Origin of the sequence: Corynebacterium sp. HMSC074C01 (genome assembly GCF_001814605.1) — a bacterium.
Lineage (GTDB): Bacteria > Actinomycetota > Actinomycetes > Mycobacteriales > Mycobacteriaceae > Corynebacterium.
In genome coordinates this window covers 1-56,441 of record NZ_KV817254.1, presented here as the reverse complement: position 1 = coordinate 56,441, position 56,441 = coordinate 1, and the positions used below count along the sequence as shown (strand labels likewise).

The window sequence follows — 56,441 nt, the reverse complement described above, 5'->3', positions numbered from 1 at the left end:
CCTTGCGAGCGCCTGCCGCCGGGTCTCCGCCAGCACGCGTGATGAGCTCCGTAATCCAGGTTGAGCCCACGGCCATGACTAATCCCAAGGCCATGCCGCACAGGACACGCCCCAACGCAATGATGAGTGGCTCGTTAGGAGCGATGGATAGCAAGAAAGAGCCCGCCAATGACAGCGGTGCTGCGGGAAGCAGCAGGGGGCGGCGGCCAAGCAGATCAGACAGTGGGCCGCCAATCAACAGGGCGGGGATAATACCTACGACATATGCGGCCAAGAGCCCATTGACCGTAACCTGGGAAAAATTCGAGGTCTCGCGGTACATCACTAGCAGCGGGGTGAACTCGTTTCCGCCCCACGCCACGGCGATCATGGAACCGGCGACGGGGAACCACGCGCGCGTTGACAGTGAAGTTTCGGGGGAGTGGATGGGTGAGCCTGCGGAGACTGAGCTTTCAGTGCCTTCAGAGCTTTCAGCAATGGTGTTGGCTTCTGTACGGGCGTCGGATTGGGTAGCGGGCGCCTCGACAAGCGGGTTTGAATGCGCGGAGACAGTCACAGTTGCTTCCTTGAGGAGTTGAGGTGGGAGTGGAGTTCGGTGAGGTAGGAGTCGATGTCGCCGGTGCGAAGGGCGTCGGCAAGCACGGCGTGTTGAGCTACGAAGGCGCGTGCCTTTTCAACGCTGCGGCCAATGGCCGTGGCGGTAAATCGCTGTTGGCGCTCGCGCAGCGTGTGGCCGAGGTGCGCCAGCAGGCGGTTGCCGCCGTTGTCCATGATGGTCTGGTGAAACTTTGCGTCTAGTTGGGTGTAGGTGCCCAAATCAGAATTGTTGAGGGCTGCCCTTTGCTCATCGATGGTGGCATCGAGGACATCGGCAATGAGTTCACGTTCCTCGGTGGATAGCTCACAGATGTGTCGGGCAGAGTTTTCATCCACGAGGAGGCGGGCCTCGTAGACCTCTCGGATTTCGCGGGGGCTGATGGGCACGACCAACGCGCCGCGTTTGGGGTAGAGCTTTAAAAAGCCTTCCACCTCCAAGCGGAGGAAAGCCTCGCGCACCGGGGTTCGGCTCATCCCTAGCTCGGCGGCAAGGGCGGCTTCGGAGAGCATGTCCGAGTCATCGACCTCGTCATCGATGATGCGGCGCTTGAGGTGCTCATAGGCCCTTTCTGCGGCAGGTACCTTGTCTTTTTGCATGCATACATGATGCATGCATGCGGGGCTTGGTGTCTAGCGTCACGCGCCAATCGTGGGGCATAGATCACTCCTGCCGTGCATGAGAGCTAGTTCTCTTTGCCTGCCTAGGGCTTCCTTGTTGATGCGAATATATGTTTTAGACTTGTAGCTATGCAGCGCTGGGTTCTTCACATCGACATGGATGCATTTTTTGCGTCGGTGGAGCAGCTCACCCGCCCCACCCTCCGCGGCCGGCCGGTGCTGGTAGGAGGGACATCCGGCCGCGGAGTCGTTGCAGGTGCGTCCTATGAGGCGCGCGCTTATGGCGCGCATTCCGCCATGCCCATGTTTCGTGCGCAGCAGCTCGTGGGGTATCAAGCCGTGGTGGTGCAACCGCGCCGAGCAGTCTATTCGGCGGCCTCGCGCCGGGTATTTGGGATCATTGCGGAGCACGCTGGGGTCATCGAGCAGCTTTCCATCGATGAGGCCTTCATGGAACCGGCAGCACTCTTCGGAGCCACGCCCGCGGAGGTACGCGACTGGTCGGAGAACTTGCGCCGAGTGATTAGAGCGGAGACGGGCCTACCCAGCTCTATCGGTGCAGGTGCGGGAAAGCAGAGCGCGAAGATTGCGTCCGGAGAGGCGAAACCGGACGGCACTTTCGTTGTCCCGCACGAGCGTTTCGACGAGCTGATTCACCCGCTGCCGGTGGGCAAGCTCTGGGGTGCGGGGCCGGTCACCCAGCAGAAGCTCGCCGCGATTGGTGTGGAGACCATCGGCCAACTAGCGGCGATGAGCCGCAAGGAAGTCGAAATCTCACTCGGCAACGTGGTGGGTGTGCAGTTGTGGGAACTTGCCCAAGGAATTGATGAGCGCCCCGTTGCCCCGCGTGCGATTGCCAAACAAATCTCCACCGAGTTCACCTATCCCACCGACTTGCGCACGGCAGCGGAGGTGGATGCGGCGCTAATCCGCGCGGCGCATGGCGCTCATTCCCGTTTGCTCAAGGATGGGCGCGGCGCGCGCACAGTGACGGTGAAGCTGCGGATGGCGGACTTTCACATTGAGTCACGCTCAGCCACCTTGCCCTATGCCACCGATGATCTGAAGGTGCTCGAAGCCAAAGCACTGAGCTTGGCTCGCTACCCAGAAGAACTCGGTCCCATCAGGCTGGTGGGCGTGAGCTATTCAGGGTTGGAGGAGGCCCGCCAAGACGTGCTCTTCCCGGAACTAGACCGTGAGATCGTACGCAAAGCCCCGGACACGGACTATGAAACCGGGGTTAGTGATTATCTGCCGGGCAGCACGTCCGCCCCGGTCAAAGTCTCCTCCACGGCGGATGCCGAGGAATCGTCGAGCCGCAGGTGGCGCGCTACTCAGGACGTTTATCACCCCGATTTCGGCCACGGCTGGATTCAGGGCGCGGGCCACGGGGTGGTCAGCGTCCGCTTTGAAACCCGCGCTACGGGCCCGGGGTTTGTGCGCTCTTTTGCGGCTGAGGATGAAAACCTCCGTCCGGCCGATCCGCTGAACTCCTTGGCCTGGGAAGACATTCCGCCGGACGAAGACGCCGACCCTGAGGAGGCGGTGGAGGTCCCGCCACGCGAGGACAACTAGCCCGCAGTATAAGCCGTGGCGGAGGGGGCAGTGCTAAACATCTCTGCCACCGGCGTGCCGGTAGCGAGTGCCGCGGCGAGCATAATGCGGGCTTGCCCGGCGCGGAATCCGCCGGCGGCCACCGCGCCCATCTCTCCCAAGGTGGCGCCACCGCCAGCGCCGCCATAGGCCAGCTTGGTATTCCCGTAGGGGGTTCGGGTGCTGATCACCACGGGAATGCCCGCCTGCAGCGCGCGGGCCACCCCGGCACCCATTTCCGCGCCCATGTTTCCGGAGCCCATGGCCTCGATGATGAGGCCGCGGGTGTGGGGGAGGGAGGCGTCGACAAGCGTGGCACCGGCACCCGGGTAGGCTGCGATGATCTCAACCGGATGTCCGGCCATCGGCGCTAAGGGGAGGAGAGGTACGGCGGAGTCTCCCACCGGCAGTTCCTCGAAGCCGTTGAGCTGCGAAGTGTGCCACTTGCGCACGCCGCGACCAGGAATGGTCTTGCCGCCGAACTGCACCCACACGCCCGGCTTGCCGGAGCGCAGAAGCTCGTAGGCCTCGCGCAGGTTGCGTGGGCCTTCGCCGGACGGGTGGTCGAAGGCGCGCTGTGCGCCGGTGAGCACGATAGGGCCATCGCCCACGTCAAAAAGGGACAAGGCCAGCGCGGTCTCCTCCAAGGAATCCGTGCCATGCGTGATGAGCACACCGTCAATGTCCGGGCGGGCGAGCTGTTCGCGAACGCACAACAGGAGCTCATCGAGGTCGGCCAGCGTAATTGAGCTGGAATCTAGTGCGCGGAACTCCACTACTTCGATGTCGTGCGCGCCGGCGTCAGTGCCCAGAGAGGCGGCCAGCTGCTGACCGCTGACGGTGGGAACTAGGGAACCGTCACGGACCGTCGTACAAGCGATGGTGCCGCCGGTGGCGATGAGGGCAAACGTCATGCCAGCAGGCTACTACAGCCACGCACCTGCGCGGGAAACCCAGGGTGGCGTTCGTGGACGCTAAAGTAAAAGGGATAAACCACGATCCCCTACGTGAGGAGTATTTGTGAAATCCTTCAAGCTGAGCGCCGCCGTCCTGGCACTGGGCGCCGCGACTGCCCTGTCTGCGTGCTCATCCTCCGAGGATGCAGCGAGCGAGAACAGCTCCGCTGCTAAGCCTTCGGGCGAAACTTCCGCTTCGCAGGTGGTCTCCACCGAGATGCCCACTGTGGAGCAGCTCAACGAGATTCTGGCCAAGGCCGCGGACCCGAACCTTCCCCAGGAAGAGAAGGTGCAGCTGGTCCAGGGCAGTGAGACGGCGCCGGAGCTTTTCGACGTCATGTCGCAGTCCCAGGCCGAATCCGGTGCCACCTTCGAGGTTGTGGCCCCGGTCATCCCGGGCCTCGTGCCGGATTCCGCGCTGGCGACCGTCCACATCAATACCCCGGATGGCCAGCAGCAGACCGCCGACCAGGTGGAGTTCATCAACGAGGGTGGTACATGGAAGCTGTCTAAGACCTGGGCTTGTGTTTTGGTCACCAACATTGTCCCGCCGGAAGAGGTTCCGGAGATGTGCGCCGATTCCGTGCCGGAAGACGCAGCGGCGCCTGCCGACGCCCCCGATGAAGGCCAGGAAGCGCCTGCTGAGGAGGCCCCTGCCGACGCGCCTGCAGAGGGCGCTGAGGCTCCCGCTGAGGCCCCGGCTCAGTAAGTTCGGCCGAGAAACCTAAGCGCCCACCGCCCACTGGCTTTTCTGCCAGTCAGGTGGTGGGCGCTGTGTTGTCGGGAAACCGTGACGCGGCTTCCGCGTGCGGTGGCATAGGCGCCGAGCGCGGTGGCTAGTCGGTTGTGAACTCCATTTCGGTGGCGCTGGTCTGCACCACGCGGAGATCGGAGCCTTCCGCACCATAAGAAATGGCGGTGGTTACGGAGACATCGCCGGCGGTGGGAAGCGGCTTGGTCAGATCAACCGTGACCGAGCCCTCCGAGGTGGATGTGTGGTCCAAGACCTTGAGTTCTTTGCCCTGCAGTTCTTCAGGGGCATCGGCGCCGTCAAAGGACAGCGCGCCCAGGGAAGGCCGCTGCTCCACCTTGACGCTGAGGGTGGCGATATCCCCGTCCAGCTTGTCCAAGGTATAGGTCGTGGTTTGCAGCAGCGTGGATTCACCGGTGACGCGCGATTCCACCATCCACCGGGCACCAGGGCCGATTTCCTCATCAGGGAAGACGATGGGCAGGGAGGTCAGGCTGGTGATAGCGCGCTCGACTGTGCTGCGGGCCTGGTCGGTCGCTGCCTGCGGGGCCGCCAAACGCAGAGAATTCATCTGTCCGGTATCTGTACCACGCCACCCAAATTGGAAGCCTTCAGCGGATGTGACGTCCGTGCCATCAGCCTCAGGTTTGCCCACGGTGATGAAGGCGTTGCGGCTGGCTGGAAGTTGGCCTTCGACGTTCTCGGTGGCAGCTTCCACCGAAGCTTGCAGCGGAAGAGTGACCTTATCCTCGGCCGCCGGCGATGGGGCAGCGCTGCCATCCTTGCGCAGCTGCTGGTCGAAGCCCGTGGCGACCTTGTAGGTCAGCTCCTGGGAAGCATCGAGATCCTGATAAGCCAGAACGCGGCTGGCGCCCTCACCGGGCTCCAAGAGGGTGACGCGCGGGGCATCGAGGGCCAAGCCGACCGGTTCTTCGACTGGCTTGGCCGGCTGGGAATAGGAACAGCCGGCGAGCGCGCCGCTTACTCCCAGGACGGTGGCGGACAGGACTGCTAGAGCTCTCACACGAAACACGCATTCCAAATTACCGGATGAGCCTGTTTAGAATGGAACGGGTGAAAGCAAGGAGTTATATCGGAGTGATGGTTGCGGTGGTGCTCGGTGTGGCCGCCGTCGACCAAGCCGTGAAGGCGCTGATGCTGTCCATTCTCACCGAAGGTGAAGCCCTACCTGTGTTCGGTGACTGGTTCCGCTTCTACCTTTTGTTTAACCCTGGTGCGGCCTTCTCCATGGGAGGGGAGGGCGCGACGTGGTTGTTCACTACCATCCAGCTGGTTTTCGTTGTTGGAGTTGCCATCGCCGCTCCGCGTATCCACGACAAGTGGCAGGCCGTCGGGCTGGCAATGATCGCCGGCGGCGCCCTAGGCAACTTCATCGACCGCCTCGTGCGCGAACCGGGGTTTTGGTTCGGCCACGTCGTGGACTATATCTCCGTCGGCAGCTTCGCCGTGTTCAATATCGCGGACGCGGCAATCACCTGTGGTGTCGTGGTTTTCATCATCGCGATGTTCTGGTCAGAGATGAACGAGAAGTCGGAAGAACAGGAAGCAGGGGAGTGTAATGCGCGAAAGCCGTAGATTGCCGGTACCCGAGGGCCTCGATGGCATGCGCGTGGACGCTGCCTTGGCCAAGCTCCTGGGTATTTCCCGCGCCCGAGTGGCCCAGTTGTGCGCTGCGGGGGATGTGGAGATCGACGGCGTGGCAGTGGGTAAATCCGAACGCTTAAATGCCGGTGGCTGGATCGACGTCATGATGCCGGCGCCTGAGGAACCACTAATCCCCAAGGAGGAGCTGGTGGAGGGCATGGATGTCCTCTACGCGGACGAAGACGTCATCTGTGTGTGCAAGCCAGTGGGCGTGGCCGCGCACCCGACGTTGGGTTGGGATGGCCCTACCGTCATTGGCGGGCTGAGGGCGGCGGGCTATGCGCTTGCCGACGCCGGACCTACCGAACGCAAGGGCATTGTCCACCGCCTCGACGTAGGAACCTCCGGCGTCATGGTGGTGGCCGCCAGCGAGCGTGCCTACTCCCAACTCAAGAACGCCTTCCGTGAGCGCACCGTGCAGAAGACCTATCACGCCGTGGTCCAGGGCCTGCCGGATCCCATCGTGGGAACCATCGATGCACCCATTGGCCGCCATCCTTCGGCGGGCTGGAAATTTGGGGTCGTCGATGACGGCAAACCAGCAGTGACACATTACAAGCTGCTGGAGGCCTTCCGCGAGGCCAGCCTCCTCGAGGTTCATTTGGAGACCGGCCGCACCCACCAGATCCGCGTCCATATGTCCGCCACCGGGCATCCCTGTGTGGGTGATCCGATGTATGGATGTGACCCGAACCTGGCCAAACGCGTGGGGCTTAACCGTCAGTGGCTGCACGCGGTCGAGCTCGGATTTACCCACCCGGGTACTGGCAAGTGGTTTGAATGCCCTGCACCTTATCCCGAGGACCTGAAGCACGCCGTGGAGGTTTTGCGCGGATGAGCCCGCAGCGGAGCACCCGCCAGCGCATCTACCGGCGCCGCCGGGCCGCGGCACTGGTGCTGTTGGCCGCGCTGGCGCTAATGGTAGTTCTCGCTTTCGGTCTCCTTGGCACCCAACCCCGCACGGCGATGCAAGGAGACCAATTGGGGCCGGATGGCACCGAGACCGCCGCTGAATACCGCGAGCGCGCGGAGGCCTCACTAGCGCAGGCAGATAAGCCGGCCTATGCCTTGGTGGGCTTTCGGGAGCCGCTGAGTCCCCAGGACGTGAGCGACGCCCTGCAGCCCGCCGAGCGCATGGACGCCATCGTGATCGGATTGGCCGCCCCCATCGCAGTTCCCGAACCTGTCGCTGGCGCCACGCGCGCCGACGTCATCGATACCGTCCTGTCCCGCGTGGCCGACCATGCCCGTGACATAGGGGAGGAGGCACCAGCAGAGGTCGACGCAGTCGTGGTGTATTCCGGGGGGAGTCAGTTGCGCGCTCTCGCCACCGACCCGCGGGTCGATACCGTGGAGGTCGCTCCCGAGGATGCCGCATGGGGCTCCTTCGGTGTGCGCCCGTCCGCCAATGTTGGACAGAATGAGAACCGTTAGAACAGCTACCGCTAAAACAGCCAAGGAGAAGACATGCGCCTGTTTCCCAACACCTCCGAGTGGCCGCCGAACTACCGCTTTGCGTATCTGTTGATGTGGGCGGGCGCGTTCATCGCCTCCGGGGCCGCCATCGCGCAAGGGATCTGGGGAGCGGACAAGCTCACCTTCGGCATTCTCATCGTGGTGGCCATCTATTGCATCGCCATGGCCATCCTCATGCCGCGGTGGGCGCTCAACGCGCGCGAGGAATCTGCCCGGCGCGCTCAGGCTCGGGAGGCGCGCGAAGAGCTGAAGCGCCGCTAGTCCTTAAGCAGTGGGTGATGCGTCGGCGGGGTGGAGGCGGGCGCGGCGTCGAGAAGCGCGGCCCATGCGCACCAAGTCCGCCAGGTAGATGATGACCGCTACCCAGATGATGGCAAAGCCGATCCACCGCTCGGTGGACATGTGCTCTTGGGTGACGAACAATGCCCACAGCATCTGCATGATGGGGGTCATGTACTGCAGCATGCCGAGGGTAGACAGGCGCAGGTGCTTAGCGCCCTGGGCGAAACACAGCAGCGGGAGGGCGGTGACGAGGCCGGAGGTAATCAGCAGTGCGATGTGCCCGGGCCCTTCGGTAGTGAAGGTGGATTCGCCCTGTGCCTGCAGGTAGCCCAGGTAGATCAGCGCGAAGGGGAGCATGACCAAGGTTTCCGCGGCCACGGAGCCCATCGACGAGACCGTGATGCGTTTCTTGAGCAAGCCATAGATTCCGAAGCTGAATGCCAAGGCCAGCGAATAATAGGGGGCCTGGCCGGTCATGAAGGTCAGCCACAACACCGCGATGAAGGCGATGCTGACCGACGCCACCTGCGCCTTCGTCAGCTTTTCCTTGAGGAAGATGATTCCTAGGGCCACGGAGACAAGCGGGTTGATGAAATAACCAAGTGCGGCATCGGCCACGTGGTCGCTGTTGATGGCGATGACGTAGGTACCCCAGTTGATGGTGATGGCCACGCCGCAGGCGAGCATCCACCCCCAGGTGCGCAAGCTGAACGCTCGTAACTCGCGCCAGCCGCCGGTCACCAGGAGCATTGCGGTGACAAGAACCGCGGTCCACACGATGCGGTGGGCCAAGATCTCGAAAGGGCTGGCGGGGCGCAGCAGCGGGAAAAACGCCGGGAAGAAGCCCCACATGAGATAGGCAGCAATGGTGTAGAACATTTAAGAAAATGTACCTCAGCGAGGAGCTACGGGCGAAGTTTGACGTCCCCGCTAAGATGAGCCGCATGGCCAAAAACTCCTCCTTCGTCCACCTGCACAACCACACCGAATTCTCCATGCTGGACGGCATGGCCAAGGTGGATATGTTGGCTGATGAGGTGCTCCGCCAAGGCATGCCGGCGGTGGGCATGACCGACCACGGCAACATGTACGGTTCCAATGCCTTCTACCAAAGGATGACAAGCGCCGGGGTGAAACCCATCATCGGCATCGAGGCCTACCTGGCGCCTGAGTCGCGCTTCAACAAGAAGCGCGTGCTGTGGGGCACCCCGGACCAGAAGCGCGATGATGTCTCCGCCTCCGGTGCCTATCTGCACCAGACCATGCTGGCGGAAAATGAGACCGGCCTGCGCAACCTGTTCAAGCTTTCCTCCTTGGCGTCCTATGAGGGCCAGTTGGGTAAGTGGCCGCGCATGGACGCCGAGCTGATTGCCGAGCACGCCGAGGGCATCATCGCGACCACCGGTTGCCCTTCCGGCGACGTGCAGACCCGCCTGCGCTTGGGCCAGTTCAATGAGGCGCTGGAGGCTGCCGCGATGTGGCAGGACATCTACGGCAAGGACAACTTCTTCTTGGAGCTCATGGACCATGGGCTGGACATCGAGAAGCGCACGCGCGATGGCCTGCTGGAGATCGGCCGCAAGCTGGACCTGCCGCCGTTGGTGACCAATGATTGCCACTACGTGCTGGAATCCCAGGCCCCCTCCCACGAGGCCATGCTCTGCGTGCAGACCGGTAAGACCTTCATGGATCCGGACCGCTTCAAGTTCGACGGCACCGGCTACTACATCAAGTCCGCCGCGCAGATGCGTGAGCTGTGGGATCATATGGTGCCGGAGGCTTGCGATAACACCCTGTGGATTGCGGAGCGCGTGCAGGACTACGGCGCGATTTGGGAGGAGCACACCCACGACCGCATGCCGATTGCCGACGTCCCCGAGGGCTACACCCCAACCTCCTGGCTGACCCACGAGGTTATGGAGGGACTGAAGGATCGCTTCAACGGTGGGGATGTGCCGCAGGAATACATCGACCGTGCTGAATACGAGATCAGCGTCATCGATATGAAGGGCTACCCTTCCTACTTCCTCATCGTGGCCGAGCTCATCAAGCACGCGCGCTCCATTGGCATTCGTGTTGGTCCGGGCCGTGGTTCGGCGGCCGGTGCACTCGTGGCCTACGCGCTGACGATTACCAACATTGACCCCATCGAGCACGGTCTGCTCTTCGAGCGATTCCTGAACCCAGAGCGCCCCTCTGCACCGGATATCGATATCGACTTCGATGACCGCCGCCGTGGTGAAATGATTACCTATGCCGCCGAACGCTGGGGCGAGGACAAGGTTGCCCAGGTGATCACCTTCGGCACCGTGAAGACCAAGCAGGCCATTAAGGACTCCGCCAAGGTGCACTTTGGCCAGCCGGGCTTCCAGATGGCGGACCGCATCAACGGCGCCCTCCCGCCCGCCATCATGGCCAAGGACATCCCGCTCGCCGGCATCATGGACCCGGAGCACGAGCGCTACTCGGAGGCGACCGAGGTCCGGCAGATGATTGAGACTGACCCGGACGTCAAGAAGATCTACGAGACCGCCCGCGGCCTCGAGGGCGTGGTCCGTCAGGCCGGCGTGCATGCCTGCGCGGTGATTATGGCCTCGGTCCGGCTCATGGACCACATCCCGATGTGGAAGCGCCCAGCCGACGGCGCCTACATCACCGGCTGGGACTACCCGGCCTGTGAGGCCATCGGCCTGCTGAAGATGGACTTTTTGGGCCTGCGCAACCTCACCGTGATTGGTGACTGCCTGGAAAACATCAAGAAGAACCGCGGCGAGGAAGTCCACTTAGAAGACCTCCATGCCGACGACCCGAATGCCTCGAAGGTTTATGACCTGCTCTCGCGCGGCGATACGCTGGGCGTGTTCCAGCTCGACTCGGGCGGCATGCAGGAGCTGCTCAAGCGCATGAAGCCAACGGGCTTTAAGGACATCGTGGCGTCGCTGGCGCTCTACCGCCCGGGCCCGATGGGTGTGAACGCGCACTGGGATTATGCCGACCGCAAGAACGGCCGCAAGGAAATTACCCCAATTCACCCCGAGCTGGAGGAGCCGCTCAAGGAAATCCTGGATGAGACCTATGGCCTCATTGTGTACCAGGAGCAGATCATGCGTATCTCGCAGAAGGTGGCGAACTACACCGCCGGCGAGGCAGACGGCTTCCGCAAGGCCATGGGTAAGAAGAAGCCGGAAGTGCTGGCCCAGCAATATGACAAGTTCTGGGGCGGCATGAAGGATAACGGCTACTCCAAGGAAGCGATGGACGCTCTGTGGGGCACCATTGAGCCCTTCGCCTCCTACGCGTTCAACAAGTCCCACGCCGCCGGTTATGGTTTGGTGTCCTTCTGGACGGCCTACCTCAAGGCCTACTATGCGCCGGAATACATGGCCGCGCTGCTGACCTCGGTGGGTGACAAGAAGGACAAGTCCGCCATCTACCTGGCTGACTGCCGCCATCTGGGCATCCGCGTGCTCTCCCCAGATGTCAACGAGTCGGTGGAGACCTTCCAGGCCGTGGGCGAGGATATTCGTTTCGGCATGGGCGCTATCCGCAACGTTGGTGGGGAAGTGGTGGATTCCATCGTGAAGACCCGCCGCGAGAAAGGTGCTTTCACATCCTTCTCCGACTACCTGGACAAGATTGAGCTGGCGGCCTGTTCGAAGCGCGTCACCGAATCCCTCATCAAGGCCGGTGCCTTCGATTCCATGGAGCATCCGCGCAAGGGCCTCATGCTCATCCATGAAGACGCCGTCGATTCGGTCCAGACGACTAAGAAGGCGGCCGACAAGGGCCAATTCGATCTCTTCGCTGGCTTCGGCGGTGGCGATGAACAAGGTGACTCTGTCTCCGCCTTCGCCATCGATATCCCAGACGAGAACTGGGACCGCAAGCACGAGCTGGCTTTGGAAAGGGAGATGCTGGGCCTGTATGTGTCCGGCCACCCGCTCGATGGTTTTGAGGAAGCCCTGAACGCGCAGACCGATACACCGATTACGAAGATCCTCAACGGTGAGGTGGGCAACGGCCAAGAGTTGGTGATTGGCGGCATCATTTCGGGTGTTGACAGGCGCTTTTCCAAGCGCGATGGTTCGCCCTGGGCCATTGTGAGCATCGAGGACCACAACGGCGCGCAGGTAGATATCCTCGTGTTCAATCAGGTCTACTCCCTGGTGGCCCCGCAGATTGCAGAAGACAACATCATCCTGGCCAAGGTCCAGGTGAAGATCCGCGATGAGCGCATGTCCCTGTTCTGCTCCGATATTCGCGTTCCTGACTTGGGCCCTGGCAACGGTGCTGGCCTGCCACTGCGGCTGACTATGCGCACGGATCAGTGCACGATGGACAACATCGCACGGCTGAAGCAGGTCCTGGTCAACAACAAGGGCGAGTCGGACGTGTACCTAACGCTTGTCGACGGCGAAGAGTCCACCATGATGGTCCTTGGCGAGCACTTGCGTGTGGAGCGCTCCAGCAACCTCATGGGTGATCTCAAGGCGACGATGGGCGCCGGCATCCTGGGCTGAGACAGCATGCTTCGTTCGGGTGCTGAATAAAAGTACAGAATGAAGCGGGCTGCGCCTCGCCCGTGGGTTACGCTAGACAGCACAGTCTAGTTGAAAGGGAGACCGTTTCCTCATGGTCAATAAGATCCGCACCACCCACGTTGGCTCGCTGCCGCGCACGAAGGAGCTGCTGGAAGCTAACCTCGAGCGCTCCGCAGGCACCATCTCCGATGAGAAGTTCCACGAGATTCTGGAACGCTCGGTCGCAGACGTCGTCAAGCGCCAAGTCGATCTCGGCATCGACATCATCAACGAGGGCGAATACGGCCACATCACCTCCGGCGCCGTGGACTACGGCGCGTGGTGGAACTACTCCTTTACCCGCCTGGGTGGTCTGACCATGACGGACAAGGACCGCTGGGAAATCGGTGACAAGATTCGTTCCGAGCCAGGCAAGATTCGCCTTTCCTCGATGAAGGACCGCCGCGACCGCGCCCTGTTCGCCGAGGCCTATAACGATCCGGATTCGGGTATCTTTACCGGCCGCAAGAAGGTAGCCAACCCGGAGTTCACCGGCCCGGTTACCTACATCGGCCAGGAGCAGATCGAGGCGGACGTGAAACTGCTTGCCGACGCCCTTCCCGAAGGTACCGAAGGCTTCGTCGCCGCCCTGTCCCCGGGTGCTGCGGCACGTCTGCCTAATAAGTACTACGAGGATGAAACCGACCTTGTTCGTGCTTGCGGTGAGGCGCTCAAGGTGGAGTACAAGGCCATCACCGATGCCGGTCTGACCGTCCAGTTCGATGCTCCGGATCTGGCCGAAGCTTGGGACTCGGTGGTCCCGGAGCCGACGGTCGAGGATTTCCAGGCCTTCCTGCGCGAGCGTATTGAGATTCTCAACGAGTCCATCAAGGACATCCCGCGTGAGCAGACCCGCCTGCACATCTGCTGGGGCTCCTGGCATGGCCCGCACGTGACGGATATTCCTTTCGAGGACATCATTGAAGAGATCCTGCAGGCCAAGGTTGGTGGCTTCTCCTTCGAGGGGGCCTCGCCGCGTCATGCGCACGAGTGGCGCGTGTGGAAGGACCACAAGCTGCCGGAGGGCACTGTGATCTACCCGGGTGTGGTTTCGCACTCCACGAATGCTGTGGAGCATCCGCGCTTGGTGGCGGACCGCATCATCCAGTTTGCTGAATTGGTGGGCCCGGAAAACGTGATTGCATCGACGGACTGCGGCCTCGGCGGCCGTTTGCACCGCCAGATCGCGTGGGCCAAGCTGGAGTCCCTCGTGGAAGGTGCCCAGATTGCCACCGAGGAGCTGTTTTAAGTCTATCCAGCTTGGCTGCGATTGATTCCATCCAATAAAAAGGCGGCTGTGACGCAATGTCGCAGCCGCCTTTTTCGTGCAGTGAAAAGTGCTAGTTCACGGTGATACCGTGGCTTTTGAGGAAATCTCGTGGGCCGTCAAGGATAGAAGGGTTAGCCTTAGCGACAAGGACCAACGCGTTGACCCCAGCGGCTACCAAACCAAAAATTGTGGTCAGCCAGGCGACGACTTCCTTGGTTGTGTCACTCGGGCGGGCGGACTGCAACCACTCTGGCATCTTTTCCCAAGCAGCATTTTCCGCAGCTTTCTTTGCTTTTTCGGGGTCCGTCTCTGGAGATGTGCCTTTTTCTGGCGTGGTGTCCTCTTTTGCTTGGGAGGAGTGCGAGACATCGAGGTTACCTACGGACAGCGAGCTACCGTTGGAGTCTGCAGTTGAGTCGTTAGCTGCCGCAAGCGGAGTAGCTAAGGCCATGGTCGTGGCGCATACAGCGACGAGGGAGGCGGAAAGACGCATGATGAGATGTTCTCCTTAGTAAGGCGGTTATGAGAGCTGCATAAAAGGTCCGGCTCGTTACAAGCCCATCTAAATGTAGCAGCCCTCCCCTTAACGACAAAGGTTTTATAGGAACTTCTCTAGTTGCTCGCGCAGCGGTGCCGGGGCAAGGCTGAGAACTGTTTCGCGGACACCCGGGGCATTCAGCAGGCCTACCGCGGCAGCCACAGCGGCGATGACTCCGATGATAGAACCGAGGGCGATGATCGCGGTGGAGGAGTGGGAGCTCTGACTGCTCTTGTCTTCGTCGTCGTAGTCGCCAGCAGTATCCTCGTCGTCCTCGTCGGCATTGAGCAGGTCCTCAACATTGTAGACGGTGGTGGTTCCGGAGACCTCGTTGCCCACGATGAGCAGGTGCTCGCCGTTGGGGGAGTCTGCCTTGTCGACGAAGGCAAAGCCCTCCGGACCCAAGTCGCCGGCAGCAGCGAACTCATCAGTGGAGAAGTCGCGGTTGTTGACATAGGTGACGAAGGAAGCGTTGGAGGGGTCGGTGACGTCGTAGACGAAGATGCCGCCAACGCGCTCGGCGCCGATGAAGGCATATGTACGCTTCCCAACGGTGCCGATGGTCAGGGCCTCTGGCTCTGGGCCCTTGTTATCAGAGCGATCATCGAACGTTGCTTCTTCGTTGTCGGCGTTGTGGTGGAAGATACCCGGCTCGTTGAGCTCGGCGGTGATCTTTTCGAACTCGGCGCCGGAGTCGAAGACAACGTTGCCCTCCGCGTCGTAGATGCTGAAGGAGCGGGAGCCGTAGGCATAGAGCTCGTCGAAGCAGCCCTTCTCTTCGTTCCAGCCTGAGGCGTTGCTCAACTTCAGGTTGCCGGCTTCCTTCTTGTCGGCGAGCTTGTCCAGGTCGACGTCGCCCAGCGCGCCCTCGCACACCTGGCCATCCTCGACCACGTCCTTGAGCTCCACCTCATCGGTGTAGGCGCCGGAGCCGCCGTCCTTTTCCTTGATACCCCACTCGCGGGCATCACCCTCGTTCGCGGTGGCAAAGTAGGTCTGACCACCAGCGGTGAAGGCACCGATGGAATCTGGCATGGACAGGCCCTTGACCGGGATCGTGCGGAGCTCGGCCGCATCATCCTTGTTCGAGGGGTCCAGCGGGACCTGCGAGTGATCCGCAATGTGGGCAGGCAGGGTCTTCTCCACCGTGGCAGATTCAATATCGATGACACCGATGGCGTTGGCCTCCTGCAGTGTCACGAAGGCCTTGCCATCCTGGGAGGTGATGTACTCCGGCTCAAAGTCAATAGAAGGCTTGGAGTCATGGCCAGCGGGGCCGAAAACTCGTACGCCCTCCGGCAGAGGCTGGCCGTCGAAAGCCGTGAATCCAGCGATGCGGGCATCCGCCTGGGTTGGAGCCTCAACAGCCTTCGGCAGCTTGATAACGGAGACGGAGCCTTCCGGGTCCGTGACGTAGTCGGTGCCCTCGGCGTTGAGCTCATTGGAGGGCTCGCCTTCGTTAGCCACCAGCGCGTAGCCACCATCTGCGGTGAGGTGGACGTTATCCGGCAATGCGCCCACCATCACGCGGCCCAATTCGGCGGTATCCAGGTCCGTGGCCGCGGCGTTGAAGAACAGTGCTTCGCCGTCCTCGGTCTTGTCCGCCTGCTGGACGGCGGCCACGGCTAGGCCATCGGGGCGCACGACTACGGAGTTGATTTCCTTGCCCTCACCAGCAGAGATAGAGCCGATTAAGGTGGGCTTGGCCGGATCGGAAGCGTCGAGGACATCGATTTGACCAGCGTGCGCATTGACCGTAAGGATGCGCTTGGAGTTCGGGTGGAAGGCCACGATCTCCGCGGCCGACTCCGCGTATACACCGGACTCATAGGTGCCAACCGGGGTGAGCTTGAGGCTGGCGTCTGCCGCCGAGTGCTCGATGACGTTGTTCACAATCGCGGCCGAGGAGGCCGGTACGGCCACGCTGAGGCTGGTTGCGGTCGCCACGCAGAGCGCGAGAGAGCGGCGGGAGATAGAGCGAGACATTGAGAAAGACTCCTTGAAGCGAGACGAAAAAGATTCCGCATCACCGTACGTGCCGCCCATGACACCTTTGGGGAACAGAGCGTTGCGGCCAAGCGAGATCTAGGTAAACGTTCAGTGAATCGGTCGAATGCTAGGTAATGCGCGACGAAAGAATGGTGGGGCGCTAAAATGAGCCACCATGACAAGCACCCCGCAAGACTTCGAGCCAATCCACGCCTCTGATATCCAACTGGCCCAATCGCGAATTAGCTCGGAGATTGCCCCGACCCCGCTGCAATACTGCCCGCGACTGTCCCAGGAAACCGGCTATGAGGTGTACTTAAAGCGCGAGGATCTACAAGATGTGCGCTCCTACAAGATCCGCGGAGCCATCTATGGCATGTCAAACCTCAGCGAAGAGCAGCGGACGCAAGGTATCGTTACGGCGTCGGCGGGCAACCACGCCCAGGGCGTGGCTTATGCCTGCCGCACCATGGGAATCCACGGCAAGATCTACGTGCCGGAACCGACCCCGAAACAAAAACGCGACCGCATCCTGGTCCACGGCGGCGACCTCGTGGAACTCGTTGTCACCGGCGCCAATTTCGACGAGGCAGCAGCTGCTGCGCACGCGGATGCAGCGGAGCGCGGCGCCTTCTTCATCGAGCCTTTCGATTCGCGCGATACCGTTACCGGCCAAGGAACTGTGGCCGCCGAAATCGTCTCCCAGCTGTCTTCGATCGGTAAATCCCTCGATACCGTGGTGGTCCCCGTGGGCGGTGGCGGCCTCATCTCCGGCATCACCTCCTACCTCGCCGACATGGCCCCGCGTACGGCGGTGGTGGGCATTGAGCCGGCGGGGGCGGCGTCGCTAAGCGCAGCGTTCGCTGCTGGTGAGCCCGTGACCCTGGAGACCGTTGATCCCTTCGTCGATGGTGCTGCCGTCAAGCGCATCGGCGAGCTGCCCTTCCAGATTCTGGAAGCCAACCAGGGCCGCCTGCACCATGACACCGTCTCCGAAGGCGCCGTCTGCACGGAGCAGTTGGCGTTGTACCAAAACGAGGGCATTATCGCCGAGCCCGCCGGCGCGCTGAGCGTGACCGGCCTGCGCACGCTCAACCTGCAGCCGGGTTCAACGGTGGTCTGCGTGATTTCCGGCGGCAACAATGACGTGCTGCGCTACGCCGAAATCATGGAGCGCTCCCTGGTGCACCGTGGACTCAAGCACTACTTCCTGGTGAATTTCCCGCAGGAGCCCGGCCAGCTGCGCCACTTCCTGCAGGATGTTCTTGGCCCGGAAGATGACATTACGCTGTTCGAGTACCTCAAGCGCAATAACCGTGAGACCGGCGCTGCGCTGGTGGGCATCGAATTGGGTAGCGCCGCAGGTATAGACGGACTGCTGGAGCGCATGGAGAAGTCGAAGCTCAATTGCCAGCAACTTAAGCCAGGTACCCCCGAGTATGACTTCCTCGTCGCATAATGCTGGAGAGCTATCAGCGCCCCGTCGCCGGTGACATCGTTGAACACGAGATTGAGATCAAACGTTCGCGGTTTATCACCCTCATTGGCCGCGCCACGAATGAAGAGGAAGCACGCGCGCTTATCGACGCCGCCCGCGACCGCTTCCCCGACGCCCGCCACCACTGCTCGGCGTACATTTACCACGTCGATGGCTCGAATCCAGTGGAGCGATCGTCTGATGACGGCGAGCCTTCCGGCACGGCGGGCAAGCCAATGCTCGATGTTTTGAAGGGCTCCGGACTGCTCGATATTTGCGCGGTCGTGGTGCGCTACTTCGGCGGCATCAAGCTGGGCGCGGGCGGGCTCGTTCACGCCTACGGCGGTGCCGTCAGTGAGACCATGGAGCAAGTTGAGCACGTCACGCGCGCCTTGCGCGAGCTCTATACTGTCGAGGTTTCCCACGCGGAGGCCGGCCGGTTGGAGGCGGAGCTGCGCAACCGCGGTGTGGACATGGTGGATACCGACTACTGCCAGGCAGTGACCTTCACCGTGTCCGTTGAGCCCGGCGGCGAGGAGGAGCTCGCGGCGACGCTCGCCGCGCTGACCCAGGGTGGGGTAGAGCCAAAGGAAGCTGGAACTGCCTGGGTGGAGCTTTAAGGCCGCGGGATTCGGGCCATGTAGAATGAGCCCCATGACTATGCAGCGACGCCCCAACAACCCCATTGAGCAACGCAAGCAAGCCGTGCGTACCCATGCACGCAACGGAGCCATCTGCGTCGTGGGCGGCGTCGCCGGCGGTGTGCTCCTGGGCTGGGCACTTACCAGCTTCTGGACCTGGATGGCCATTGGCCTCATCGTCGCCGTGGTGGGTGGCGTGTACAACTGGGTCAAAATCCAGAAGATCGTGAACGAGAACCACAACCTGTAAAAGCTCATGGTGAATCAGCCCGACGGGCGGCCCGTACGTATTGATGCTTGGGTCTGGTCCGTGCGCATGTTCAAGACTCGCTCGGAGGCCGCCACCGCCGTGCGCGCCGGGCACGTCAAACTCAATGGCAACGCCACCAAGCCCGCGCAGCAGGTTGTGCCCGGCGACCGCGTGCGCGTGTGGCGCAACCACCACGAGCATGACCTTGAGGTGCTAGCCACCGTGTCCAAGCGCGTGGGCGCCCCGATTGCGCGCACCTGTTATATCGACCATGCCCCGCCGCCACCGCCGAAAGAGTTTATGCCCTCCGTTCCGGTCCGACCGCGCGGTGCTGGCCGCCCGACGAAGAAAGAACGCCGGCAGATGGAGAAATTCCGCGGTGGATTCCGCTAATTATTCCGGAAGTTCTTTAAGGCCTTCAAGCGCGCGTTCAAGCGGCGCTTGCGGTCTTTGCGGTCACCGGCCTCGGCCGTGGCCTCGATGTGCTGGGGGCCGAATTTGTTGAGCAGCAGGTCGTCGATAAGCCTGACCTGGCCTGGGCGGAAGCGGTAGTGCATGGCGTCGTGCACGTGGGCGATGGCGTCATCGTCGAGCAGCTGCTTGAGCTGGCTCAAGCGTGTGATGCCGTTGTTTTCGAGCAACTCGGCAAGGAAGCGATAATGCTCCGAGCGTGAACGCGGGAAGCGGTTGCCCAGAATAATGGCGAGGACGCCAGGGAGGGTCTCAGCTGTAATTTCTACGTCATCGCCTGCCTCAGAACTGGGGGCTTTGAGTGCGGCGATCTCATCGAATTGCTGGTCCGCCAGCTCAATGAGGCCCGCAGCCAGTGTGAAGAGGCGATCCACCTGTGGGGAAGGCGGGTTCGGGCCCTGCTTGTACCGGATATCGTGCTCAAATTCTGCCCAGGCGTGTTGTAGCACCGTGCGAATTTGAATCTCGAAGGTCCAGCCAACATAGGCTTCAAGTTCCTCCAGCGTGGCGGCGCTGTCCTCGGACACCGTCAGCACCAAATGGTGCGAGCCATACCCAAAACCACCAGAAATCCGTGTTTCCGCCGCCTTATCCACCGAGCGCAGCACGGCAAAGGTTTCTCCCAAAACCTCCAGGGCTTCCGGGATAACTGTGGAGTGGAAGACGGTGATTCGCACGCCCAAAACATCGTGGATATCTTCCCATGGCTTCGGGTACATCAGCTCGCCGTTGTCGCGGCGCTTCTTCGCTTTGGCCTTGAGAGAAGGCCACTGCTTGACGCGGGTTGCTACGCGGTCGAAGATAATGCCGGCGTCGTTAAGCAAGTCCTCGATGGCATCGCGGAAATCCTGCGCCGCGGTGGGGTGCGCGTGTACCCAGGAATGGTACTGGTTGCTCAGGCGGGACATGGATGATTCAGCCATCGTGAAACGTGACTCCTTTCGGCCACGGCGGGGGAAGTTTGGAGGTGTTTTCTATACCTCCAGTGGGAAGCCGTTAGCCAATACTAGTGGTTGCAAGCTCAGCGGTGGTCGATGGCGCGGGCGCAATTCGGCCGCGCGGTAGGCCAGTTCCGTGGCGCGCGGCGGGGAAACGTTGAGCAGCGCGTAGAGAGTGTGTGCATCAGGCACGAGGTAGGTAATGCTCCGAGCCTGGCTAAGCCGCTGCAGATGATTGTTTAGGATAACGAAGGCCTGCGGGTGAGCCAACCACGACGAGACAGCGCAGCGATGCACCCGCACCTCGAGGCCGCTTTCCGCTCTACTGAGTCCGAGCTCAGCAGGCCGGGTAAAGAAACGCAGCCCCTGCTGCGTCAGTGCGCGGCGTTGCAGATTCAGCGCGGCAGTATCCCACGCTTGGCGCACGGTCAACCCCATATCGTCCACAGCGCGCTGGCTCACGCGCTTGGCTTCAGCGCCCGTGCCGTGCACCAAGGACATCGATAGCGTGCGCGATAGCTGGAGGCTAGCAGGTGAATCACCGAAGCCATCATCACAGAGCTTGACTCCGTTGAGCTCTTCGCTCGGGCAGAGCGAGGGGAGCAGGTGGTCGATGCGGAGGGAGGTGGGCAGCGCGATGGTCATGGTGGATTTACTCCAAAAGGTAGGCAAGTGCAGGTTCCTTGCCCTTATTGGACTGCACTTTATGCCCACAGGTTCCCACTAGTTCGGAGAAAACCCACCACGCGCTAGAGCCTTGATGCTTTGCGCCTCCGTGCTCAACAGATACGCAGGTTAGAACGGCGGAGCTTCATCAAGCTGCAGCTCCTCCAACAGCTTGTCCGTCTGCCAGATTGCGATGTCCTGGCCTTTGCCCTGCAGCTCCTCAGCGCGCTTTTCTTTAGAGGTTTTGGTAGCCCACTGGCCCACGACCAGGATGGTGGTCTTCTTCGTGACGTTCTTGCCCACCTGGCCGCCGCGTTCAGCAATCTTGGACCACAAAAGGCCCTTGTCGAAAGGCTCGAAGTCACCGGTGAGGGTGACATTCTGACCAAATAGCGCGCCTTCCGGATCCGCATCAGGATTAGGATCCGGGATGGTGTCCGGAGTAGATACGGATTGCCACGGGGCCGGACCGCGGCGCTCCTTAGCGGCGGAGCTCTTTTTGTTTTTCTTCGAGCCCGAGGCTGTGCCTGCCATGCGCGTCTTGTCGCGGAAATCCGTACCGGCGCCCAAGTCGGCCGCGGAGAGCGGAGCGGTGTTGGCGCGCAGGACCGGGATGATGGACTCCTCGCTCAACGTGCCCAGTGCAAAATCACGGGAGGTGAATAAGTCCTCGATGCTTCCCGAGTAGCCAAAGCGCTGCGCCAGGGCACTGACAATCTCGCCCGCCGCGCGGGCATCGGCTGTGGCCTCGTGATGGCGGAAATCCTCGGCACCGAGGCAGGAGGCGACGGTGGGAAGCTTATGGTTCGCCACGTCGATGACGCCCGCACGGGAGGCATCGCGGGCCAGTGCCAGGGAACACGCTAAGCGAACTTCTGGCACCGGCGCGTCGGCCTTCTTGAGGCCACTGCGCAGGGCCGTGGAATCGAATTGCGCGTTGTGGGCCACCAGCGTGTCCGTGCCGAGGAACTCGAAGAGCTCGGCAGCAGCATCAGCGAAGGGTGAAGCATCAGCAACGTCCTCCGCCGTGATGCCGTGGATGCTGATGTTGACCTCGTCGAAGTGCTCGAGTCCCGGAGGGGGAGTACACAGCCACGTGCGGGACTCGGTTTCTTCGCCGTCGCGGAAGCGGACCGCACCGATCTGGCAGACCGAGCCCCAGTTATCGTTGGCGGTTTCCACATCGACGGCGGTGAAGTCCAGCCCCTGCACGCCGGTGCTGGCAGCCGGTGCTTCCCCGCGCAGCGCTGCCTCAACCGCGCGGGCGAATGCCGCCGCATCTTGACCCGGCGCAAAGCGGATAACCGTGTCCTCACCAGTCCCCGCAGAATCGCTCGTGCCGCGCACTATGACCTGCCCAAACCCGGTTGCCGTCGGTTCCGTGCACTCCACGCCCGTGGCATCAGCCAAGGAGAGAGTCTCGCGAGCTGGGGCGCCAAGGGAAGCGGAAAGCTGGGAGCGGTGGACGGTGAGGGCATCGGTGGTGACATCAATGACGGCACCGTGGGCGGTATAGGACACGGTTTCCTTTCAAGGACGGGGTTGATGGTGGACTGCAGACGGTGGAGTGCAGTCTAGCTATCAGTTGCTGCTGCCGTGGCAGCGGATTGTGCAGAGTCATCGCTGTCGTCGAAAACCGGGGGCTCAGTCTGGCGCAGAATCAGCGTCGTGCGCGGTTGCACCACGATGGACCCTTCGGCCGCGATGAGCTTCTCCTCGTCCGGATAGCCACCGGAATCAGAGGTGTCGACGATGAGCCGCCAACTAGCACCCAGGTCCTTCTTGGGCAGTGTGAATTCGATGTCTTCGTGGTGAGCGTTGAAAATCATGATGAAGGAATCATCCGTAATGCGTTCACCGCGGGCGGTGGTTTCCGTAATCGCGTTACCGTTGAGGTAGACCATGAGGGCCTTGCCGAACTCAAAATCCCAGTCCTGCGGGGTCATGAGTTTGCCGGAGGGCACGAGCCAGGCAATATCGCGGTCCTTCACCTCAGAGCCGAAGGGGCCACCAGCCAAGAAACGCTGGCGGCGGAACACCGGGTGGTTCTTGCGGATGTTGATGAGGCGCTTGGTAAAGCCGTGCATGGCGCTGTTCTTTTCCTGCTTCAGCATCGACCAATCGATCCAGGAAATCTCGTTGTCCTGGCAATACACGTTGTTATTGCCGTTCTGGGTGCGGCCCAGCTCATCACCGTGGCACAACATCGGGGTGCCCTGGGATAGCAGGAGGGTAGTGAGGAAATTGCGGACTTGGCGGCGCCGGAGCTTCTTAATCTCTTCGTCGTCAGTCGGCCCCTCCACGCCATGGTTCCACGAGCGGTTGTGGGACTCACCGTCGCGATTGTCTTCACTGTTCTCGGAATTGTGTTTTTCGTTATAGGACACCAAATCGCGCAGCGTAAAGCCGTCATGGGCGGTGATGAAGTTGATAGACGCGGTGGGGCGGCGGCCGTTATTGGCATAGAGATCGGAGGAGCCGGTCAGGCGTGAGGCAAATTCACCCATGGTCGCCGGCTCCCCGCGCCAGAAATCACGGACGGTATCGCGGTACTTGCCGTTCCACTCGCTCCAGATGGGAGGGAAGTTACCAACTTGGTATCCGTTATGGCCCACGTCCCAAGGTTCGGCGATGAGCTTGACCTTGGAGACCACCGGGTCCTGCTGAACCAAATCGAAGAAGGTAGCCAGCTTGTCGACGTCATCCAGCTCGCGCGCCAGAGTGGAAGCGAGGTCGAAGCGGAAGCCATCCACGCGCATCTCCGTCACCCAGTAACGAAGCGAATCCATAATGAGCTGGAGGGAGTGCGGGTGACGGACATTTAGGGAGTTACCGGTGCCGGTGTAGTCCATGTAGTGCTCGGGATTGTCATCAACCAAGCGGTAGTAGGCGTGGTTATCAATGCCACGGAAGGCGATGGTGGGGCCCATGTGGTTGCCTTCGGCGGTGTGGTTGTAGACCACATCGAGGATGATCTCGATTCCAGCCTCATGGAAGGCACGAACCATGGCCTTGAATTCAGCAACTACCTCGCCGGGCTTCTTAGCGTAGGCATAGTCAGCATGCGGGGCGAAGAACCCGAAGGTGTTATAACCCCAGTAGTTGCGCAGGTCCAGCTGGCGCAGGCGATCATCCTGCAAGAACTGGTGAACCGGCAGCAGCTCGACGGCTGTCACTCCCAAGTCCTTGAAGTAGTTGATGATCGCCGGGTGCGCCATGCCGGCATAGGTGCCGCGAAGCTTCTCCGGCACATCCGGGTGCGTCATCGTCATGCCCTTGACGTGGGCTTCGTAGATAATTGTTTCATTATCCGGGGTATGCGGACGGTTGTCGCCGTGCCACTCGAAGAACGGGTTGATGACCACGGAGAGCATGGTGTGGCCCAAGGAGTCATCCTGGTTGCGGCCGGTGCCGGGTTCCTCTGCGAAGATATCGTAGGAGTACAGCGAGGGATCCCCATCAAAGTCGCCGTCGAAGGCGCGAGCATAAGGATCGACAAGAAGTTTTGAGGGATCGCAGCGCAGACCATGTTCTGGCTCATACGGGCCGTGGATGCGGTATCCGTAGCGCTGCCCGGGGCTGACGTTCGGGAGGTAGGCGTGCCAGACGTGGGCGGTGATCTCGGTTAATTCGATGCGTTCTTCGTTGCCGTCCTGGTCAATGAGGCAGAGCTCAACCTTCTCGGCGATTTCGGAAAAGATAGCAAAATTAGTACCGGCTCCATCAAAGGTGGAGCCGAGAGGGGAGGGGGAACCAGGCCACACCTGGCGAGATAGCGTTAGGTCAGCACGGGTCTCAGTCATGAGGCTTAGCTTAGTCAATTCTGATGTATGTGATCGCTTCGCAGTGACCTTAAGCCGGCGACCATCAGCTCTGCTGCGCGCACCGAGGTGGCGTCTACCGGGGCGGTCTCGGGAGCTGTAGACGCTGTGCTTGGCGACGTCCCTCCTAGCGCCGCCCCACTGAGCTGCTCTCGGGATTGTTCCATGAAAGTGGCGCCCAGCGTGTAGTGGATCAGAGTGCGGGCGGCGACGGCTCTATCCTCCGGCGAGGCATCGGGTGCTTCCTTCTGCAGTGCCTTGGTGAATAGCTTTTCTAAGTCGGCGCTCGCTGAGGATTCGGGGAAGGATGCTCCGGCGATGGCCACTTCAGCTCCATCGCGCCAGCGTTGCAGCTCACTGTGCAGAGAGCTGACCAGCTCCGCCGTGCTTTCCCCGGTGACAGGAGCGAGTATTTCAGCAGTCATGGCCGCGATCAGCGATTGTTTGTTGGCCACGTGCCAGTACAGCGCGCCGGGGGCGACCCCGAGGTTCGTGGCGACTCGGCGCATAGTGACATCAGCAAGGCCGTATTGGGTCAAGAGCTCAAGGGCGGTGGAAACGATAGCGTCGCGAGAAAGGTGCACACGACCAACTCTACGCGGCAAGAGAAACCCCACGTGAGGCTCACAGGAAGCTTCAAGGTGTAGGATATGAATTCTTCAAACAGCCCTTGTTAAGGTTATGTAAGTTGCCCAAGAGCAAACGCCGCGCCCAGCGTGGTTTAACCTATCGCTCTCTATATATTTAGGAGTTTTCCCTTGTCTTTTCTGACACCTGCCAAGAAGTCCCTCATTGCTGTTGCGCTCGTTGCACCGCTTTCCTTGGCTGCTTGTGGTTCCGATGATGAGAATGCAGGCGACACGGCGTCCTCTGCAGCAAAGACCACCACGACTACGAAGTCTAAGGAAAAGACTTCTGAGGAGAAGACTTCTGAGGAGAAGAAGGAGGGTGAGGACAAGAAGGACGGCGAAGAGAATAAGGACGATGCTTCCAAGCCGGAGGGGGAGAAACCCGAGGCTGCTAACCAGACTCTGGCCAACCCCTTCGAAGAAGGCGCGGATCCTTTCCAGAACATGCCCAAGGTCGAACCGGTGCAGGGTGAGGCCGCCAGCCAGGAGGATGTCGACGGTATTAACGCCCTAGTGCGCGGTATGTATGAGCAGCAGACCATGCGTTCCTTCGTGAAGTACCTCCCGGAGCACACCTGCGCGGCTATCCGCAACGATCCGAACTCCGGTCTCGACCAGGTTGACTACAACCAGGTTCCGGATGTTCCGATGAACCAGCTCAAGGACATGATGGCGGCAGCGGGCCAGGATACCTCCCAGATGGATGGCTTTGACTGGTCCAAGACTGGCGTTGAGTCCATCAACGATGTCGTGGTTAACGGTGACGATGCCTCCGCGACCGTGAACGTCAACACCAGCCAGGGCACGGATAGCTCCACCATGCGCTTCAAGCGTGAGAACGGTAACTGGACCTTCTGCGGCTAGAGAGTATCGTGCCTGCACTGCGTGCACCTAGCCTTCGCATACCCCGCGCCGTCGGATTCGGCGCGGGGTTGCTCGCGTTAGCCCTCTTTGGATTTTCCGCTGTTGGCGCTGTATGGGGGCTGTGGCGGCCTATTCTGGAGGGTCATCGAATGGAGGATGGCGGCTATGTTTTGGGCAACGTCGCCGACGTGCAATTCGACTCCTATATCACCTTCGTGCTGATCACAGGATTCCTCGGTATGGCCTTGGGGCTTATCGCCCACCGTTGGGGAGAGCGCTACCGCAGCGTCGGCCTGCTGTTATGGGTGGCTCTGGCAGCTTTGGCTGGTGCGGCGTCCTTCTATGTCTTCGGTGGGGCGACAGCCACTGATATTCCAGAAAGTCCCGGGGAGTTTGTGGAGTTTGTCCCGAATTTCTCACCTGGCATTGCCTGGCTCGTAGGGCCATTTATGGCCATGTTTGCCTATTGGTCTGCGCTGTTTTTTGATCCGCCCAGCGTTTGGCACGAAAGCGAAACGGTAGACGATGAGGCGGCGGTCGATGATGCGCTAGGGCCAAGCGACGGGGGAGGAGCCCACCGCATCGCGTGAGATGTCGTCGATCCCGTGGAGGACGTGTTTGATGCCGCGGCCGAGGGCGGTGATCAGTTGGGCGTCGGAAAGCCCGGCGCCCGTCATGATCGCGTAATCAATGCGCACCTGCAGCCCATCAATGTTGGAGTGACAGAAGGCTGAGGCTGAGTGATTGGTCCGGTTCCAGTCATTGCAAATGAGGAAGATTTTGGAGAACTCGCTGCCCGGCAGGTTGGGATCCCAATGGCCTTTGATAATGAGGCTGGGGCCGGAATCGATGGCGAAAGCAAAAAGGACATCATTGATCCAGGCATAGACGGCCTCGTCGGCATCCGATTGGAAGCGCGTTATCCCCAGGGTAGGAAGGATCTCCCCAAGGCGGGCAGTATCCACAGCGGAGACGGGGCCGTCTAGTTCTGTTTGTTCTTCCGGAGTCGTCGGACGGGGCAGAGTGAGGACCGGGAAGTGATCGGCCAGTTCTTCGAGGCAGGCCGCGGCGTTGTGGAGTGCTGGCAGAACCGAAGCGGCAAGCTGGGACGTCGTGGGTTTCTGGTGAACCACGAGGAAGGAATGCCCCCACACTTCTACCTCGGTAGGTGCCGAATAGTTGAGGATGAGGTGCGGCGAGAGGCAGTCATGGTTCCAGTCGTTGACGAATTCACTGAGAGCGGGGATGTCGCCGAAACCTAGAATGCCGTGGTGCGTGGTGTAAAAACGCAGGATTGGTTCGCCCTCGGTGTCCATGAAAGCGCGGGTTTCCCCAAGCGGTGGGTGGGGGAAGAGGAGCTCGTGTGCGGTGACCCGAATGCAATCGAGGCTTTCGCGGTGCGCGAGGTTTTCGACGCGGGCAAGCAGGTTGGAAGGAGACTGGCTGTCCAGGCCATCGGCGCCGTTGCTCATCTCGTCGCCTCCCTTCACCGATTCGGGGTCCCGGAATGTGTTACTAGTGGCACATTCTATAACCCCTACCTGCCAGCTCGCTGGCTTTTCGGTCCAGGTATAGTAATGGGAAGGTATAGAAACCGCTGCATATTATAAAAGGGGTCTGAGCATGCTACGAACCATCGACCTGCGTGGAGAGGAACTAACCACCTCCCGGTTGCGCCGAGTCTTGCCGCGAGGGGGAACGGATGTGTCCTCGGTGATGGGCACCGTCATCCCCATGGTGGAGAAGGTACGCAAGGGTGGTGCGGCGGCGGCCCTCGACTTCGGCGAACAATTCGACGGAATCCGCCCCGCCGCGGTGCGAGTGCCTAAGGAGGAGCTGAAGAAGGCTGCCGAGGAACTGGATTCGAGTGTGCGAGCAGCCATCGAAGAATCTATCGCGCGCGTGCGCGCCGTTCACGCTGATCAGAAGCCGGCTTCACACACGACGACGCTGGCGCCAGGTGCGACGGTCACCGAGGTTTTCCAGCCCATTGAGCGCGTAGGGCTCTATGTTCCGGGCGGCAAGGCGGTGTATCCGTCTTCCGTCATTATGAATGCCGTCCCCGCTCAAGAAGCGGGCGCTGCGGCGATGGTCGTGGCTTCTCCGCCGCAGAAGGAATTCGGCGGCCTGCCGCACCCGACGGTGCTGGCCACGTGCCACATGCTGGGCGTGGATGATGTCTGGGCCGTCGGCGGCGGGCAAGCCATCGCACTTTTGGCTTACGGCGATGATGAACCCATTACGGGTGAAGAAGCGCTGGAGCCTGTCGATATCATCACCGGTCCCGGCAACGTCTTTGTTGCTGCCGCTAAGCGCTCGGTGCAGGGAGTGGTGGGCATTGATGCGGAAGCTGGTCCTACCGAGATCGCCATCCTGGCCGACGAGACCGCTAACCCCGTCTACGTGGCCTATGACCTCATTTCCCAGGCGGAGCACGATCCCATGGCTGCCTCCGTGCTCATCACCGATTCTGAGGACTTTGCCGCTGCGGTGAATGCGGAGGTAGCTCAGCGCTATACCGCCACAGCCAACGCCGAGCGCGCGGCTGAGGCATTGCGTGGAGAACAGTCCGGCATTGTCGTGGTCGACAATCTCGAGGCAGGTATCGCTGTCGCGGACGCCTATGCCGCTGAGCACTTGGAGGTTCACACGAAGAATGCCCGGGCAGTTGCGGAGCGCATCCGCCACGCCGGTGCAATCTTCGTTGGCGATTATTCGCCCGTTCCGCTCGGTGATTACACCGCCGGTTCCAACCACGTTTTGCCTACCTCGGGAACCGCGCGGTTCAGCGCTGGGCTGTCGACGCACACCTTCCTACGCCCAGTCAACCTCATTGAGTATGACCGCGCAGCACTCGGCGAGGTAGCGCAGAATGTCATTGCCTTCGCCACCGCGGAGGCGCTGCCCGCCCATAGTGAAGCAATTGCGGCACGATTCGCTGATGACACCGATACCCAGAAAGAAGAGGCTTAAGCAATGGCTGAGTTGAAGGATCTTCCCCTTCGCGAAGAATTGCGCGGCTCCAGCGCCTATGGAGCCCCGCAGCTGACGGTGACCAACCAGCTCAACACCAACGAGAACCCCTATCCGCCCTCGGAGGCGCTGGTGAAGGACATGGTGGCGGCCGTCGAGAAGCACGCGCGGGAGCTCAACCGCTACCCAGAGCGCGATGCCGTGGAGCTGCGCACGGCACTGGCCGAGTACGTCAGCGAGCAAACCGGGGTGGCTGTCAGCGTGGAGAACGTCTGGGCAGCTAACGGTTCCAATGAGGTTTTGCAGCAGCTGCTTCAGGCCTTTGGCGGGCCGGGGCGTAGCGCGCTGGGATTTACCCCGAGCTATTCCATGCACCCCATCCTGTGCGCGGGCACCCAAACCGAATTCATCTCCTGCTCGCGCGATGCGGATTTCCGGATTGATGAAAAGGAGGCGTTGGAGGCCGTCGCCAAGCACAGCCCCGACGTCGTCTTCATCACCACCCCGAACAACCCCACCGGTGACGTCACCCCGATCGATGTGGTGGAGAAGATCGTGCAGGCCGCGCCGGGCATCGTTATCGTGGACGAGGCTTACATGGAATTCTCGCCCTCGCCGTCAGCAACAACACTGCTGGCGAAGTACCCGACCAAGCTCGTGGTATCGCGCACGATGTCCAAGGCCTTCGACTTCGCCGGCGGGCGCTTGGGTTACTTCGTGGCAGATCCGGCTTTCGTGGAAGCCGTCATGCTCGTTCGTTTGCCCTATCACCTGTCGGTTCTCTCTCAGATCGCGGCCACCGTGGCCCTTGCTCATAAGGAAGAGACCTTGGGAACCGTGGCCAAACTATCGGCGGAGCGGGACCGGGTTGTCGCAGGGCTTAAGGAGCTCGGGTACTACGTGGTGCCGAGCGAATCCAACTTCGTGTCCTTCGGACGCTTTGCCGATCAGCACGCGGTGTGGCAGGGGTTCCTGGACCGTGATGTCCTGATTCGAGATAACGGTGTACCGGGACTTCTGCGCGCCACGATTGGTCTGCCCGAAGAGAATGACGCCTTCCTTTCGGCCGCGGCAGATTTGGCAGATAAAGTAGAGATGACTAACTGAAACGATGATGAATTGAGCCCACATTGTGGGCCCATGACTTGAAGAAGGAGCGTGGAGCAATGAGTGCTGGCGACGCTGTACGTCACAACCATGGCGACCGCATTGGCCGCGCAGAGCGCGTCACTGGGGAGACAAAGATCTCCGTAGAAATAAACCTCGATGGCACCGGCCAGGCGGATATTTCGACGGGGCTGCCGTTCTTTGACCACATGCTTAACGCTGTGTGCACCCACGGCTCCTTCGATCTTCGCGTCCACGCTGAGGGCGATATTGACATCGATGCTCACCACACGGTCGAAGACACTGCTATCGTGCTGGGCCGCGCTTTTCTGGAGGCGTTGGGGGATAAGTCCGGAATCCGCCGTTTCGGGTCCCAGCTGCTGCCCATGGATGAGGCGCTGGTGGAAGCCGTCGTCGATATCTCAGGGCGCCCCTACTTCGTGATGAATGGCGAGCCGGAGAACATGGAGTGGCAGATTATCGGTGGGCACTACGCCACGGTTATCAACCGACACTTCTTCGAAACCTTTGCCACGCACTCGGCGACGACCTTGCACGTCAACGTGCGCTACGGCCGCGATCCGCACCACATCACGGAGGCCGAGTACAAGGCGGTGGCCCGTGCTCTGCGCCAGGCTACTGAGCAGGATCCGCGCGTGAACGGAGTTCCTTCGACGAAGGGAGCGCTCTAAGACTTATGAATGCAATGGTTCTCGTTCTCTTTCTGGTCGCCGGTTTGCTCGTCGGTGGTGCGTGGGCGGCTTACCAGAACGGGTCGGTGCTGATGACCGTGGTCGCGGGTGCACTCGCGGCGGTCTCCGTGGCCGCTGCCTTGGTGTGGTTCCTTGACATCTTCTCAGCAGGATTGGCGGCGAAGTGACGGAAAAGACCCCTCAGAGCGTATGGAAGGTTGCTGGCTTTAGGGAAACCATGATCGCGGTGGTTTCCGCTTTTGGCGCGTGGTCGGTTTTGCTGCCCGTGGTGCCGCTGGCCGTGCTGGATTCCGGCGGTTCCGCGACATTGGCTGGTGCCACGACTGGCGTGTTCATGCTGGCTACAGTACTTACCCAGATGGCAACTCCGATGTTGCTGCGTATCTTTGGCTATCGCCCGATTATGGCAGCCTCGGCGCTGTTGCTGGGGCTGCCGGCGTTGGGGCACATGCTGGGCGACGTCGCCCCGATCGCCCTGGGCTTCTCCGCCCTGCGCGGAATCGGCTTCGGTGCGCTCACGGTGGCGGAGAACGCACTCATCGCGGAAATCACGCCACGGCGCCTTCTGGGCAAGGCCACCGGTATCTTCGGGTTGTTCATCGGAGCGGCGCAAATGGCCTTCTTACCTTTGGGTCTTGCGGTGGCTTCAGCCTTCAACTACAAAACGGTGTATCTTCTGGCCGCTGGCCTTGGCCTACTGGGATTCTTCACGTGCATTCTGGTACCCCAAATCAAGGCAGCTCCAGTGGGCTTGCCGGATCCCACGGACACCACTCCGCGGGCACCAATGTGGAAGCTCGTGCTCGTCCCCGCGCTGGCCCTGACCAGTTTCTCCGTGAGCTACGGCGTGGCCTCCAACTTCATTTCCCCGGCGGTGCGCGAGCTGGACCCTGAGCGCGGCGCTGTCTTGGGCGGTCTCATGCTGTCGGTGATCGGTGGCTCGGCCATGATCGCACGCTATGTGGCCGGTGTGGTGGCGGACCGAGTGGGCCAGCCAGGCACGCTGATGATTCCCGCTCAGGCTTTCTCAGTCTTTGGTGTGGGTCTCATCGCCGCCGTGCTGTGGCAAGAATGGTCGGTATGGCTGCTTGTCTTCGGCACTGTCATCTATGGTGCGGGTTTCGGCATCGTGCAAAACGAGGCCTTGTTGTCGATGTTTGACCGTCTCCCGCGCGAGCGTCTCTCGGAGGGCTCTGCGGTGTGGAATATCTTCTATGACGGTGGAACCGGCCTTGGTTCGACGGTTCTCGGCGCTGTCGTGGCTATGTCCGGATATGATGGCGCCTTCGCCGCCGGCGCTGCCATCATCGCGGTGGGCCTGCTCATGTCCACGGCTGACCGCGCCTTGGGCAAAACCCGTGTGAGCGAGCTGAATGATATTCAGACTCGCCTGCGCATGATTAGAAGGCCGAAGAGGCCCGGAAAGGAAGCACGATGAGCTCACACGACGTAGTAGTCCTAGATTATGGCGCTGGCAATGTTCGGTCGGTAGTGCGCGCGCTGGAGCGGGTTGGTGCCACCGTTACGGTGACCGCAGACCCGAAACTAGCTGTAGAGGCCGATGGCCTGTTGGTACCCGGTGTAGGCGCTTTCGCTGCCTGCATGGAGGGGCTGCGCGCTGCACAGGGGCCGCGAATCATTGGTCAGCGATTGGCTGGTGGTCGCCCGGTTCTGGGGATTTGCGTAGGCATGCAGATTCTCTTTGAGTCCGGCACCGAACACGGCGTGCACACCGAAGGTTGCGGGGAGTGGCCGGGGGAGGTCACTCGCTTGCAGGCGCCCGTCCTCCCGCACATGGGATGGAATACCGTGGAGCTTCCTAGCGGAAGCCGCATGTTTGAAGGCGTGAGCGTAGAGGATCGCTTTTATTTCGTGCATTCCTATGCCGCGCGGAACTGGGAGCTCGAGACCGAAATTACGGAGCCGCCGAAGGTGGCGTGGTCTGAGTACGGCGGTGACCGTTTTGTCGCTGCGGTAGACAATGGCGCATTGTGGGCCACCCAATTTCACCCGGAGAAATCTGGTGACGTTGGTTCGCAGCTGCTGAAGAACTGGATAGGAACGCTTTAAAGAGCCTGCGTGAAAGGTAGACTACCCACCATGAGTTTTACACTGTTGCCCGCGGTTGATGTCGTTGATGGTCAGGCAGTTCGCCTCGATCAAGGAGAGGCCGGAACCGAGAAATCCTATGGCTCGCCGCGTGAGGCTGCCCTGAAGTGGCAGGCTCAGGGGGCGCAGTGGCTGCATGCAGTCGATTTGGACGCTGCTTTCGGCCGCGGATCCAACCATGAACTGCTTGCCGAAATCACCACGAGCGTGGACCTGAACGTGGAGCTGACCGGCGGGATTCGAGATGATGAGACCCTGGCCCGGGCTCTCGCTACCGGTGCGCGCCGCGTCAATATTGGTACCGCGGCCTTGGAGAACCCCGACTGGATTGCCAAGGCCCTGGCAGAACACGGTGACCGTATCGCAGTGGATTTGGCGGTCCGCCTGATAGATGGCGAGTGGCGTACGCGAGGTAACGGCTGGGTATCCGATGGCGGCGACCTTTGGGAGGTCCTCGAACGCCTCGACGCGGCTGGTTGTACTCGCTTTGTAGTAACGGATGTGTCCAAGGACGGTACGTTGCAGGGCCCCAACATTGAGTTGCTGCGTGAGGTCGCGGCCGCCACGGAAGCCAAGGTCACTGCCTCCGGCGGGATTTCTACCCTGGATGATCTACGTGAGTTGGCCCTCTACGAAAATGAAGGAATTGATTCCGCCATCATTGGTAAGGCTCTCTATGAGGAGCGCTTCACGCTGGAGGAGGCCCTCGCTGCCGTCGCAGAGGTGACCCCGCTGCCGGAAGAGGAATACATCGACCCGATCGAGGAGAGGTAGGCCTATGGCCCCGATGACAGGACCTTCAGCGTCGGACCCACGCGAGCTTGTTGCCTTTGCGGAAGCAGCGGTGGACCACGTTGATGATCTCTTTCGCAGGGGCCTCGGTGCAGCGCCCGCGCGTTTCAAGGGCGAAGGGGACTTTGCCACCGAGGTAGATCTGGTCATTGAGCAGCAGCTGCGCCAAACGCTAAGTCAGCTCACTGGCATCCCGGTGCTCGGCGAGGAATACGGGGGAGACCTCCAAGAAACGATCTGGGTCGTGGACCCAGTGGACGGGACCGCGAACTATTCTGCGGGAAATCCGTGCTGTGGAATTCTTGTAGCACTCTTGCACGAAGCAAAGCCCGTCGTCGCAGTTGCAGATTTTCCGTTGCTGAACCGTCGTGTCGTTGCGGCGCAAGGCATGCCGCTGCGCACCAGCGGCGGCCCCTCGACCGGTTTCGGGGGCGGCGAAGAGGCTCAGGGCTTCGACGAGGCTCGCGGCCACGTGGGCTGTTCCTCACACCTGCCGACCGGCCTGTTCAATGACCTCCGAGAAACCGGGTTGCGTCCCCGCATGACTGGGTCGGTGGGGCTGGACAATGCCTTCGTGGCCCAGGGCGTGTTTGATGGTGCGGTGAATTTCTCGCCGCACCCATGGGATAACGCGGCGGGTGCGCTCATGATCAAGGCCGCCGGTGGCCGCGTGAGCGATCCAGAAGGAAATGAGTGGACCGCCAATTCGAAGGGCTTTGTGGGAGGGACCCCGCAGGTCCATGCCACAATTCTGGATGCCATCGCCCGAAATCCTCGTGGGGAGCGCTAGGCTTCGGCACTAGACCCCAGCGTTGGAATTGGGCGCTGAAACCGGACGTAGTTTTTAGTATTCGGCAGTTTCCATACGGACTGCCTCTCATCTGACCTTTAGTTTTAGGAGGATGGTCACCATGGCACTTGCCGTGCGCGTGATCCCGTGTCTTGACGTTGATAATGGCCGCGTGGTCAAAGGCGTGAACTTCGAAAACCTGCGTGATGCCGGTGACCCAGTGGAGTTGGCTGCCCGCTATGGACAGGTGGGTGCTGATGAGCTGACCTTCCTCGACGTCTCCGCATCAAAGGATGGTCGCGGCACCATGCTCGATGTGGTGCGCCGTACGGCCGATCAAGTTTTCATCCCGCTGACCGTTGGTGGTGGCGTCAGGTCGGTGGATGATGTCCGTGAGCTGCTCCGCGCCGGCGCGGACAAGGTCTCGGTAAATTCCTCTGCTATCGCGCGCCCGGAGTTGCTGCGCGAACTGGCAGATGTCTTTGGTTCCCAGTGCATTGTGCTTTCGGTGGATGCTCGCCGCGCAGCAGATTTTCCCAGTGGCTTTGAGGTCACCACGCATGGCGGAACGCGCTCGGCGGGACTCGACGCCGTGGAGTGGGCCAAGCGCGGTGAGGAATTGGGGGTTGGTGAGATTCTGCTGAACTCCATGGATGGGGACGGCACCAAGGCGGGCTTCGACATCGAACTGATTGAGGCGGTGCGTGCGGCGGTGTCCGTGCCGATCATCGCTTCTGGCGGAGCGGGTAAGGCCGAGCATTTCCCACCGGCCGTTGATGCCGGAGCAGATGCCGTGCTTGCGGCCAGCATCTTCCACTTCGGTGAGGTAGAGATCTCTGAGGTTAAGGAAGCGCTCGCGGCAGCAGGGAAGGAGGTTCGCCAGTGAAGGAACACAATGAAAGCAGCGGACACGGAAGCACTGATTCAGAGGCCGTAGGGGACTATGAGCTGAGTGAAGAGATTGCTCAGCAGCTTAAGCGCAACGAGGCGGGCTTGGTTCCGGCCATTGTGCAATCGGAGCGCGGAGAAGTGCTCATGCTGGCCTGGATGGATGATCATGCCTTGGCCTATACGTTGGCGACGCGTCGTGGAACCTATTATTCACGCTCACGCCGCGAATATTGGATTAAGGGCCTGACGTCCGGCAATACCCAAGAGGTGGTGGGTGCGCGTTTAGACTGCGATGGAGACACCGTCTTGCTGACCGTGCGTCAGCACGGCGGCGCGTGCCATACCGGGGACCGCACGTGCTTCGATGCACGCAATCTCTTCGGAGAGGAGAACAATGGCTAAGCGCACTGAAACAAAGCGCAGTGGAGCTAAACGCATCGGACCAGTGTTGATGTTCGTTGGCGCCATCCTGTTGTGGCTGTCTTCCCGCATGACGTGGGTGTCGGCGGCGGTCGAAGACGATAAGGCCGGTTCGAGTGTTGCGGAATTATCTGGTTCCTTGTGGTCTCTTGAGCTCATTGCGCTCAGCGTCGTGGTGCTCGCTGGCGGTGTGGCAGCCTTTGCGCTGCGGCGCACGGGCCGTCGAATTGTCTCTGTCCTCACCGCACTCGCCGCGGCGGCTGCCGGATGGCGCCCGGTTGCGCTGTTGACTGCCGGCCCCGAGGCGGAGCGTGCTCAAGAGTTGCTGCAGGGAGGAACGAACGATACCTCCGTGGATTCCGCAACCATTTCGGATTGGGCCACTGTTCTCACCGCTGATGCATCGACCGCTGGCCCCGTGCTGGCTATCGTCGGTGCGGCGCTCGCCCTCTTCGGCGCGGTCATGGTGGCGAGCAATCCGGGGGCTGATAAGCCCCGTTCCACCAAATATGAAACCCCGGCGGTACGCCAGGAACGCCTGCAGGAAGATCTTGAAACCTCCCAGGACTCCGGCCGTGTGATGTGGGATGCCCTGGACGCCGATATTGACCCTACCGATCCCCGGTCTACCTAGGCATGGCAGCCACGTGAGCCGTGGCTACATTTCCTGCTTTAGAGAGTGGTCTTAGCGCGGAATCGGGTGCCCCAGATTTCTTGTTAGAGGCAAGGGCGCGCTAGCCTAAGTGTGATCTCAAACGCCCTTGTTTCTTTCTTTGAGTTTCCTTCGGGGAAGGGAGGTGCTCCATGCCTACCCCGATTGCCGTCGATCATCTTGTGGCCGGCGTACTAGCTGATGTAGCCGCACGGGAGGCGCGCGTCCCTTTCAAGGAAGTTAAAGCGCGGTCTCGAGACATGGACGCGCCGCGCGATACCGCCCAGGCCTTACTGCGCTCGGGGTGTTCTATCATCACCGAAATCAAGCGCGCCGTGCCTTATGGGGGAGAAATCGTCCACCTAGACGGGCCGCACTCCGTCGGGACCCTGGCACGAAAGCTGGAGGAAGCAGGCGTGCACGTCATGGCCTGCCAGACAGACAGGCGCCGCTTTCATGGCTCCCTGGAGGACATGCGTGTTGCCCGCGCTGCGATCGACATTCCTATGCTGTGCCGTGACACCATTGTTGATCCCTATCAGATTCATGAAGCGCGGTGTTATGGGGCGGATGCGATTCCCTTACAGGTGGAGTTGCTTGATCAGGCTCGCCTCGAGTCGCTCCTCGACCGCGTAGAGTCCCTCGGGATGACAGCCATCCTGGAAGTACGCACGTGCGCTGAGGTGGATCGCGTTATCAAAGCAGGGGGTACTGTTGTGGCGATCAATGCGTGGTCTTTGGCCTCCGATGCACTTAATCGGGAGGCCTTTTCTACTATTTCACCGGGTCTTCCTGAGAGCATTACACGTATTGCCGTGGGCGGCGTTAATAGTCCGCGTAACGTGCTGTCCTATGCCTCGCAGGGAGCCGATGCCATTCTCGTCGGTGAGTCCATCATGGCGGCCCAGGACCCGATGGCTTTGGCCCGCTCCTTAGTGGCTGCCGGCCAGCATCCGGCGTGCCCTTCGCGCAGAAGCTAGGCGCGTTGTAGCGGCCGTCTTTTTCAGGCACACTATTTCCCGTGCAGACTTACTACCTCGCCAACATTCCCTCTCCGCCACAAGGCGTGTGGCATCTCGGCCCAGTTCCTATTCGTGCGTATGCCATGTGCATTATCGTCGGCATCCTCGTCGCGCTGTGGATGACTCTGCGCCGCTATACTGCCCGGGGTGGAAACCCGGATGTGGTCTGGGATGCTGCCTTGGTGGTGATCCCGGCCGGCATCATTGGCGGCCGCCTCTATCACGTGATTACGGATAATGATAAGTACTTCTGTTCCACGTGTGATCCTCTCGACGCACTGAAAATCGCCAACGGCGGACTGGGTATTTGGGGCGCAGTGGCTCTTGGCGCGGTCGCCGTGTGGCTCATGTTCAAAGTCAAGGGCATCCCTTTGGGGCCGTTTGCGGATGCCGTCGCCCCCGGACTCATATTGGCGCAGGCTATCGGCCGACTAGGCAATTGGTTCAACCAGGAACTCTATGGTCGTGAGACCACCGTCCCGTGGGCACTTGACATTTATTATCGCGTGAATGAAAGCGGTGAATACGCGCCGATCAGTGGCCGCTCGACCGGGGAAGTAATCACTTCGGTGCATCCGACATTCCTCTATGAGCTGCTGTGGAACGTGGCGGTGTGCGTGTTCCTGCTGTGGGCCCACAAGGCATTCAAGCTCGGCCATGGTCGTGTGTTTGCGCTGTATGTCGCCGGATATACAGCGGGGCGCTTCGTTGTAGAAAACATGCGTGCTGACGATGCCACGCTCATCTTTGGCCTGCGTGTCAATGTCATCGTATCGGTGGTCTGCTTTGTTGTAGCACTCATCGTGTATTTCCGGTTGCCGCGAGGCCAGGAAACGCCAGAAGAGGTGGACCCGGCCCGTGCCGCCGACGTCGGTGACAGCGTCGGAGCCGCTGACTCACAAAGGTGACAGTCGCAGCGCCTAGCGACAGATTTAGGCGCTGAGATTTCGGGAAGTAGCCGGGATCACACAATGTTTTAAGACGACTTGACCGAGAGTCTCGAGCTTCGGGCGCAAGGACATAAAATGCCCAGATGTGCCCGGTTATTCCCGGTTGTTGCCGAATCGGAAGGGGCTGCAACAGTCGCCGGGGAAGCCTGATTCAAGGGCCAAAACATGGTGTGAGCTTCATTCGTGGTGGCCGAGACCAGCAAAGCGGGGTAGTTTGGGAACCGTTAGAAACTCCCGATGTGAATAAGGCACTCCATGTTGGATAGAAGAACCAAAATTGTTTGTACGTTGGGTCCTGCTGTAGCAAGCAAGGAAGGAATCCTTGGCCTCGTTGAAGCAGGCATGAACGTGGCGCGTCTCAACATGTCCCACGGCGAGCATGCGGACCACGAGGCGAACTACCGCTGGGTCCGTGAGGCTACCGATGAGACCGGCCACGCAGTCGGCGTCCTGGCGGACCTCCAGGGACCGAAGATCCGTCTGGGTCGCTTCGTCAACGGTGAAGAGATGTGGAAGGACGGCGAAATCGTCCGCATCACCGTCGAAGACGTAGAAGGCACGCACGACCGCGTGTCCACCACCTACAAGAACCTGGCGAAGGACGCGAAGCCGGGTGACCGCCTGCTGATCGACGACGGCAAGGTCGCCGTCGTCTGCAAGGAAGTCGACGGCAATGACGTTGTTTGTGAGGTCACCGAGGGCGGACCGGTCTCCAACAACAAGGGCGTGTCCTTGCCTGGCATGGACATCTCTGTGCCGGCGTTGTCGGAGAAGGACATTGCTGACCTTCGCTTCGCATTGAAGCTCGGCGTGGACATGGTTGCCCTGTCCTTCGTTCGTTCTCCTGCGGACGTGGACAAAGTCCACGAAATCATGGATGAGGAAGGCCGCCGCGTCCCGGTTATCGCGAAGCTCGAGAAGCCGGAGGCAGTCGATGCCCTCGAATCCATCGTTTTGGCTTTCGATGCCATCATGATTGCGCGCGGTGACCTCGGCGTCGAGGTACCGCTGGAGCAGGTTCCGCTGTTCCAGAAGCGCGCTATCCAGATCGCGCGTGAGAATGCCAAGCCGGTGATCGTGGCAACGCAGATGCTCGATTCCATGATCTCCAACCTGCGCCCGACTCGCGCGGAGGCCTCCGACGTGGCTAACGCAGTGCTCGATGGTGCCGATGCCGTTATGCTCTCCGGTGAGACCTCCGTCGGCATCGACCCACAGAATGTTGTCCGCACGATGTCCCGCATCGTGACGAACGCTGAGCAGGGCGGCCAGGTTCCTCCGCTGACGCACGTGCCGCGCACTAAGCGTGGCGTCGTCTCTTACTCCGCGCGCGATATTGCCGAGCGCCTTAATGCGAAGGCCATCGTCGCCTTCACCACCTCCGGCGACACCGCGAAGCGCGTGGCTCGCTTGCACTCCCCGCTGCCGCTCCTTGCCTTCACCCCGCACCCGGCGGTGCGCTCGCAGCTGGCGTTGACCTGGGGCGCAGAGACCTTCTTGAGTGATTCGGTCGAGTCCACCGATGACATGATGGCCGCCATTGATGAGGCTCTGCTGGGAATGGATAAGTACAAGGAAGGCGACATGATCGTCGTCATCGCCGGTACCCCTCCCGGAATCTCTGGTAACACCAATATGATTCAGGTCCACGAGCTGGGCCAGACTCTGCGAGATAAGTAAAACTGTCGCAGAAAAGCAACGCCGCCTCACCCACGGTTGCTTCCTTACCCACTAAGTGGGAAGGAGGAACGGTGGTGAGGCGGCGCTTTGTTTTGTGGAAAGCCCGTCTAGGGGTTAACAGGCACTAGTACGTCTATTAACCCCTGTCCGTCTAGACGTTGGAAATGGGGGTTGGGGCCAGCTTCCACACCTCGTTGGCATAGTCAGCGATAGTGCGGTCAGAGGAGAAGCGCCCGGAATAGCAGATGTTGAGCCAGGCCTTCTTAGCCCATGCCAGCTCGTCGGCGTCATAGTCAGCCGCCATGCGGTCACGGGTCTCGCGATAGTCGGCGAAATCTCCCAGGACGTAGTAGGTGTCCTGAGCGTTTTCGCCGAAGCCGTCGAGCAGCGAGGAACGAAGATCACCAAACATGCCTGCATTCTCCGACCCCAGCGTGCCATCGGTGAAGGCATCGAGGACACGCGCCAAGCCCGGAACCGTGTTGTAGAGCTCGCTCGGGTTGTACTCGGCGCGCAGCTGAGGGATGTCTTCGTTGCGGGCGCCGAAGATGTAGGCGTTGTCTTCGCCCACTGCCTCGACGATCTCTACGTTGGCGCCGTCCATCGTGCCCAAGGTCAGGGCACCGTTCATCATGAACTTCATGTTGGAGGTACCGGAGGCTTCCTTGCCTGCCACGGAGATCTGCTCGGAGACATCAGCAGCCGGGATGATGTGCTCAGCAGGGGAGACGTTGTAGTTCTCAACGAAGACTACGTTGAGCACGTCCTTGGTAGCCGGGTCGCTATTGACTAGGTCACCGATGGTGTTGATGAGTTTGATGATGGCCTTCGCGCGGACATAGCCCGGCGCAGCCTTCGCACCAAAGATGAAGGTCCGCTTCGGAACGGTTTCGCCGTCGACCTTGATGCGGAAGTACAGGTCCAAGATGTAAAGCGCATTCATCAGCTGGCGCTTGTACTCGTGCAGGCGCTTGATCTGGACGTCGAAAATGGAATCCGGATCCACGACCGAGCCCTGGTGTGCGTCAATCCATGCGGCGAAATCTTGCTTGTTGGCGCGCTTGATGTTGATGAGTTGGCGCAGCACCTTCTCATCCTCAGCCAGAGGAGCCAGCTTGGCCAGCTCGGTCAGATCGGTGACCCAGGCATCGGAGCCAGCTTGTTCTGTGAGCAGGTCGGACAGGCGCGGGTTGCACATGCGCAGCCAACGACGCGGGGTCACGCCGTTGGTCTTGTTATTGAACTTCTCCGGCCACAGCTCGTGCCACTCGGAGAGCGTGTCCGCCTTGATGATTTCGGTGTGCAGGGCGGCGACGCCATTGATCGAGTACGCGGCATAGCAAGCGATCCACGCCATGTGGACGTGCCCGTCGGATACCGGAGCCATGTAGTCGATGCGCCCTTGATCCAGGCCGCGCTGGGCCATGTCTTCGCGGAAGCGGCGGTCGATCTCTTCCACCAGCTCCCAAATGCGCCAGAACAGCTTCTGGAAGATGGATACTTCCCAGCTCTCCAAAGCCTCAGCCAGCACCGTGTGGTTGGTGTAGGCAAAAGTCTCGGTGACAACCTTCCAGGCTTCATCCCAGCCCATCCCGTGTTCGTCGAGAAGCAGGCGGAGCAATTCTGGGATGGCCAGCACCGGGTGGGTGTCGTTGAGCTGGATGCAGTTGTACTCGGCGAAGCCGGTGAGGTCCTCGCCGTGGTGCTCGATGTAGTTATCGATCATCTGCTGCAGCGAGGCCGAGACGAAGAAGTACTGCTGGCGAACGCGCAGAACCTTGCCTTCGTAGGTGGTGTCGTTGGGGTAGAGCACGCGGCAAATATCCATGACGCGCTCGCGCTCCACGATGGCCTCGGTGAAGCGCTGCGAGTTGAATGCATCGTAATCGAATTCATCGATAGGCTCGGACTTCCACAGGCGCAGCGTACCTACGTTGTCGGTGCCGTATCCGGTAATCGGCATGTCATAGGGGATAGCGCGTACGTCCATGTCATCGAAGTGGACCAAGCGCTGCTCGGAGGCACGGCGAATGATGAAGTCGTAGCCATTTTCCATCCAGGCATCCGGTTCCTCGCGCTGGAAACCGTTGTCGAAGGACTGGCGGAAGAGGCCGTAGCGGTAGAGCAGGCCGTAGCCCGTGACCGGGTAGTTCTGGGTGACAGCGGAATCGAGGAAGCAGGCGGCGAGGCGGCCCAAGCCGCCGTTGCCTAGCGCGGCATCGTGCTCGGCTTCGAGGACATCAGCCAACTCGTGGCCTGCGGCCTTGGCAGCGGCGCGGGCTTCGTCGACGAGGCCGACGTTGGTGAGGTTGTTGAGCAGGGCGCGTCCCTGGAGGAACTCAGCAGAGAAGTAGTGCTGCTGGCGGGCGGCGGAGTAGGCGGTGCGGGTGGTCTCCCAGTTGTCAGCAATCTGCTCCATTACTGAAGAAGACAAGCCGGACCAGAACTTGCGGTTGGTCGCGGCAGAGGGGGAGACACCAGCAGCGGCGCGGACGTGTCCGGGAACTGCGGTTTGAAAATCGGAGTGCTGGGCTTGACTCATAAGAATCCCTTCACCTTAGGCATAAAAATGCGGAAAAATACCAATACCCAAGCTTAACCAGTTCCGCATTCAGCTGCAGGCGAGAGCACTGCCAGCCACCGTGCGTTAATCATCACGCACGGCGAAAACGTTGTGCAGGGAAGGTTAGCGCCCCAGAAAAGACAGGACGGCTGCAGCCCCGGCGCGGGTGGCCGAGCGCATGGTGGGCTCATAATCCGGCAGGAAAGTGGATTGGTGGTTAACCGGCGGGTTGTCCAGGAGGTTGTCCGGCGTGGAGCCGATGAACCAGAAGCTATAAGGCACGTCCCAGGCTTGTGGGAGATAACAGAAATCCTCGGAGACGGTGGACGGGGTGGCGCTGACGGAGAGATCAGCAAAGACCGCGTCGAAGGCCGAGCGAACGGTCTCATGAGTGGAAGCGTCATTATCGGTGACTTCGCCGTGGGCAAAATACTCGAAGGTGGGCTCTGCTGGGCATCCTGAGGCTTCGCACTCGGCGCGCACCATACGCTCGAGGGAGGCGTAGACGCGCTGCGCCAACTCCGGCTTGTAATAGCGGGTGTTGAGCACGAGTTCGGCGCTGCCTGGAATGATGTTGTTTTTATCGCCCGAATGCAGCTCGCCTACCGAGATGACGAAGAAATCATGGGGTGGAACTTCGCGGCCGACGATGGCCTGCAGGCGCGTGACCACCATGGCGGCCACGTAGGAAGGATCGATGGCCTCGTGTGGCATGGAGGCGTGCGCTGAGCGCCCCGTAATGCGGATGCGGAGGGAATCGCAGCCGGCCAGGATGGGGCCGGCGGTGGACTGCACCTGGCCGGCGGGGCCCGGCATGACGTGTTGGCCAAAGCAGACATCGGGTGTGGGAACGCGCTCGGTAAGCCCGTCCGCAATCATGTATTTGGCGCCCATGGATGACTCCTCCGCGGGTTGGAAGAGTGCCAGGAAGGTGCCGTGCCAGGCGTCGCGGTGGGCGTCAAGAATCGCGCACGCGCCGAGTAATGCCGTGGTGTGCACATCGTGCCCGCAGGCATGCATCGCGCCATTGGTGGCGGCGAAGGGGACGCCGGTTTCCTCGGCCACGGGGAGGGCATCAAAATCCGCCCGCATCAGCGCGGTCGGGCCGTCCCCATTACGGAAGATAGCGACGATGCCGTGGCCGCCGATTCCGGTGATGAGCTCGCACTCGTACTTGTCTAGTTGTTCCAGAATCCGCCCGGCGGTGCGTTCCTCTTGGTGGGACAGCTCTGGGTGGGCGTGCATGTCTTCATAGAAGGCGCGTTGCCAGCTGAGATCGACGGAATCTTCGAGGAGGAGCGAGCTCAGCCGGGAAAGTGTGGGATCTGCCATAGTTACTGCCCTTCAAGTTTGGGTAGGGTTACCTACATGCCATTGATTCACTTTGATGTTCTGGTGCCGGATGCGCAAGCCGAGCGCGTGGCCGAAATCTTTAGCGCTGCTACCCACAAGCTGGTGGATAACAGCTCCTTAGTTTCTGCTGAGGTTACTCGTGTGCCTGATCCTGCACTCCCGGAGGGGCTGGAAGAACAGCTGCGCCAGACTTATCGCGATGAGCATGAAGAGCGTGATTTAGAGGACGCCAACGTCTACCGCTATGCCATCGATGTTGATGGTGTGAAGGGCTCCGTCAATCAGCTGACCATGGTCCTCGCGCGCTTGTTGACGCCCCATTCGGTTCTACCGAAGGATCACGTGTTGTTGGAGGATGAGCTCGCCCACGAGCGTCCAGCTATTTTCCCGTGGGCGGTGCAGGTGACCCCGTAGTTCTGCTGAGAGCTATAGCCCGCAGAGAGCTTTAGCTCTGCAGAACGTTGCGGACGAGGCGTTCGGCCGCGTTGCTTAAGTGCTGGGCGACGTCCCCCTCTTCCTCCCCATCGAGTTCTTCCAGTAGCGTGCCCTGCGGTGCCGGTGCGGTTGCGGAGCCGGCGATGATGCCCAGGGTAGGCAGGCTAGTCATGTCCGCCAGTGTGCCCACCACCTTTCCGGTAAGCGATTGTTCGTCGAAGCGCCCTTCTCCGGTAAGGATGAGGTCCGCCTCGGCGATACGCGCGGGCAGGTCGAGTGCTTCGGCTACATACTGGCCGCCCGGCACGATGCGGCAGTGCTCCGCCGTACCCCACAGCGTGCGCGAAAGCCAGCTCAGGGCGATGGGAATGCCGCCCGCGGCGCCGAAGAATTCCGCCTGTGAGTCGGTCTCCGTGACTTCGCAGAGTCGCAGCATCGCGCCCGCCAGTAGCGCTACTTGTTCGCCTTCAGCACCTTTTTGTGGGCCGTACATCGTCGCGGCTTGGACGGGCACGGCGCGAGTATCGGTGACCAAGGTGTAGTCCAGCATGGCCGCCTTCATATTGAGCTGTGCGGTGTCAATATGGTCGAGGTTGACCAAAGGTGCACCGCCTTTGGGTAGGGCGTATCCGCGGGCGTCGTGGGCGGCGGCGCCGAATGCGGCGAGGATGCCGAGACCACCGTCGATGCTGGCGCTGCCGCCGAGGCCGAGAACGATGTGCTTGGCGCCGCGCGCTTCGGCGTCGGCTACCAGCACGCCCGTTCCATAGGAATCCGCATGGAGTGGATCAAGGGCGTCGGCGACGGCAGGAAGGCCAGTTGCGGCGGCGACGTCGATGAAGGCGGTGTCGCCAACGAGCTGGTAGCTTGCCTCGGTCAGGCGCCCGATGGCATCGGTGGTAGGCAGCGTAATGGTCTGACCCGCCGTGCCGTGGTGATGAACAGCGGCGCTGGCGAGCACCTCCGCGGTGCCTTCGCCGCCATCGGCCATGGGCAGGGTCGTTACCTTCGCCGAGTCGGCGTGGGGCGAGGAGCTGAGAGCGCGCCGCGCGCCCAATGCAATGGCGGCGGCAGCTTCGGCTGCAGTGGCGGTGCCTTTAAAGGAGTCGGGGGCAACAAGAATGTGCATGCCCATGAGTATATGGCAGAGATGTGAGAAAAAATTTTCGCACTCTGACCAGCCGTTAAAGCGCTCACTAGTACGCCCGTCTTGCAATTTAGGTCGATTGATAGAAAACTATCGCTTGTTCAATGGATGACGCACCGACCGCAAGGAACGGTGCCCAATGAAAGGATTGCCATGTCCATCGACCAGCAAATCTCCGATTACTACAGCAAGCTTCTCAAGCGTAATGCGGGCGAACCGGAATTCCACCAGGCGCTCGCTGAGGTACTCGACTCACTGAAGATCGTCCTCAATAAGGACCCCCACTACGCTGATTACGGCCTGGTCGAGCGGCTGTGCGAGCCTGAGCGCCAGCTCATCTTCCGCGTCCCGTGGGTGGATGACAACGGCCAGATTCAGGTCAACCGCGGCTTCCGCGTGCAATTCAACTCGGCCCTCGGCCCGTACAAGGGTGGCCTGCGTTTCCACCCGAGCGTGAACCTGGGCATCATCAAGTTCCTCGGTTTCGAGCAGATCTTTAAGAACTCGCTGACCGGCCTGCCTATCGGTGGCGGCAAGGGCGGCTCTGACTTCGACCCGAAGGGCAAGTCCGAAGCCGAGGTCATGCGCTTTTGCCAGTCCTTCATGACGGAGCTGCACAACCACATCGGCGAGTACCGCGATGTGCCGGCCGGCGATATCGGCGTGGGCGGCCGCGAAATCGGATTCCTGTTTGGCCAGTACCGCCGCTTAGAAAACAAGCACGAGTCCGGGGTCCTTACGGGCAAGGGGCTGACCTGGGGTGGCTCCCTCGTGCGCACTGAGGCCACCGGTTACGGCCTGGTATATCTGACCTCGGAGATGATGAAGACCCACGGCGAGTCCTTCGACGGCGCCAAGGTCATTGTTTCCGGCTCCGGCAATGTTGCCATCTACGCCGCCGAGAAGGTTCAGCAGCTCGGCGGAACCGTCGTGGCGATGTCCGATTCCTCCGGCTACATCGCGACGCCGAACGGCGTGGACCTAGAGCTGCTCAAAGACATCAAGGAAGTTCGCCGCGAGCGCATTTCCACCTACGCCGGCGAGGCGGGCGCGGGAGTGGAGTACCACGAGGGCGGCAACGTGTGGGAGGTCAGCGCCGATGTTGCCCTGCCGTGCGCGACCCAGAACGAACTCGACGGCGATGACGCCAAGCTCCTGGTGAAAAACCACATCCGCTATGTCGCTGAGGGTGCAAACATGCCGTGTACCCCGGAAGCCGCGCACTACTTCGGGGAGAGCGGAATCGCCTTCGCGCCGGGCAAGGCCGCGAATGCGGGCGGTGTGGCGACCTCCGCGCTGGAGATGCAGCAGAACGCATCCCGCGACTCCTGGTCCTTCGAGTACACCGACCAGCGCCTGCATGAGATCATGTCCAATATCTTCCGCAACATCGACAAGACCTCCAAGGAATACGGCTTGGAAGGTGACTACGTGGCGGGCGCCAACATTGCCGGCTTCAAGAAGGTGGCCGACGCCATGCTGGCCCAAGGCGTAATCTAGCCGTTTCCTTATCCCTGTATATCCCTGTATCCGCGCTTAACCTCCTCGCTTGCCGGGGAGGTTTTCGCCATTTCTTCCCGCGTGGGATACGTCGCAGTGCGCGTGCGCTTGGATAGGCTGGTGCCATGTACCGCGTATTTGAGTCCCTCGATGAACTTGTTCGCAACCTGGAACAGGCCTATGCCGTTCCTATGACCTCCAACTGCATGGTTCCGCGCCACGAAATGCTGGCGCTTCTCGACGATCTCCGTAACGCCCTCCCCGTTGAAATGGATGACGCCCAGGACGTCCTAGACAAGCAGGACGAGATCCTCCAGGGTGCTGAGGAGCGCGCGGAGCAGATTATTTCTGAGGCCACCGCCGAGGCCGATGACACCGTTGCCCGTGCGCGTGAGGACTCAGACGCAATGCTTGCCGACGCCCAACACCGCGCCACCACCTTGGTAGCCCAGGCGGAAGACGAGGCCACCAACCTCGTGGACAATGCGCGTTCCGACGCCGAGCGCACCCGCGCCCAGGCGGATGAGGAGTACCAGCGCGCCGTCGCAGCAGGCCAAGCCGAGCAGGACCGCTTGGTCTCCGAATCCGAGGTTGTGCGCCGTGCCGACGACGAGGCGCACCGCATTGTGGAGACCGCGCACTCTGAGTCCAACCGTCTGCGCACCGAGTGTGATGAATTCGTTGACGCCAAGCTCGGGGAATTCGAGACCACTTTGTCTGACCTCCTGCGCACCGTGAATAACGATCGCTCCGCTCTGCGCCGAGGTGCGGGTGTGCGTTCCCGTGGGGAATCGCGCGGCGAGGGACGAGGCGCTGCGCGCGAGACCCGGGAACCGGCACGCCGGGCGCCGCGTGCGCCCCGCGACTACTAGAGGGGATTAAGACTCAGCCGCTCCGCGCGGTGGATCCGGGCGGCCTCCTTGGCTGGCATGGTGCTCAAGGCGGCCGCAAGACCGGCGGATACTAAACCCGGCAGCGCATAGAGCACCCACATGATGCCGAAATCCGTTCCCGGGGTGTGGGGTTCGGAGATGGGGCCCCAAGCGGCGTCGGCAAGCAGCAGCGCCACATCGACTGCGCCGACGGTCAGCATCATCAGGCCAATCCCCATGCCCGCGGCGGAAAAAGATTCCCGTGCGCGCCAGGCGATGAGCGCAGCAAAAAGCGAGAACAAGGCCGAAGATAGGATCAGGATCGGCTCAAAGTGCAGGGGTAGGAAGTACACCGCCCCGACCATTAAACCGGCGAGCGTGCTGGCGAGGGCCACGCGATGCAAGGAATAGCCGGCGTTGCCGAAGATACTGGGGCGGTGTCGCGTGAAAACGTGGCGGCACGCCACTCCCGCGAGGGCTAGCGCCACAGCGGGGGCGAGGCACTGCAAGGGGTAGCTGAGCGCGAGCTCGCGTGCCGTGGCGCTCAGGGACGCCGTATCGGTAGCGGTGTAGCTCATGGGGCTTTAGGCTAAAAGCCTCAAGCACAAGAATCGAGCTTTTAGGCCAAGTGCTTAAGTGCCTATGACCCAGCATTCAGGTCTTTGCCAGTCTAGGGCGCGCGGGCCAGCACAGGGTAAGCTGGTGGGCGCTATGAAATCACCATTGAAGTTCGACGTGACGGAATTGCTCCGCAGCCAAGGAACCGACGCGCTGCCTGAGCACCGCGTGCAGACCGGACCCGCGCCAGAGCGCATCGGCGTGGAAATGATCGGCATCCCGGAAGGTACTGAAGTTAAGGTGGATGCCACCTTGACCCCGTTGGGCTCCGGCGTGTTGGTGGACGCTGATGTCACCGGCACCCTCAGCGGCGAATGTGCCCGTTGCCTGGCAGAGCTGCACCCGGAACTGGATCTCCACGTATCCCAGGTGTTTTCCGCAGATGAATCCTTCGTCAGCGGGGATGAGGCCGAGGAGGAGGATCGCGGTTCCGGTGATGAGGTGCCCGAGATTAAGGATGGAATCCTCGACCTCCTACAGACCGTGATCGATGAGGCAGGTTTATCTCTTCCTTTTGCGCCAACGTGCGAGGAGGGGTGTGATGTGGACGCTCCTGATGGAGTGACCACGGGGGTCTCTGGGGAAGAAGAGCGCGTGGATCCGCGTTGGTCTGGGCTGGAGAAATTCCTATGAGCAAGAAGAAGAAACTCACCGGTGAACAGGCACTAGCCGCGGCATTCGCGGAGGTAGATCACGCCCCGCTGCTGAAGGCGCTCGGCGTGGAGATCAGCGATGAGCTGCTGTGCTTGGCGCTGACCCACCGCTCTTTTGCCAATGAGAACGGGCACCTGCCCAATAACGAGCGCCTCGAGTTCCTTGGGGATGCCGTCTTGGGCTTGTCCATCGCGGCCAAGCTTTATGACAAATACCCTTCGCGCCCCGAGTCGGATATTTCCAAGATGCGCGCCTCCATCGTGTCGCGCTACGGCCTGTCCGACGTCGCCCGCGAGATCGGCGTGGGCGAGCACGTCCTGTTGGGCAAGGGCGAGCAATCTACTGGCGGACGCGATAAGGATTCCATCTTGGCTGATACCACCGAGGCCATCCTGGGGGCTATCTACCGCCAGCATGGTTTTGAGGTTGCCCGCGGGGTGGTGCTGAGGCTCTTCGCTGCCAAGATTGATAACGCCGTGGTGTCTGGCCGCCATATGGACTGGAAGACCACCTTGCAGGAGCTGTGCGCGGAGCTGAAGGCAGCGATGCCGGTCTACTCGGCCACTTCGACGGGTCCTGAGCATGATCAGACCTTTAATGCCGTGGCCACCGTGGCCGGTTTGACCGTGGGCAGGGGAACAGGCCATAACAAGAAGCTCGCCGAGCAGCAGGCAGCGGAAGAAGCATGCCAAGCGTTGCGCGAGACGCCATTGCTGGTGCAGGGCACCGCCGGCAAAGAGAGCTAAACTACGAGGATTCGATGCCAGAACTCCCCGAAGTTGAGTCCGTCCGCCGCGGACTCGAGCCCTATGTTGTGGGGCGCACTTTCGCTGCAGTAGAGGTTCTCCACCCGCGCGCTAACCGGGGCCAAGAAGCCCCGCTGTCCGCGCTGCTGGTGGGCAGGAAGATTGCCGCGGTGGCGCGCCGCGGCAAGTTCATGTGGTTGGAGTTCGCCGACGAGGACCACGACGACCCAGCTCGCGATGTGCTCTTCATCCACCTCGGCATGTCGGGGCAGGTGCGGATCGGTGAGGTGGATTCGCCTCATGTGCGCATCGCCGCCGTGCTTGATGACGCCACCCGTCTCAGCTTCGTGGACCAGCGCACTTTCGGCTATTGGCGTCTCGGGCCGTGGCTGAGCATGGCGCATATTGCTCCGGATCCTCTCGAAGCAGACTTCGATCTGACCGCGGCTGGGCGGCGCTTGCGCGCGAAACGCACAGCAGTAAAGGTGGCTTTGCTCGACCAAACGGTGCTCAGTGGGGTGGGCAATATCTATGCCGATGAGGCGCTGTGGGCGGCCCAGATTTCTCCGCTGAAGAAGACTAATGCTCTGCGGCAGCGCGATGCCGTCGCTGTGATTTCCGCGGCCGCCGATGTCATGCGCGCCGCGCTCGCCGTTGGCGGCACCAGCTTTGATGCGTTGTACGTCAACGTCAACGGCGAATCCGGATATTTTGACCGTTCCCTGCACGTCTATGGGAGGGGTGGTCAATCCTGCGATCGTTGCGGCGAAGAAATCCTGAAAACCGTGCTAGGCGGGCGTGGGACCCACTACTGCCCGTCCTGTCAGCGCCGCGGAGAGGGGAGGCAGCCCGCAGCCAACTAGGACGATTCTGGTGTGAGTTATTAATGTGTAACGCATGCAAGAAATCTTCAGCACCGTGATTGGTGTCATTAACGACAGCCTGTGGTCCTATGTTCTGCCATGGCTGCTTATCGCTGCTGGCCTTTACTTCGGTATCCGCACCGCTTTGGTGCAGGTCCGCATGGTGCCGGATATGTTCAAAGCGGTCGTCGAAAAGCCCAAGGGGGTCGGTGTCGATGAGGACGCCGATTACGGCGGTATTTCTGCCTTCAAAGCGTTCACCATCTCGGCGGCGTCGCGTGTGGGCACCGGCAACGTCGCGGGCGTGGCCGTAGCAATTTCTGTGGGCGGGCCCGGCGCGGTGTTCTGGATGTGGCTCATCGCCATCCTGGGTGGCGCAACTGCGTTCGTGGAGTCCACGCTGGCCCAGCTGTGGAAGGTCCGCGAGGGGGATACCTACCGCGGCGGCCCGGCCTACTACATGTCCCGCGGTCTGGGCTGGAAGCCCTTGGCAACCATTTTCTCCGTCGCCATCGCCATCACTTTTGGTTGGTTCTACAACGCTTTCCAGACCAACGCTATCTCTGATTCCTTGGCGGCCTCCTTCGGACAGGAGTCCGGTGCCTTCAAGGCTGGCGTGGGTATTGCCGTCGTCGCCGTAGCTGGCCTCATCATTATCGGTGGCGTTCAGCGCATCGCCTCGATGACCCAGTTCATCGTGCCGTTTATGGCCGGTGCGTACCTCATCATGGGCTTCATCGTGGTGGTCTTGAACTTTGACAAGGTGCCGGACATGTTCGTCTCCATCGTCGGCTCTGCCTTTGGCTTCCGTGAGGCTGCTGGCGCGACACTGGGTATGGCCATGCTGAAGGGCATCCAGCGCGGCCTGTTCTCCAACGAGGCTGGCGAAGGCTCGGCGCCGAACGCGGCAGCAACGGCGACGGTCTCCCACCCCGTGAAGCAGGGCCTTGTGCAGACCCTCGGCGTGTACTTCGACACCCTGGTGGTGTGTACGATTACCGCCTTCATCATTTTGCTGGGTACTGATTTCGAAAGCTTTGGCTCCGACGCAATTGAGGGAGTGACCCTGACCCAGAACGCGCTGTCCAATGTGGTCGGCGAGTGGGGCATCCACTTCGTCACGTTCATCCTGTTCTTCTTGGCATTCTCCTCGATTCTGGGCAACTACTACCTTGCCGAGTCCAACGTGGAGTACCTCTCCGGGAAGAAGTGGGTGCTGTGGACCTTCCGCCTCATCGTGTTGGCTTTCGTCTTCTACGGTGCGGTGGCCCCGCTGGGCACCGTGTTCGACCTGGCGGATACGGGTGCCGCCATCATGGTGCTGCTCAACGTGTGCGCCATCGTGCCGCTGTGCGGCGTGGCCATCAAGCTGCTGAAGAACTACAACGAGCAGCGCCGTAAGGGCCTGGATCCCGTCTTCCACCGTGATATGCTGCCGGAACTGCAGAATGTCGAGTGCTGGGATGGTACCGATCCTGTGACGCGCCGCAGCGCGGAGGACCGCCGCCGTCTCGATCACGAATTCGACTTGAGCGACCGCACAAACCTGAGGGAGTACTAGATGGCAGGCACAGCATCAGCCTCTGCGGGACATGAACGCCTCACAGCTTTCGTACTTGGCCACGTCCAAGGCGTGGGCTTTCGCTGGTGGACGCGCTCCCGTGCTCTCGAACTAGGACTGGCAGGACACGCGACGAACCTGCAGGATGGCCGCGTCCAGGTGGTTGCTGAAGGCCCGCGTGCTGACTGCGAGAAGCTGCTGGCCTTGCTGCGTGAAGAACCGTCGACCACCCACCGTCCAGGCGTGGTGAACGCCGTGGTGGAGCAGTGGACCGCCCCGCGCGGTGAGTCGGGGTTCATCGAGCGCTAAACTTATTCGAATGCACCTCAAATCGCTCACGCTCAAAGGATTCAAGTCCTTCGCGTCCGCGACGAACCTGAAATTCGAGCCCGGTATCTGCGCCGTGGTCGGCCCGAATGGCTCGGGTAAATCTAACGTCGTCGACGCACTGGCGTGGGTCATGGGTGAAGGCAGCGCCAAGACGCTGCGCGGCGGCAAGATGCAGGACGTCATTTTTGCCGGCGCCGGGGACCGCAAGGCCCTCGGCCGCGCTGAGGTCACGCTGACGATTGACAATTCCGATGGTGCCTTGCCCATCGAGTATTCAGAGGTCTCCGTCACCCGCCGCATGTACCGGGATGGCGCGAGCGAATATGAGATTAATGGGGCGAAGGCACGCCTCATGGATATCCAAGAGCTGCTTTCTGATTCCGGCATTGGCCGTGAGATGCACATCATCGTGGGCCAGGGAAAACTGGCGGAGATCCTGGAGTCCCGACCAGAAGATCGTCGCGCCTATATTGAGGAAGCCGCGGGCGTGCTTAAGCACCGCCGCCGTAAGGAAAAGGCGCAGCGCAAGCTCACGGGCATGCAAGCCAACCTGGACCGCCTGCAAGACCTGACCGATGAGTTGGGTAAGCAGCTCAAGCCGCTGGCACGCCAAGCGGAGGCCGCCCAACGTGCAGCCACTGTGCAAGCGGATCTGCGCGATGCCCGCCTGCGTTTGGCAGGTGACCGCGTGGTCAGGCTGCGTGCCACCTTTGAGGATGCGGAGAAGCGCGCGGTGGTGCTCGCCGAACAGGTCGAGGAAGTAACGGCTCAGCTGGAAGAGGCGACCGAAATCCAGCTCAAGGTAGAGGCCGAGTTGGGGGATGTCACGCCGCGCGCGGAGGCCGCGCAGAAATTGTGGTTCGAGCTATCGACGCTGAGCGAACGCATCTCTGCCACGCAGCGTATTGCGGCCGAGCGTGCCAGCAACGTCGGATCCCAGGTGACCTATGCCGGCCAGGATCCGGAGGAGCTGGAGGCACGCGCCCGGCGTGCCGACGAGGAGCACCACGAGCTGCTGGCCGCGGCCGAAGAAGCAGCGGAGCGCTTGGAATCGATCCGGGAGGAAGTGGCTGAGCGCCGGGAAGCCTTCGAGGCCGCGGACAAGGAACATATGGCGCAGCTGCGCGCCATTGCGGATCGTCGCGAAGGCGTGGTCCGCCTCATCGCGGCCGAGGAAAACCTGGCGGGCCAGGTAAGCTCCGCGGAATCCGAGTTGGCGCGCCAGGAAGAAACCCTGGCGAACACGAAGGCGCGCACCAGGGGAGCGCAGGTGGAGGCCGATGAGGTAGCGGACAAACTAGAGCACCTGGCTGCCGAGCGTGAGCCGCTGGAAGAAGCGCACGTACGCGCGGCCAGCGAGTCCGCCGCGGCCGATAAACGCTTGGAGCAGCTGCGCGATGCCCAGCGGGAGCGCGAGCGTACCGTGTACAGCCTGCGAGCCCGGATCGATACGCTGGGCCAGACTGCTCCGGAAGCGCTCGAGCTGGGGGAGGGGTTTAAACCTCTCGCGGAGTTCATCTCTACGCGTTATGAAACGGCCGTCGCGGCGGCACTCGGCTCCTTCGCGGAGGCGCAGGCCGGTGCGGTGAGCATGGACATCGTGGGTGAACTCGCTGAGGCGAGCCGCACTCCGCTGATCGACGTCTCCACGGAACCTACTGGTTCAGCCTGGCGCCTTGACGCGGACCTGCCTTCCGGTGCTAGCTGGTTGCTCGACCAGATGGTCTTGGTCCCGGAAGTATCGGCGGCGGTGACGCGGCTGCTCTCCGACGTCGTTTTGGTGGATGACTATGCCGCGGCCCGCGAGCTCATTGCTGAGGATCCGCGCCTGCGGGCCGTCACCGCCGAGGGCTTGCTGGTTGGTGAAGGCTGGGTCGAGGCCGGAACTGGTGCCGTCTCCACGGTCGAGGTGAGCGGCCAGATTGCAGAAGCCGAGCAACAGCTGGAAACCGCCACCCACGAGCTGGAGGAGCTATCAGGCACGCTGGAAGGAGCGAAGCTAGCCGCCGATGATGCCCGGGTAGGTGCGGCGAGCGCTAAGGCCGCGTTGCGCGAGCATGACCACGAGCTTGAGGCGTGGAAGCGCGACCACCAGCGCTTGCTCAAGCAGTATGAGGCGAACAAGGCGGAGCACGAAAAGGCTGCCGCTCGCGCCACGGACATCGAGGTGCAGTTGGCCCGCCTGCGCGAAGAACTCGCGGAGGCTCGTGACCGCTTGTCGCGCGTGGACGCTGATGAGCAAGCGGATGAACCTTCCTCGGTGGAACGCGATGCAGCCTCGGCCGCCCTTGAACAGGTCAAGGCCATGGAGGTAGAGGCTCAACTGGCGGCCCGCAGCGCGGAGGAAAAGGTAGGCCAGGCAGCCGGCAAGGGAGAGGCCCTGCGGCGCCAAGCCCAACACGAGCGCCAGGCCAAGGCCCGCCACGATCAAGCGATGGCCCGCCGGCAGGCACAGGCGCGGTTGGCGGGGGCCGTCAACAAGCATGCCCAGGACCTCGCCGCCCGCACTACCCAGGCACTCGAGCGCGCAGCTGAAAAACGCGATGAGCTAGTGACCCAGCGCGGCGTGCTGCAGGGGCGTGCGCAGTCGGCGAAGCAGGCGGTCTCCGCTACCCGCCAGCAGCTCGATCGCCTGACCGATTCCGCGCACAACTCGGAGATTGCCCGCAGCCAGGCACAGGTGCGCGTGGATGAGGCCGAGGGCAAAATCGTGGAACAACTCGGCATTGCTATCCCGGACTTGCTCAAGGACTACACCCCGGGCGAGGACTTCGATCGCTCCGCCGAGACCAAGCGGTTGAAGCAGGCCGAGAAGGACCTCAACTCCTTGGGCAAGGTCAACCCGCTGGCCTTGGAGGAGTATAAGGCGCTCGAGGAGCGCTATAGCTTCCTGTCCACGCAATTAGATGACGTGATTCAGGCCCGCAAGGATCTGACTGGCGTTATCGAAGACGTGGATGCGCAAATCTTGCAGCTGTTCACGGACGCCTGGCATGACGTGGAAGCGGAGTTTCCCAAGGTTTTCCAGACGCTGTTCCCAGGAGGCGAGGGTCGCCTCATCCTCACGGAGCCGGACGACATGCTGGCTACCGGCATCGAGGTGGAGGCCCGCCCACCGGGTAAGAAAGTCAAACGATTGTCGCTGCTCTCGGGCGGTGAGAAGTCCCTGACTGCACTGGCCATGCTCGTGGCGATTTTCCGCGCGCGCCCCTCACCGTTCTACGTCATGGATGAGGTGGAAGCCGCGCTTGACGACGTCAACCTGCGCCGCCTCATTGCACTTTTCGAGGAACTGCGTAAGGATTCTCAGCTCATCGTCATTACCCACCAGAAACCGACGATGGACGTGGCCAACGTTCTTTACGGCGTGACGATGCGCGGCGATGGCGTAACGCGCGTGATTTCGCAGCGCATGTCCCGCGCCGGTGAGGCACCGGGCACGGCTCAAGCCGCCGAGGATGCCACGCGCCTTGGAGTGGACGCTCCGCGCTAACGGCGGGCATCGTCTGTGCGTCTCCATCGACATGCTGGAGGCAACTGTCAAAAGGCATCAGTCATAAGGCGTTTTCACGGCTGAAAACGCCATTTACTCATGGCGGAATCAAGCGGTGGATGCGCCACGCTTGAA

General features: G+C 61.3%; 54 protein-coding genes (1 of these 54 running past the window's edge). 37 read left to right on the top strand and 17 right to left on the bottom strand.

Going from position 1 to position 56,441, the window contains the following annotated elements:
- Positions 1-370 carry the beginning of an MFS transporter gene (locus tag HMPREF2978_RS01155; protein WP_210398326.1) on the bottom strand. Its footprint begins 815 nt before the window's first position, so the window shows 370 of its 1,185 coding nt (coding positions 1-370); the start codon lies at positions 368-370; its stop codon lies off the left edge, out of view.
- A gap of 182 nt (positions 371-552) precedes the next feature.
- Complete coding sequence (locus HMPREF2978_RS01150) at positions 553-1,194, bottom strand: GntR family transcriptional regulator (RefSeq protein ID WP_070526751.1); 642 nt, start codon at positions 1,192-1,194, stop codon at positions 553-555.
- Positions 1,195-1,344: 150 nt separating this feature from the next.
- Here HMPREF2978_RS01150 and HMPREF2978_RS01145 point away from each other — a divergent pair, with 150 nt between their 5' ends.
- Positions 1,345-2,790, top strand: coding sequence for a DNA polymerase IV (locus tag HMPREF2978_RS01145; protein ID WP_070743613.1), 1,446 nt, complete (start codon positions 1,345-1,347; stop codon positions 2,788-2,790).
- Here the strand turns inward: HMPREF2978_RS01145 and HMPREF2978_RS01140 are convergent.
- On the bottom strand, positions 2,787-3,722 hold the full coding sequence (locus HMPREF2978_RS01140; protein WP_070743610.1) for an asparaginase: 936 nt from the start codon (positions 3,720-3,722) through the stop codon (positions 2,787-2,789). The genes HMPREF2978_RS01145 and HMPREF2978_RS01140 overlap by 4 nt on opposite strands.
- A gap of 106 nt (positions 3,723-3,828) precedes the next feature.
- On the opposite strand from HMPREF2978_RS01140, the gene HMPREF2978_RS01135 reads away from it, so the two are divergent.
- Positions 3,829-4,473: a WKL family lipoprotein gene (locus HMPREF2978_RS01135; RefSeq protein ID WP_070743606.1), complete on the top strand. Its 645-nt coding sequence runs from the start codon at positions 3,829-3,831 to the stop codon at positions 4,471-4,473.
- 127 nt (positions 4,474-4,600) lie between these two features.
- On the opposite strand, the gene HMPREF2978_RS01130 is transcribed toward HMPREF2978_RS01135, so the two are convergent.
- Positions 4,601-5,548, bottom strand: a complete 948-nt coding sequence (locus HMPREF2978_RS01130) for a hypothetical protein (protein ID WP_070743603.1) — start codon at positions 5,546-5,548, stop codon at positions 4,601-4,603.
- Between the two features lie 32 nt (positions 5,549-5,580).
- Here HMPREF2978_RS01130 and lspA point away from each other — a divergent pair, with 32 nt between their 5' ends.
- The 4 genes from lspA to HMPREF2978_RS01110 are packed head-to-tail and all read left to right on the top strand — an operon-like array spanning position 5,581 to position 7,917.
- Positions 5,581-6,111 (top strand): signal peptidase II, encoded by a 531-nt coding sequence (gene lspA, locus HMPREF2978_RS01125; protein ID WP_070743600.1) that lies wholly within the window; start codon positions 5,581-5,583, stop codon positions 6,109-6,111.
- Positions 6,095-7,018, top strand: coding sequence for an RluA family pseudouridine synthase (locus tag HMPREF2978_RS01120; protein ID WP_070526770.1), 924 nt, complete (start codon positions 6,095-6,097; stop codon positions 7,016-7,018). The genes lspA and HMPREF2978_RS01120 overlap by 17 nt, the downstream gene beginning before the upstream one ends.
- Positions 7,015-7,614: a hypothetical protein gene (locus tag HMPREF2978_RS01115; protein WP_070526773.1), complete on the top strand. Its 600-nt coding sequence runs from the start codon at positions 7,015-7,017 to the stop codon at positions 7,612-7,614. The genes HMPREF2978_RS01120 and HMPREF2978_RS01115 overlap by 4 nt, the downstream gene beginning before the upstream one ends.
- A gap of 33 nt (positions 7,615-7,647) precedes the next feature.
- Positions 7,648-7,917, top strand: a complete 270-nt coding sequence (locus HMPREF2978_RS01110) for a permease (protein ID WP_070526777.1) — start codon at positions 7,648-7,650, stop codon at positions 7,915-7,917.
- A gap of 3 nt (positions 7,918-7,920) precedes the next feature.
- Here the strand turns inward: HMPREF2978_RS01110 and rarD are convergent, their stop codons facing one another.
- Positions 7,921-8,817: an EamA family transporter RarD gene (rarD, locus tag HMPREF2978_RS01105; protein ID WP_070526780.1), complete on the bottom strand. Its 897-nt coding sequence runs from the start codon at positions 8,815-8,817 to the stop codon at positions 7,921-7,923.
- Between the two features lie 65 nt (positions 8,818-8,882).
- Between rarD and dnaE the strand changes: the two genes are divergently transcribed.
- Entirely contained in the window at positions 8,883-12,458 is a 3,576-nt protein-coding gene (gene dnaE, locus HMPREF2978_RS01100; RefSeq protein ID WP_070743684.1) for a DNA polymerase III subunit alpha, read from the top strand.
- Positions 12,459-12,570: 112 nt separating this feature from the next.
- Positions 12,571-13,767 carry a cobalamin-independent methionine synthase II family protein gene (locus HMPREF2978_RS01095; RefSeq protein WP_070743597.1) on the top strand — a complete coding sequence of 399 codons (1,197 nt, stop codon included), beginning with the start codon at positions 12,571-12,573 and terminating at the stop codon, positions 13,765-13,767.
- A gap of 91 nt (positions 13,768-13,858) precedes the next feature.
- On the opposite strand, the gene HMPREF2978_RS01090 is transcribed toward HMPREF2978_RS01095, so the two are convergent.
- Together HMPREF2978_RS01090 and HMPREF2978_RS01085 are read right to left on the bottom strand one after the other, a co-directional pair.
- Positions 13,859-14,281: a hypothetical protein gene (locus tag HMPREF2978_RS01090; protein ID WP_070743593.1), complete on the bottom strand. Its 423-nt coding sequence runs from the start codon at positions 14,279-14,281 to the stop codon at positions 13,859-13,861.
- 105 nt (positions 14,282-14,386) lie between these two features.
- On the bottom strand, positions 14,387-16,312 hold the full coding sequence (locus HMPREF2978_RS01085; protein ID WP_070743679.1) for a choice-of-anchor I family protein: 1,926 nt from the start codon (positions 16,310-16,312) through the stop codon (positions 14,387-14,389).
- A 178-nt stretch (positions 16,313-16,490) separates the two neighbouring features.
- Here HMPREF2978_RS01085 and ilvA point away from each other — a divergent pair, with 178 nt between their 5' ends.
- From ilvA to HMPREF2978_RS01065, 4 genes are read left to right on the top strand one after another with little or no spacing between them, the layout of a single operon-like run.
- Positions 16,491-17,774, top strand: a complete 1,284-nt coding sequence (gene ilvA, locus HMPREF2978_RS01080; RefSeq protein ID WP_070526789.1) for a threonine ammonia-lyase IlvA — start codon at positions 16,491-16,493, stop codon at positions 17,772-17,774.
- Entirely contained in the window at positions 17,774-18,412 is a 639-nt protein-coding gene (locus HMPREF2978_RS01075) for a YigZ family protein (protein WP_070526791.1), read from the top strand. The genes ilvA and HMPREF2978_RS01075 overlap by 1 nt, the downstream gene beginning before the upstream one ends.
- Before the next feature lie 34 nt (positions 18,413-18,446).
- Positions 18,447-18,683 (top strand): hypothetical protein, encoded by a 237-nt coding sequence (locus tag HMPREF2978_RS01070; RefSeq protein ID WP_070526793.1) that lies wholly within the window; start codon positions 18,447-18,449, stop codon positions 18,681-18,683.
- 6 nt (positions 18,684-18,689) lie between these two features.
- Positions 18,690-19,076, top strand: a complete 387-nt coding sequence (locus tag HMPREF2978_RS01065; RefSeq protein ID WP_010190494.1) for an RNA-binding S4 domain-containing protein — start codon at positions 18,690-18,692, stop codon at positions 19,074-19,076.
- Here the strand turns inward: HMPREF2978_RS01065 and HMPREF2978_RS01060 are convergent.
- From HMPREF2978_RS01060 to HMPREF2978_RS01040, 5 genes are all read right to left on the bottom strand, one after another.
- Positions 19,073-20,077, bottom strand: coding sequence for a GTP pyrophosphokinase (locus HMPREF2978_RS01060; RefSeq protein ID WP_070743591.1), 1,005 nt, complete (start codon positions 20,075-20,077; stop codon positions 19,073-19,075). The two genes, HMPREF2978_RS01065 and HMPREF2978_RS01060, sit on opposite strands and share 4 nt — an antisense overlap.
- Before the next feature lie 51 nt (positions 20,078-20,128).
- On the bottom strand, positions 20,129-20,764 hold the full coding sequence (locus HMPREF2978_RS01055; RefSeq protein WP_246818706.1) for a hypothetical protein: 636 nt from the start codon (positions 20,762-20,764) through the stop codon (positions 20,129-20,131).
- Positions 20,765-20,887: 123 nt separating this feature from the next.
- A complete protein-coding gene (locus HMPREF2978_RS01050; RefSeq protein ID WP_070743588.1) occupies positions 20,888-22,279 on the bottom strand; it encodes a 3'-5' exonuclease in 1,392 nt (463 codons plus the stop codon).
- Between the two features lie 53 nt (positions 22,280-22,332).
- Positions 22,333-24,561, bottom strand: a complete 2,229-nt coding sequence (glgX, locus tag HMPREF2978_RS01045; RefSeq protein ID WP_070526803.1) for a glycogen debranching protein GlgX — start codon at positions 24,559-24,561, stop codon at positions 22,333-22,335.
- A 14-nt stretch (positions 24,562-24,575) separates the two neighbouring features.
- Positions 24,576-25,163 carry a TetR family transcriptional regulator gene (locus HMPREF2978_RS01040; protein ID WP_070526807.1) on the bottom strand — a complete coding sequence of 196 codons (588 nt, stop codon included), beginning with the start codon at positions 25,161-25,163 and terminating at the stop codon, positions 24,576-24,578.
- Between the two features lie 174 nt (positions 25,164-25,337).
- Between HMPREF2978_RS01040 and HMPREF2978_RS01035 the strand changes: the two genes are divergently transcribed.
- Positions 25,338-26,072: a hypothetical protein gene (locus HMPREF2978_RS01035; RefSeq protein WP_070526810.1), complete on the top strand. Its 735-nt coding sequence runs from the start codon at positions 25,338-25,340 to the stop codon at positions 26,070-26,072.
- Between the two features lie 149 nt (positions 26,073-26,221).
- Entirely contained in the window at positions 26,222-26,662 is a 441-nt protein-coding gene (locus tag HMPREF2978_RS01030) for a hypothetical protein (protein ID WP_070743585.1), read from the top strand.
- Here the strand turns inward: HMPREF2978_RS01030 and HMPREF2978_RS01025 are convergent.
- Positions 26,621-27,544: a YbjN domain-containing protein gene (locus HMPREF2978_RS01025; protein WP_070526816.1), complete on the bottom strand. Its 924-nt coding sequence runs from the start codon at positions 27,542-27,544 to the stop codon at positions 26,621-26,623. The genes HMPREF2978_RS01030 and HMPREF2978_RS01025 overlap by 42 nt on opposite strands.
- A gap of 151 nt (positions 27,545-27,695) precedes the next feature.
- Between HMPREF2978_RS01025 and hisD the strand changes: the two genes are divergently transcribed.
- The 14 genes from hisD to pyk all read left to right on the top strand — a co-directional run bounded on the left by hisD (position 27,696) and on the right by pyk (position 40,171).
- On the top strand, positions 27,696-29,045 hold the full coding sequence (hisD, locus tag HMPREF2978_RS01020) for a histidinol dehydrogenase (protein WP_070743582.1): 1,350 nt from the start codon (positions 27,696-27,698) through the stop codon (positions 29,043-29,045).
- A gap of 3 nt (positions 29,046-29,048) precedes the next feature.
- Positions 29,049-30,152, top strand: coding sequence for a histidinol-phosphate transaminase (locus tag HMPREF2978_RS01015; protein WP_070743578.1), 1,104 nt, complete (start codon positions 29,049-29,051; stop codon positions 30,150-30,152).
- A gap of 59 nt (positions 30,153-30,211) precedes the next feature.
- Complete coding sequence (gene hisB / locus HMPREF2978_RS01010; protein ID WP_070743575.1) at positions 30,212-30,844, top strand: imidazoleglycerol-phosphate dehydratase HisB; 633 nt, start codon at positions 30,212-30,214, stop codon at positions 30,842-30,844.
- Between the two features lie 5 nt (positions 30,845-30,849).
- Positions 30,850-31,032 (top strand): hypothetical protein, encoded by a 183-nt coding sequence (locus HMPREF2978_RS01005; protein ID WP_070526828.1) that lies wholly within the window; start codon positions 30,850-30,852, stop codon positions 31,030-31,032.
- 50 nt (positions 31,033-31,082) lie between these two features.
- A complete protein-coding gene (locus HMPREF2978_RS01000) occupies positions 31,083-32,303 on the top strand; it encodes an MFS transporter (RefSeq protein ID WP_070743572.1) in 1,221 nt (406 codons plus the stop codon).
- Positions 32,300-32,935 carry an imidazole glycerol phosphate synthase subunit HisH gene (gene hisH / locus HMPREF2978_RS00995; protein WP_070743569.1) on the top strand — a complete coding sequence of 212 codons (636 nt, stop codon included), beginning with the start codon at positions 32,300-32,302 and terminating at the stop codon, positions 32,933-32,935. The genes HMPREF2978_RS01000 and hisH overlap by 4 nt, the downstream gene beginning before the upstream one ends.
- 30 nt (positions 32,936-32,965) lie before the next feature.
- Positions 32,966-33,748 (top strand): bifunctional 1-(5-phosphoribosyl)-5-((5-phosphoribosylamino)methylideneamino)imidazole-4-carboxamide isomerase/phosphoribosylanthranilate isomerase PriA, encoded by a 783-nt coding sequence (priA, locus tag HMPREF2978_RS00990; protein WP_070526838.1) that lies wholly within the window; start codon positions 32,966-32,968, stop codon positions 33,746-33,748.
- Positions 33,749-33,752: 4 nt separating this feature from the next.
- A complete protein-coding gene (locus HMPREF2978_RS00985) occupies positions 33,753-34,556 on the top strand; it encodes an inositol monophosphatase family protein (RefSeq protein ID WP_070743566.1) in 804 nt (267 codons plus the stop codon).
- 121 nt (positions 34,557-34,677) lie between these two features.
- On the top strand, positions 34,678-35,442 hold the full coding sequence (hisF, locus tag HMPREF2978_RS00980; RefSeq protein WP_010190470.1) for an imidazole glycerol phosphate synthase subunit HisF: 765 nt from the start codon (positions 34,678-34,680) through the stop codon (positions 35,440-35,442).
- Positions 35,439-35,849, top strand: a complete 411-nt coding sequence (gene hisI, locus HMPREF2978_RS00975) for a phosphoribosyl-AMP cyclohydrolase (RefSeq protein WP_070526845.1) — start codon at positions 35,439-35,441, stop codon at positions 35,847-35,849. The genes hisF and hisI overlap by 4 nt, the downstream gene beginning before the upstream one ends.
- Positions 35,842-36,501: a TIGR02234 family membrane protein gene (locus HMPREF2978_RS00970; RefSeq protein ID WP_070526848.1), complete on the top strand. Its 660-nt coding sequence runs from the start codon at positions 35,842-35,844 to the stop codon at positions 36,499-36,501. Before hisI ends, HMPREF2978_RS00970 begins: the two co-directional genes overlap by 8 nt.
- A 170-nt stretch (positions 36,502-36,671) precedes the next feature.
- Complete coding sequence (locus tag HMPREF2978_RS00965) at positions 36,672-37,499, top strand: indole-3-glycerol phosphate synthase TrpC (protein WP_070526851.1); 828 nt, start codon at positions 36,672-36,674, stop codon at positions 37,497-37,499.
- A 41-nt stretch (positions 37,500-37,540) separates the two neighbouring features.
- Entirely contained in the window at positions 37,541-38,449 is a 909-nt protein-coding gene (gene lgt / locus HMPREF2978_RS00960) for a prolipoprotein diacylglyceryl transferase (RefSeq protein WP_070743563.1), read from the top strand.
- A 300-nt stretch (positions 38,450-38,749) separates the two neighbouring features.
- Positions 38,750-40,171 carry a pyruvate kinase gene (gene pyk, locus HMPREF2978_RS00955; protein WP_070527582.1) on the top strand — a complete coding sequence of 474 codons (1,422 nt, stop codon included), beginning with the start codon at positions 38,750-38,752 and terminating at the stop codon, positions 40,169-40,171.
- Positions 40,172-40,322: 151 nt separating this feature from the next.
- Here the strand turns inward: pyk and HMPREF2978_RS00950 are convergent, their stop codons facing one another.
- Both HMPREF2978_RS00950 and HMPREF2978_RS00945 read right to left on the bottom strand, forming a co-directional pair.
- Complete coding sequence (locus tag HMPREF2978_RS00950) at positions 40,323-42,713, bottom strand: glycogen/starch/alpha-glucan phosphorylase (RefSeq protein WP_070743560.1); 2,391 nt, start codon at positions 42,711-42,713, stop codon at positions 40,323-40,325.
- Positions 42,714-42,857: 144 nt separating this feature from the next.
- Positions 42,858-44,066, bottom strand: a complete 1,209-nt coding sequence (locus HMPREF2978_RS00945) for an amidohydrolase (RefSeq protein WP_070526860.1) — start codon at positions 44,064-44,066, stop codon at positions 42,858-42,860.
- 36 nt (positions 44,067-44,102) lie between these two features.
- On the opposite strand from HMPREF2978_RS00945, the gene HMPREF2978_RS00940 reads away from it, so the two are divergent.
- On the top strand, positions 44,103-44,501 hold the full coding sequence (locus HMPREF2978_RS00940; RefSeq protein ID WP_070526862.1) for a hypothetical protein: 399 nt from the start codon (positions 44,103-44,105) through the stop codon (positions 44,499-44,501).
- Positions 44,502-44,532: 31 nt separating this feature from the next.
- On the opposite strand, the gene HMPREF2978_RS00935 is transcribed toward HMPREF2978_RS00940, so the two are convergent.
- Positions 44,533-45,651, bottom strand: a complete 1,119-nt coding sequence (locus tag HMPREF2978_RS00935; protein WP_070527585.1) for a glycerate kinase — start codon at positions 45,649-45,651, stop codon at positions 44,533-44,535.
- Between the two features lie 171 nt (positions 45,652-45,822).
- Here HMPREF2978_RS00935 and gdhA point away from each other — a divergent pair, with 171 nt between their 5' ends.
- Complete coding sequence (gene gdhA / locus HMPREF2978_RS00930; protein ID WP_070526865.1) at positions 45,823-47,169, top strand: NADP-specific glutamate dehydrogenase; 1,347 nt, start codon at positions 45,823-45,825, stop codon at positions 47,167-47,169.
- A gap of 125 nt (positions 47,170-47,294) precedes the next feature.
- On the top strand, positions 47,295-48,041 hold the full coding sequence (locus tag HMPREF2978_RS00925; RefSeq protein ID WP_070526869.1) for a DivIVA domain-containing protein: 747 nt from the start codon (positions 47,295-47,297) through the stop codon (positions 48,039-48,041).
- Here the strand turns inward: HMPREF2978_RS00925 and HMPREF2978_RS00920 are convergent.
- Positions 48,038-48,619, bottom strand: a complete 582-nt coding sequence (locus HMPREF2978_RS00920; protein ID WP_070743557.1) for a hypothetical protein — start codon at positions 48,617-48,619, stop codon at positions 48,038-48,040. The genes HMPREF2978_RS00925 and HMPREF2978_RS00920 overlap by 4 nt on opposite strands.
- A 133-nt stretch (positions 48,620-48,752) precedes the next feature.
- Between HMPREF2978_RS00920 and HMPREF2978_RS00915 the strand changes: the two genes are divergently transcribed.
- From HMPREF2978_RS00915 to smc, 6 genes are read left to right on the top strand one after another with little or no spacing between them, the layout of a single operon-like run.
- Entirely contained in the window at positions 48,753-49,292 is a 540-nt protein-coding gene (locus tag HMPREF2978_RS00915; protein ID WP_070526876.1) for a YceD family protein, read from the top strand.
- Entirely contained in the window at positions 49,289-50,059 is a 771-nt protein-coding gene (rnc, locus tag HMPREF2978_RS00910; RefSeq protein ID WP_070526879.1) for a ribonuclease III, read from the top strand. Before HMPREF2978_RS00915 ends, rnc begins: the two co-directional genes overlap by 4 nt.
- 14 nt (positions 50,060-50,073) lie before the next feature.
- Positions 50,074-50,922, top strand: a complete 849-nt coding sequence (gene mutM, locus HMPREF2978_RS00905) for a bifunctional DNA-formamidopyrimidine glycosylase/DNA-(apurinic or apyrimidinic site) lyase (RefSeq protein WP_070526882.1) — start codon at positions 50,074-50,076, stop codon at positions 50,920-50,922.
- A 34-nt stretch (positions 50,923-50,956) separates the two neighbouring features.
- On the top strand, positions 50,957-52,483 hold the full coding sequence (locus HMPREF2978_RS00900) for an alanine/glycine:cation symporter family protein (protein WP_070526885.1): 1,527 nt from the start codon (positions 50,957-50,959) through the stop codon (positions 52,481-52,483).
- Positions 52,484-52,792, top strand: a complete 309-nt coding sequence (locus HMPREF2978_RS00895) for an acylphosphatase (RefSeq protein WP_070526888.1) — start codon at positions 52,484-52,486, stop codon at positions 52,790-52,792.
- A 10-nt stretch (positions 52,793-52,802) separates the two neighbouring features.
- Positions 52,803-56,306, top strand: a complete 3,504-nt coding sequence (gene smc, locus HMPREF2978_RS00890; RefSeq protein WP_070526891.1) for a chromosome segregation protein SMC — start codon at positions 52,803-52,805, stop codon at positions 56,304-56,306.
- The last annotated feature ends 135 nt before the right edge of the window (positions 56,307-56,441 follow it).

Coding starts and splice junctions, on each gene's coding strand:
- HMPREF2978_RS01075 (WP_070526791.1), top strand. CDS start 17,774: ATGCTGGAGAGCTATCAGCGCCCCGTCGCCGGTGACATCGTTGAACAC.
- rnc (WP_070526879.1), top strand. CDS start 49,289: ATGAGCAAGAAGAAGAAACTCACCGGTGAACAGGCACTAGCCGCGGCA.
- gdhA (WP_070526865.1), top strand. CDS start 45,823: ATGTCCATCGACCAGCAAATCTCCGATTACTACAGCAAGCTTCTCAAG.
- HMPREF2978_RS00940 (WP_070526862.1), top strand. CDS start 44,103: ATGCCATTGATTCACTTTGATGTTCTGGTGCCGGATGCGCAAGCCGAG.
- HMPREF2978_RS01115 (WP_070526773.1), top strand. CDS start 7,015: ATGAGCCCGCAGCGGAGCACCCGCCAGCGCATCTACCGGCGCCGCCGG.
- HMPREF2978_RS01065 (WP_010190494.1), top strand. CDS start 18,690: ATGGTGAATCAGCCCGACGGGCGGCCCGTACGTATTGATGCTTGGGTC.
- HMPREF2978_RS00970 (WP_070526848.1), top strand. CDS start 35,842: ATGGCTAAGCGCACTGAAACAAAGCGCAGTGGAGCTAAACGCATCGGA.
- HMPREF2978_RS00900 (WP_070526885.1), top strand. CDS start 50,957: ATGCAAGAAATCTTCAGCACCGTGATTGGTGTCATTAACGACAGCCTG.
- HMPREF2978_RS01015 (WP_070743578.1), top strand. CDS start 29,049: ATGGCTGAGTTGAAGGATCTTCCCCTTCGCGAAGAATTGCGCGGCTCC.
- hisH (WP_070743569.1), top strand. CDS start 32,300: ATGAGCTCACACGACGTAGTAGTCCTAGATTATGGCGCTGGCAATGTT.
- glgX (WP_070526803.1), bottom strand. CDS start 24,561: ATGACTGAGACCCGTGCTGACCTAACGCTATCTCGCCAGGTGTGGCCT.
- smc (WP_070526891.1), top strand. CDS start 52,803: ATGCACCTCAAATCGCTCACGCTCAAAGGATTCAAGTCCTTCGCGTCC.
- HMPREF2978_RS01025 (WP_070526816.1), bottom strand. CDS start 27,544: ATGAGCAACGGCGCCGATGGCCTGGACAGCCAGTCTCCTTCCAACCTG.
- HMPREF2978_RS01140 (WP_070743610.1), bottom strand. CDS start 3,722: ATGACGTTTGCCCTCATCGCCACCGGCGGCACCATCGCTTGTACGACG.
- HMPREF2978_RS01110 (WP_070526777.1), top strand. CDS start 7,648: ATGCGCCTGTTTCCCAACACCTCCGAGTGGCCGCCGAACTACCGCTTT.
- HMPREF2978_RS00915 (WP_070526876.1), top strand. CDS start 48,753: ATGAAATCACCATTGAAGTTCGACGTGACGGAATTGCTCCGCAGCCAA.
- HMPREF2978_RS01145 (WP_070743613.1), top strand. CDS start 1,345: ATGCAGCGCTGGGTTCTTCACATCGACATGGATGCATTTTTTGCGTCG.
- HMPREF2978_RS01120 (WP_070526770.1), top strand. CDS start 6,095: ATGCGCGAAAGCCGTAGATTGCCGGTACCCGAGGGCCTCGATGGCATG.
- hisB (WP_070743575.1), top strand. CDS start 30,212: ATGAGTGCTGGCGACGCTGTACGTCACAACCATGGCGACCGCATTGGC.
- HMPREF2978_RS01030 (WP_070743585.1), top strand. CDS start 26,222: ATGGAGGATGGCGGCTATGTTTTGGGCAACGTCGCCGACGTGCAATTC.
- HMPREF2978_RS00925 (WP_070526869.1), top strand. CDS start 47,295: ATGTACCGCGTATTTGAGTCCCTCGATGAACTTGTTCGCAACCTGGAA.
- HMPREF2978_RS01000 (WP_070743572.1), top strand. CDS start 31,083: ATGATCGCGGTGGTTTCCGCTTTTGGCGCGTGGTCGGTTTTGCTGCCC.
- HMPREF2978_RS00920 (WP_070743557.1), bottom strand. CDS start 48,619: ATGAGCTACACCGCTACCGATACGGCGTCCCTGAGCGCCACGGCACGC.
- HMPREF2978_RS01070 (WP_070526793.1), top strand. CDS start 18,447: ATGACTATGCAGCGACGCCCCAACAACCCCATTGAGCAACGCAAGCAA.
- dnaE (WP_070743684.1), top strand. CDS start 8,883: ATGGCCAAAAACTCCTCCTTCGTCCACCTGCACAACCACACCGAATTC.
- HMPREF2978_RS00965 (WP_070526851.1), top strand. CDS start 36,672: ATGCCTACCCCGATTGCCGTCGATCATCTTGTGGCCGGCGTACTAGCT.
- HMPREF2978_RS00985 (WP_070743566.1), top strand. CDS start 33,753: ATGGCCCCGATGACAGGACCTTCAGCGTCGGACCCACGCGAGCTTGTT.
- hisF (WP_010190470.1), top strand. CDS start 34,678: ATGGCACTTGCCGTGCGCGTGATCCCGTGTCTTGACGTTGATAATGGC.
- HMPREF2978_RS01095 (WP_070743597.1), top strand. CDS start 12,571: ATGGTCAATAAGATCCGCACCACCCACGTTGGCTCGCTGCCGCGCACG.
- HMPREF2978_RS01005 (WP_070526828.1), top strand. CDS start 30,850: ATGAATGCAATGGTTCTCGTTCTCTTTCTGGTCGCCGGTTTGCTCGTC.
- hisD (WP_070743582.1), top strand. CDS start 27,696: ATGCTACGAACCATCGACCTGCGTGGAGAGGAACTAACCACCTCCCGG.
- ilvA (WP_070526789.1), top strand. CDS start 16,491: ATGACAAGCACCCCGCAAGACTTCGAGCCAATCCACGCCTCTGATATC.
- HMPREF2978_RS01085 (WP_070743679.1), bottom strand. CDS start 16,312: ATGTCTCGCTCTATCTCCCGCCGCTCTCTCGCGCTCTGCGTGGCGACC.
- HMPREF2978_RS00950 (WP_070743560.1), bottom strand. CDS start 42,713: ATGAGTCAAGCCCAGCACTCCGATTTTCAAACCGCAGTTCCCGGACAC.
- mutM (WP_070526882.1), top strand. CDS start 50,074: ATGCCAGAACTCCCCGAAGTTGAGTCCGTCCGCCGCGGACTCGAGCCC.
- lspA (WP_070743600.1), top strand. CDS start 5,581: ATGGAACGGGTGAAAGCAAGGAGTTATATCGGAGTGATGGTTGCGGTG.
- HMPREF2978_RS00895 (WP_070526888.1), top strand. CDS start 52,484: ATGGCAGGCACAGCATCAGCCTCTGCGGGACATGAACGCCTCACAGCT.
- HMPREF2978_RS00935 (WP_070527585.1), bottom strand. CDS start 45,651: ATGCACATTCTTGTTGCCCCCGACTCCTTTAAAGGCACCGCCACTGCA.
- HMPREF2978_RS01150 (WP_070526751.1), bottom strand. CDS start 1,194: ATGCAAAAAGACAAGGTACCTGCCGCAGAAAGGGCCTATGAGCACCTC.
- priA (WP_070526838.1), top strand. CDS start 32,966: ATGAGTTTTACACTGTTGCCCGCGGTTGATGTCGTTGATGGTCAGGCA.
- rarD (WP_070526780.1), bottom strand. CDS start 8,817: ATGTTCTACACCATTGCTGCCTATCTCATGTGGGGCTTCTTCCCGGCG.
- HMPREF2978_RS01060 (WP_070743591.1), bottom strand. CDS start 20,077: ATGGCTGAATCATCCATGTCCCGCCTGAGCAACCAGTACCATTCCTGG.
- HMPREF2978_RS01090 (WP_070743593.1), bottom strand. CDS start 14,281: ATGCGTCTTTCCGCCTCCCTCGTCGCTGTATGCGCCACGACCATGGCC.
- HMPREF2978_RS00945 (WP_070526860.1), bottom strand. CDS start 44,066: ATGGCAGATCCCACACTTTCCCGGCTGAGCTCGCTCCTCCTCGAAGAT.